This window comes from Streptomyces sp. ME02-8801-2C, from assembly GCF_033793965.1.
Taxonomy (GTDB): Bacteria; Actinomycetota; Actinomycetes; order Streptomycetales; family Streptomycetaceae; genus Streptomyces.
The window spans coordinates 115,344-172,512 of sequence record NZ_JARAXP010000014.1 but is presented as its reverse complement, the minus strand read 5'-3'; the positions used below and the strand labels follow the sequence as shown (position 1 = coordinate 172,512).

Genomic DNA, 57,169 nt, shown 5'->3' with positions numbered 1-57,169 from the left:
GACTGCCGAATGTGTTGAGTGAGCCGAGACTCGCCGTGTAGGGCCAGAACCCCGGCTTGAGATATTCGTCCGGCGCCATACTCTTGTCCACCGCGGCCGAGAGCAGAGATCCAGGGTCCCAGTCGAATTTCCTGACGGCCAGCAGTGTGATCACCGCGAGCGCCGTCAGGGTCAGCGGAACCTTGACAACGTGCATGAAACTGTTGCCTCTCAGGCCAGCTACTGCGGCGAAGCAGGCGACGAGGCAGCCCATCAGGATCGTGCACACCACCTGCGCTCCGTCGGTCGTCATGCCGATCAGGAGGGCCGTACTGGTGCCGGCGACACGCAGGTTGATCACGATGAGAGGGACAGTGATGGCCAGCGTCACCGCGGTAGCGGCGATGCGGGGCCCCGGTCCTGACGCCCGCAAGGCGAAGAGGTCGCCGAGGGTGTAGCGACCGCTGGTGCGTATCTTCTGCGCGAGGAGCAGCATCACACCGAGCATGATCAGGCAGTCGAGGGCGTACGTGAACCCGTCGTAACCGAACAGCGCGACACCGCCGGAGACCCCCAAAAGGGTGACGACTGAGATCTGTTCCCCGGCTATGGCGAATCCGTTGATGACTGGGGAGAGGGACCGGTTGGCGACATAAAGCCTCTCTGGATCCTCCTCCTCCGCTGTGGCGAGGGTGAAGAGCCACAGCAGCGCCGCTCCGATGAAGATGAGGAAGGCGATGATCACGGGGCGTCTCGCGTCGGAACCGATCGGGTCGAGTACGGCCGAGCCCAGGATGTCCATGGTCACCGGGTCACCACCGGGAACCGTTGACGGAGGCAACATCGGAGACACCGGATACATCGGTGTGGCGTACGTCGGCGGTCAGAGCCTGCTCGAGGGGATCGGCAAACCGGCTACTGCGCATCTCGTACAACCAGGCAGTGGCGATGAACAGGGCGCACTGCAGAACGCCCCACACCAGCCCCAGGGTGAGTTTGCCGTACACCTGCACTGCGGGCACGTCGGTGAAGCAGGACAGCGTGATGCCGACAGCGAAGGGGATCCCGTTGACGACCAGGAAATCGCGCTGCGCACGATGTGCGGTCTCGCGGAGCCTGTTGACGTGTTGTGAGCGTCCGGCATTGTGCGTTTGGAGCGGTGCTGGCGGGCTGCCAGGGGGATTCGGGGGGAAATGCGGATGCACGGAATCTCCAGGCATTGAGGGTGGGTAACGGCGCAGCGCGTAGCGTCCGTGGTCGGCAGGAGGATCCGGCCGACAACGGGATGACGGTGGTGGAGCAAGGGCCAACGGGTGTGGCGCCCAGAGGAAGCACGGCACGCAGCACATGGGGGCTGCTCGCATCTGTGCCACTCGATGCACAGGGTGCTGTGCCGGGGGCCTGGCGGATCAACGCGGAGGAAGGGTGGGGCACGGACCGTGAGGTTTCTGCCGGACCTCGCGAAAGCGTGCGCGTACCGACAAGCCGCTGTTGCCGTGATGCGCCATGTTCTGACCAGGAGGATCATGGACTCCGTGATGGCCTGTCAACAGTCTGGGAGATGTGTGGGTCATGTCACTGAGCGCCAACGAGACTTCGGGACTCGCAAGCCGTCGAAGGTGGTGTTCCGCCACGTGGTGTAGGCGATCAGGTATGAGGAAGGCCCAGCTCGCGACCTTGAATCACCCTTGCCGCACAACTTGTTAGCTTCCTGACTCAACCCGGACGGGGCCGCGGCCACGGCGAAAGCCGCGCGAAGCGCGGCTCAACGGGCGGATTCCACCAGCACGTAGGCGTCGGCGAGCCGGTGCATCGCCGCTTGGCAGGAACCCGATAGGGCGGCCGAACTGGACCCGCTGCTTGGCGTAGTCGATGGTGATCTCCAGGGCGCGCTCGCCGTTATGGCCGAGGGGCGCACGTGTGCCCGCGGGTGAGGGTGAGTTGGCGCCACCGCTGCTATCGCCCTCGGCGCTGTCGGCACCCATCTGCTCGACGCCGGCGAGTCGACCACCGGGCTGGCTGGGCTGCGTGTTGAGTCGTGAGCAGTCTGTCTTCTCTAGCCGCTGCACAGCCGTGACTTGACTGCGTTCCCCAGATGTAACTAGGTTGGTTGTGATTGGAGAAGGTGATGAGTGCCAACAGTCGGTTCACTGTTGCCGTGCACATCTTGGCGTGGATGGCCCTCGCGGTACGGGACGACCACCACGTGGTGACGTCTGAGCAGATCGCGGCAAGCGTCAACACCAACCCCGTGGTGATCCGCAGGATCCTGGGGCAGCTGCGCGACGCCGGGCTGGTCACCGTCCAGCGGGGGAACGGTGCCGGATGGAGTCTCGCGCACCCCGCCGAGTCGGTCTCTCTGGCGCAGGTTTACGACGCACTCGAACCGGAGCGCATGTTTGCGATGCACGCCAGCGAGCCCAGCCAGCGGTGTCCGGTGGGGCGCGGGATTCAGTCGGCTCTGAACGCCGTCTACGGAGGAGTCGAACAAGCTGTGCGGGATGAACTGCGCAACACCACTGTGGCCGACGCGCTGGCCGAAAGCCTCGCCTCCTCCTGAGGCCGGCGTCCATCAACAAGCCCACGCTTGTGGGCTTTTCTTCAACCTTCAAATGTAACCAACTAAGTTACATTCCATCTCATCGACATCGCGCAGAAGGAGTCCCGATGCGAGGCATCCGTTACGAACGATTCGGCGACTACTCCGAACTCACCTTGGTCGAGCTTCCCGACCCCCGCCCCGGCGAGGGAACGGCAGTGGTCCGGATGACGGTTGCCGGCGTCACTCCCCTCGATAACACGATCCGCGCCGGCCACATGGCTCCGGAACTGCACAAGCCCCTGCCGATCGTCCCCGGCGGCGTCGGAGTGGGCCGAGTGGAAGATCCGGGGACCACCGGACTGCCCGAGGGCACACGCGTACTGATCGCTGGCCCCGGTTACGGCACCCTCCAGGACGGGACTTGGCGCGAATACCTCGAAGCCGACCCGGCCCACCTTCTTCCGCTGCCTGATGACGTTTCGGACCTCGACGTGGCTGCCCTGGTCACCGGCGCCGGATACCTCACCGCCTACCTCGCCCTCACCGAACTCGTCTCCTTCCAGCCGGGGCAGAGCGTGCTCGCTCCGGGCATCGGAGGATCCGTCGGCTTCGGCGGGGTGGAGGTCGCCCGAGTCCTCGGTGCCGCCACGGCCATCTCCACCGCCAGCACGACGGAGAAGGCCGTCCTCGGACGCAAGGCCGGCTACGACGTCATCGACCTGTCCCAGGAATCCCTGAGGGAGGGGGTGGCGAGGCTGACTGACGGCCGGGGTGTGGACGTCGTACTCGACGGGATCGGCGGCCCGCTGACCGGCGAGGCCCTGGGGTCCCTGGCGAGGAGCGGAACGCTGGTCAGCGTCGGCTACTCGGGCGGGACGCAGGCATCCGTCAACGTCACCGACCTGATCTGGAAGGCCCTCCACGTTCAAGGCTTCAAATTCGCCTTGTTCAGGCCGTCGGTTCTCGGAGCCGCGATCACCACGCTGCTCGACTGGCTCGCCGCAGGCACCATCAGCCCGACGATCGGCACCGTCTTCCCGCTCGAACAGGCCGCGCAGGCCCAGCGCCACCTGATGGAGGACAGGCCGTTCGGCCGCGTCCTGCTCACCTTCGCAGCCCCCGGACAGTGACCTCTGCCGTCGAGCGCCTGATCGACAAGTCGAAGCCCCGGCTAACCGTTGCCCCCTGGGACGACCGGACACCGAACAGGCACCCACCGGCCTCCGGCCGCGCGCCCCGACGGCGTGACTCAAGAACGTCGTGAGACCGGCCCACTGAGTTCGACCCGACGGGCACCCTCATGGGGGATCACCGGCCAGGTGGTCCCCGTCGTTCCGGCTCTGTCGGCGGCCGGCACCTGGCCGTTTGGTGCCGGTAGGGCAGGGCGCCCGGTCGGGTGGTGCGACACGACCTGCCCCGAGCCTCGCTCCTCCGGAGAAACAGGGCCCGGGTCGGGCGGTGTGGCTGTGCGGCAGGACGTGTGGCTCAGACCCGGGTGAGGCGGACATCCACCGTCTCGCTGACCGTGACCGCCTGGGCATAGTCCGGGTCCGTCGCCGTCGCGCGGCCCTCGACTTCGAAGGCCCCCTTCTGGAGGGGACCGAGCCGGTCGGTACGGCCGTGCCGGTCCAGGCGGCCGGAGCGCCCGGGGTGCAGGACACCGACGTGGAGTAGGAGCCCCGGATGAGGTCGCGCTTCTTCACCTGGGTGACGTTGCCCGTGACGGTCACCTGCACCGGCTTGGCGCAGCTCACCGTGCCGTTGGAACGCGGCCTTGCCGTTGTAGGGAGCTCGCGGTGTCCGCCATGGCGATGTCAAGGCCGAGGCCGAGTTCGGCCGGGGGGCCGGGGCCGGGGTGTCGATGTGGCCTCGCGGCGAACTCGGTCGCCGGTGGACGCCATCCATGCATGGGGCGCCGAGCGGGCCTCTGTGGCTGTGATCGCCGAAGCCTTGACACGATCAGAGCTATACCTTTCTTATAGTGCCTGCTAGCGTCTTCGGTCATGACGAGGGAGTCGCTTGCGGGGCTGTGGGCTGCGGCTGCGTCCGCATCTCGCGCAGGGAGTCTGCGAGAGGTCGGCGGGCCAGGTGGCCTGGGAAGGGTGACCGCATGCGCTGGTCGCGTGCGCGACGTGCGGGTGCTGGTCCGCGCCGTCTGGTGGGTGGTGGCCGTTGAAGCAATGTCAGCTGCCGAGGCGGTGCCCTCCGGGACCAACTCCGGTTGGATGTCCGGGTCGGCTCGACGCAGTGACAGGGCGCCAGGTCGCTCTGATCGTTCGCAGGATCGTGTGCAGACACGAATCGCATGCCGGAAATCGTCGGCTCGACTGAGTTGACTTCATGCTCTGGCACCGCACGCCTCAATAAACCGGATTGCTCGATCTACGTACGCATGGCAACGGGGCCGAGGCTGATCAGTCGACCCAGTTCGCTGAAGGGATGACCGAATGTACATCGACGCCGAGAATCTCACGGCCGAAGCAGCGTACAAATTGCTGATCGGCAGCGTCATTCCACGACCCATTGCATGGGTCAGCACTCTGTCGGAAGATGGGGTCGGAAACCTGGCGCCGATCTCGTTCTTCACCGTGGTGGGCCGTAAGCCCCCTATGGTTTCATTGTCTATTCAGCCCCGGTCCGACGGCGTCACGCTCAAAGACAGCTTTGTGAACATGCGCGACACCGGCGAATTCGTGACCCACCTGGCTACTCTGCCGCAGGCACTTCCCCTGCATCTCAGCGCGCGCGAATTCGAACCCGATGAGGACGAGTTCGACATGGTCGGGGTGAAGAAGGTGCCCAGCTCCGCCGTGAAACCACCTCGTATCGAGGGCGCCCCGATTGCGTTTGAGTGCGTAGTTGAAATGATTGTCCCCGCAGCGGACAAAATCAACCACCTCGTGGTGGGGCGGGTTGTGCAGTTCTATATCCGCGATGACCTCTACCTGCCCAACGGGCGGATCGACACCGGTGCTGTCGCGCCGATCGGTCGGCTGGCCGCCGAATACACGGTGGTGAACAACGCGTTTGTCCCGCCCCTGGACAGCGAAACCCTCGCACGGTTCGACGGTCGCCGAATGCAGCGACTCGACAAGCACGATGAGAACTACTCGATGATCGACACTACCGAGTGGTCGCCGTCCGGATCCATCATGCCGGGAGATGAGCGGTGACCGGTCGGACGCGCGTTGTCATCAATCGAGTGCGCCGACTCGAAATCGCGGTCGACCTGCCGTTCGAGGAATTTCGTCAGCGCTACGAGCAGGCGGTTCCTTCCTTCGACCCGAGCCACTTCGGTGATCTCGATCCGGACCGCACCGACTGGGCCACGATCCGCCGGATAACCGCTCAGCAAGCCCCGCACGATTTCCTGCTGTACTGGCGTGGCGAGACCGACCTGATGATGCGAGTGGCTGGGCACGCGACCCGCTGCACTGCCTACCTCATGGGCAACCACACTATTGCCGAGCGCATGTATCGCCACAACCCTGGGGTCATGCTCTACGCGCCCCTGCGCACCACCATCTACGAGGACCACGACGACCGGTTGTGGTTCTCCGTTGATCAGCCCAGCACCCGCTTCTCGAGTTTCGACGATCCGGAAATCACCGAGGTCGGCGTATATCTGGACGGTAAACTCGCCGACCTGTTCACCACCCTTGGCCTCGTCGTTCCCGCCGGGCTGACGCGGTGGACGGGGATCGGGGACCGGAGGCAGCTCTCATGACATCCCCTACGGCCAGTGAATCTGACTACGACGTGATAGTTGTCGGTTCGGGATTCGGGGGAAGTGTCGCGGCCCTCAGGCTCACGGAGAAGGGCTACCGGGTCGCCGTGATCGAGGCGGGCCGCCGGTTCGCCGACGACGAGTTCGCCAAGACGTCATGGGACCTCCGACGCTACCTGTGGGCGCCCGCGCTCGGCTGCTTCGGCATCCAGCGCATCCACCCGCTCAAGGACGTCATCGTGAACGCGGGCGCCGGCGTCGGCGGCGGTTCACTCGTCTACGCCAACGCCCTGTATCAGCCGCCCAAGCCGTTCTATGTGGACCGGCAGTGGGCGCACATCACCGACTGGGAGTCGGAACTGGCGCCCTACTACGACCAGGCCGGCCGCATGCTGGGGGTGGTCACCAACCCGACCACGACCGCCTGCGACAAGGTGATGCTCAAAGTCGCGACCGACATGGGCGTGGCGGACTCCTACCAACCGGCCCCGGTCGCAGTGCATTTCGGCGAGCCTGGCAAAGCCGCCGACGACCCCTTCTTCGGCGGCGTCGGGCCCCGGCGCACCGGGTGCACCGAGTGCGGCTCCTGCATGACGGGGTGCCGGGTCGGCGCTAAGAACACTCTGGTCAAGAACTACCTCTACATCGCGGAGCGCGCCGGTGCGACGGTCATGCCGCTGACCACTGTGGACGCGGTACGGCCCCGATCCGACGGGTCCTTCGAGGTGGACGTCCACCGGACGGGCCGGCGGTCACGCCGCTTCCGGCGCAGTCTGACGGCGAACCAGGTCGTCCTGGCCGCCGGCACCTGGGGGACGCAACGCTTGTTGCACCGGATGCGGGACGACGACGTATTGCCGGATCTTTCCCCGCGATTGGGGGAGCTGACCCGCACGAACTCGGAGGCGATCATCGCCGTCAGCCGGTCGGCGGTCGACCCCGGATCAGACTTCACCCGGGGCGTGTCGGTCACGTCGTCGATCCATCCGGACGACGACACGCACATCCAGGCCGTGCGGTACGGCAAGGGAAGCAACTCGATGAGTTTGCTGCAGACCGTTGCCACCGACGGTTCGCTGCCCATGCCGCGTTGGCTGCAAATGCTGCGTACCATCGTGCGGGAGCCGGTCAGGTCGATGACGTTGCTGGTCAACGGCTACCGGTGGAGTGAGCGATCGATGCTGCTGCTGGTGATGCAGAGTCTGGACAACTCGATCACCACTTACACCAAGCGTGGTCTGTTCGGGCGCCGCAGATTCACCTCGAAACAGGGGCATGGCGCGCCGAACCCGACGTTCATCCCGGCCGGTCACGAGGCGAATCTGCGTGCGGCCGAGCACATCCGTGGCATTGCGGGCGGGACGTGGGGCGAGATCTTCAACAGGCCGATGACCGCGCACTTCTTCGGCGGTGCGCCGATCGGGACCTCGCCGGAGGACGGCGTGATCGACCCGTACCACCGGGTGTTCAACTACCCGGGACTGTCCGTCGTGGACGGGACCGCGCTGACGGCGAACCTCGGTGTGAACCCCTCGCTGACCATCACCGCCAAGGCGGAACGTGCTTTCTCGTTCTGGCCCAACAAGGGCGAGACGGATCCGCGCCCCTCCCAGTCGCAGCCCTACCGACGGCTTACCCCCGTGGCCCCGGAGAACCCGGCCGTCCCGGCGACGGCCCCGGCGGCCCTGCGGCTGCCGATCGTGGGCTGATCCCCCTCGCACTGCGGGCAACTGACGGGACCGGTACGCCGGTCCCGTCAGTTGTGTGGTGTCCGGGGGCCGTGAGCGCGGGCGTTGGTACATGAATGTGCCCGCCCAACATCGTCGGCGGCCTGAGCCGCCGTCGAGTTGGACGGGCGTCCCGTCAGTGACCGGACATGCCGCCGTCAACGGCGAGCGTGGTGCCGGTGATGTAGGACGAGGCGGGGCCGGCGAGGAAGACGATCGCGGCGTCGAGCTCACGTTGCAGCCCCGGCCGGCCCATCGGACTGTTCTGCCTGATGAATGTCATGACCTGCTCCTCGGGAATCTGGGAGGTCATCTCGCTGGCGAAGTATCCCGGTGCGATGGCATTGACCCGGATGCCGCGGCGTCCGGTCCATTGCTGGGCGAGGTCGCGGGTGAGGCCGATGAGGCCGGCCTTGCTGGCGGCGTAGGCAGCCTGCGGGGCAAACGACTTGATCAGCCCGAGCACGCTGGCCACGTTGATGATGCTGGAGCCGGGCTCCATGACCCGGCCGCAGGCCTGCGCCGCCCAGTAGGCGCCGTTGAGGTTGATGTCGATGACGCTGCGGAAGTCCTCCGGGCGCTCCTTCAACGCGGGAACGGCCGTGCCGATGCCGGCGTTGTTGATCAGGATGTCGACGCGGCCGAACTCGTCGAATGCCGCGCGGGCCATCGCCTCGCACTGCTCTGGATCGCCGATGTCGGTGGCGACGGTGAGGGCGCGGCGGCCGGTGTCCTGTACGTGCTTTGCGACTTCGGTCAGTCGGTCGGCGCGGCGGGCGGCGAGGACGACGTCGGCGCCGGCCTCCGCGAGCGCTCGAGCGAATCCGGCGCCGAGGCCGGAGCTCGCTCCGGTGACGACGGCGACCTTGCCGTCGAGCCGGAAGAGGTCGAGGACGTTGCTCATAGTGGCTCCAGGTGTGTCAGTGCTCGAAGTCCGGCGGCGGTGAGTGGCGCGACGGCCTGCCCGACTGTGTCGAATCCTGTGCCGAGGGTCAGCCCTTGCTGGAAGCGGGCGTGTATTCCCTCGGCGATGACGGCGATCTTGAAGTAGCCCAGCGCGAGGTAGAACCCGAGGTCGCCGAGATCCCGGTTGCTGGCCTCGGCGTAGCGCTGGGCGAGGTCGGCCGGAGTGGGCAGGCGGTCGCTGGTGGAGGCGGCCGATCCGTTGAGCACGGGCGCGAAAACCGGGTCGGTGTAGACGAGATGCAGACCGAGGTCGGCGAGGGGGTCGCCGAGGGTGGCCATCTCCCAGTCGACCACCGCACGCACGATCGCAGGGTCGCCGTGGTCGAGGATGGCGTTGTCGATGCGGTAGTCGCCGTGCACGATCGACGCGCCGCTCTCCGCCGGACAGGCGGCGGCGAGGCCGGCGTACAGGCGTTCCATGTCGACGAGTTCGCGGGTTCGGACGCGTTGCCACTGGTCGTACCAGCGCTGGACCTGGCGCGTCAGGTAGCCCTGCGGCCGTCCGAATCCGGTGAGCCCGACGGCGCCGGGATCGACGGCGTGCAGGCGCGCGAGGACGTTGACCAGGCCGTACGCGCAGCGCGCGATCTCGCTGTCCGGCAGGGCGTGCAGCTGCTCGACGGTCCGGATCACCCTGCCGTCGACGTGTTCGACCACGGAGAAAGGCACCCCCAGGGCGTCGTCTGCCCTCCCGATGGCCACGGCACGGGCCACGGGTACGCCACTGGCCGCCAGCGCGGCGACCACCCGGTACTCGCGTTGCATGTCGTGCGCGGAGGGGGTGAGCCCGCCGAGCGGAGGACGGCGGACAACCCATCGCGTCTGCCCGTCGGTGACCAGGTAGGTCAGGTTCGACCGTCCTCCCTGCAGCAGCTCGGCGGTGAGCCGTCCGTGAAACTGGGGTACGTGCTCACTGAAGAACCGTTCCAGAGCGGGCAGGTCGAGGCCGTCCACGGTGGTCTGATACGCGCCGGTCATCGTGCGGCCGTCTCGGTGTGGCGGCGGAGCACGCGGCGGGCGATGGCCCAGCGATGGGTCTCGGACGGGCCGTCGTAGATCCTGAAGGGCCTCACCTCGCGCAGGAAGCGGGCGAGCAGGATGTCGCCGGACACTCCGAGCGAGCCGCAGATCTGCAGCGACCGGTCCACGACCCGCCACACCGCTTCGGCGCTGAAGGCCTTGGCGATCGAGGTGGACTGCGAGGCCGACCGGCCCTGGTCGAGATCCCAGCAGGCCTGAAGGATCAGTCCACGGGCGGCGGCGATGTCGATCTCGTTGTCGGCGATCATCTGCTGCACCATGCCGAGATCGCCGAGCCGGGAGCCGAACAGCCGACGGTCGGCGGCCCGGGCGACGGCTATGTCCTGCGCGCGGCGGGCAATGCCCAGCCACCGCATGCAGTGGGTTGTCCTGGCGGGCCCGAGCCGCACCTGTGCGTAGCGGAAGCCCTGGTCGACCTCGCCGAGCACCGCCTCGTCCGGTACGACGCAGTTGTCGAAGCGCAGCTCGACGTGACCGCCGTAGAGACTCTCGTCGAGCGTCTCGATGTGCCGCACGATCTTCATGCCGGGGTTGTCGGCGTCGACCAGGAACATGGTCGCGCCGCCCTGCTCACCGGGTTCGCCCGAGGTCCTGGCCATGCAGATCGCGAACCCGGCGCCGTCGGCGCCGGTGATGAACCACTTGTGTCCGTCGATGCGCCAACCGCCGGGCACGCGCTGCGCGCGGGTCGTCAGGGCGCTGGGGTCGGAGCCCGCGCCTGGCGCCGGCTCCGTCATCGCGAAGCAGGACCGGACGGCGCCGGTCGCGAGCGGGCGCAGGTAGCGCTCCTTCTGCTCGGCGGTGGCGATGGCTTCCAGCATGTGCATGTTGCCCTCGTCGGGGGCAGCGATGTTCAGCGCCAGCGGACCCAGCAGGGAGTACCCGGCCTCCTCGAACACGGCGGCCCTGCTCCGCATGTCCAGCCCGTGCCCCCCGAACTCCGTGCCGACGTGCGGCGCGAACACTCCCGCGTCCTTCGCGGCCCGCTGCAGCCCGATCCGGACCTTCTCGGTGCGCGCGACGCCGTGGTGCTTTTCCTCGACAGGGATCACCACCTCGCGCACGAAGTCGGCGGTGCGCCGCGCGAGGTCCGCAGCGACGGGGTCGGGGCTGAGGTCGACTGCCATGGCGCCTCCCAATCTGGCTAATGAGAATTAGCCGTGACTCTAAGCGGTCGCTTGGTGATGCGCACCATGGTGCATGTCACAGCCATGGCAGGTCGGCTATCGTGTGTTAGTCCTGAAGGGGAGGCGAGAGTGAGTCGAGCCAACGACATCCGTGCCGCAGCGCTGGAACTGTTCACGCGCCTCGGCTACGAGGCGACCACGATGTCTGACATCGGACGCGCGGTGGGTATCCGCGGCCCCAGTCTGTACAAGCACATCGCGTCCAAGCAGGACGTGCTTGCCCGGATCATGATCGGCACGATGGAGGACCTCCTGGCCGCGCACCGCGCAGCCATTACCAGCGGCGGTGACCCGGTGGTACGCCTTCGCAGGGCCACCGAGGCGCACGTTCGCTACCACGCCCGGCACCGGCTCGAAGCCTTCGTCGGCAACCGTGAGATCCGCTCTCTCGTCGAGCCGCACCGCAGTCACGTGCTTGCCTTGCGCGCGGAGTACGAAGCCGGCTTTCGCGCGATCGTCGACGCGGGCGTCGCGGAGGGGTGCTTTCAGGTGGCCTCCGCGCGACTGGTCTCCTACGCCATCCTCGACCTCGGTATGGGCGTCGCGGCGTGGTACCGCGAGGACGGCGAACTCGCCGAGGACGCGATCGTCTGGCGGTACGGAGACTTCGCCCTCCGGCTGGCGGGGGCGGGCTCTGATGGTTAGTGCTCCAGTCGTAAGGCCGCTCTTCTGGTGAACTGCCTGGCGGTGTGATCAACCGAGGTCCGTAACGGGGGCCCTGTGCTGGACGAAGCCGCTTTTGACCTGGCAGTGGGCTCCGGTTCGTCGGCGAGCGGCGACCTGGGGCGGAGCCCCCGCAACGGACTGCCCATGCAGGTGGGCCGTGGCGCTCCGCGGCAAGGTCTCGTCTGTAGGCGACTGTCACGGTCGGAGACAACTGGGCGAGTGCTTTGCGCTATACATTCCATATAGTCGCTGCTACTGTCCCTCGACATGGCGAAGGGGCCACTCGGTGGACGGCATTCCCTGGGTGCCGGTGCCGTGCGCGGCCACCGGTTCGGAGAGTGCTCGTGCCCCGTGGACCGTGTCGCCGAAACGGAGCGCAACTGCTGAGGGGTTGGCCCCCGCTGTCGAGCGCCAGGCCTGGCCGCAGTGGCTGCCCACGCGACCCGCGCACGGCCGTCGACTCCTGCGGTCCTTCCCGAAAGGAATCTGCCGATATGTCTGAAAATCCACTCGCCGCTACTCGCGCCGAGGTGACGGAATGGTTCTTCGAGGACTATCTGCCGCGCTGGATCGCCGTGGCCTCGGGCACGTCCGACGAGGGACCCGAGTTCATTCACGACTACTGGGGCACTCCGTTGCACGTCACGGGGCTGGAACAGTCGTTCTGGTGCCTCGACGATGCGAGCGTGCTCGCTTTCCTGGACATGAATTACGCGCCTCTGCGGGAGGCGGGATACAGCCACACCGTGGTGCCCGATCGGCGGGTGTTCGTCTACAACACCGTCGGTGCCGCGGTCGAGGTGATCTGGTCGCGGCGCCGTGCCGACGAGAGTGAGATCCAGCGTTGGGTGGTGCAGTTCAGCGTGGCCAAGTCCGACAAGGGCTGGCGTGTGGTAGGCATCCACTCGGCGGCGACCGACAAGAACAGCCTCGCTGAGGCGTGGCCCGTCGAAGCGGCTCTGGAAGAGGCGAGTCGTGGCTGAGAAGGTCTATCCGCCACTGATCATGCCCGACGGCGTGGGCCGGCAGAAGGTCACCGTGTGGAGCGACGGCATCGCGCTCGACGCGGACCTGTACCGACCGACGGCGGTCGGCACCGACGCCGCCCTGCCCGCCGTCGTGCTGTCTCACGGCTGGGGCGGGAGCAAACTCACCGCGGAACGCTACGCGGCCCTGTTCGCCTCCGCCGGAATGATCACCCTGACCTTCACACAAGGCAGCTGGTTCGACTCGGGATCCCCGCTGCAGTTGGTCGGCGACGCCCCTGACCTCGACGAAGGCAACCAGGCACACGCCCAAGTGCGGTTCATCCGCGACCTCGTGGATCCGTTCGCCTGGACGGCGAATCTGCGCGCGGCGCTGGACTACATCGAGGGCGAGCCCAACGTCGACCCCGCCCGCATCGGACTGTGGGGCACCAGCTTCGGCGGAGGCATCGCCGTACACCTGGCCGCCAACGACCCCCGCGTCAAGGCACTGGCCGTGCAGGTGGCCGCCATCGCCCCCCTGGGCGGACCCGCCGCGCAACTCGCCCGCAAGCGTGCCATCGACACCGCCCGCGGTGACGCGGACCCGATTCCCCAGAACGTCGATCCGTGGCCGAACATGACGGGTACTCCGTACCTGGCGAAGCTGGCGCACTTCAACCCGCTCGCCCAAGTCGAACGGCTGCGGATCCCCACCTTGATCATCGACGCCGGCAACGAGGAGATGTTCCCCATCGCCGACAACGGGGCCCGCGCGGCGGAAATCATCAAGAACACTGCCGGTGGTGTCGTCGATTACCAGGTCATCCCCGGCATTGACCACTACGGCATCTACTTCGACGGCTACGAGCCCGGCAGCCGGGCCGCCCTGGACTGGTGGGAGCGTCACCTGTGACGACACCATCCACTCGTGTTCTCACCGTATCGACCACGCTGGGCCCGCTCCGCGTGCAGGATGCCGGTCCCGCCGACGGCCCCGTGGCACTGCTGTGGCCGAGCTTGTTCAGCGATGGCGAGACCTGTTGGGGCACGCATCTGGCCGACCTGCACGAGCTCGGGTGGCGGACGCTGCTGGTCGACCCTCCCGGCACGGGCGGCAGCGCGCCGGTCACGCGGCGGTTCACCATGGAGGAGTGCGGTGAGGCCGCGCTTCAGGTGCTCGACGACGCAGCCGTCGACCGGGCTGCCCTAGTAGGACTGTCGTGGGGCGGTTTTGTGGCCCTGCGGGTCGCTCTCATGGCGCCGCAGCGCGTTACCGCCCTGGTCCTGTCCAACACCAGTGCCCGCGGTGTGGGCCTGCCCGAACGCCTCAGAGTCCGCATGACCGCCCTACTCATCCGGACCGGAGTTCCGGGTGGCATGGGCCGGCTGGTCGCGGCCGGGATGCTCAGCGACCACACCCGCCGCCACAACAGCGTCTTCGTTTCCAAGTTCGTGGAAAGGGTGAACCGCCTCGACACCGCAGGGCTGGCCCGCGCCGCGCGGTCGGTGTTGGGCGACCGCAGTGATGTGGTCGATGTCCTGCACCGGATCACGGTCCCCACCCTGGTGATCGCCGGCGCCGAGGACAAGGCGTTGCCGCAGGCTCCACATTCCGATGATCTTGTTGGCCGCATCGTCGGCGCCCGACTCAAGGTGCTGCCGCGCGTCGCCCACCTGTCTCCCTGCGAGGAGCCCACCAAGGTGGCGGCTCTGATCAGGGAATTCCTCGCACCGCTCGGATAGCACCTTCGAGCAGTCGCGCGTCGGCCGTGAGTCCGGCAACACGACACAGCGCCTCACGGGGTATCGAAAGGAACACACCAAGCATGGCTGAACTGACATATGACGTGTACGTCAGCGACGGGGTCCCGCGAGCGCGGCCTGAGCGGCTGCCTGACGGCGGTCCGATCGTGTCGTCCCCTCTGGCGTCGACGCTGATCCTCGGGGAGCGGGAGGCCGTGCTGGTCGACCCGCCGTTCACCCGCGAGCAGACACAGCAGGTCGGAGACTGGGTCGAGCGCTCCGGCAAGCGCCTGACCCACATTTACGCCACGCACGGCCATGGCGACCACTGGTTCGGCACCGGCGAACTGCTGAAGCGCTTCCCCGGAGCCATTCCGTATGCCACCGAGGGCACCATCGGGATCATGCGGCGCAACATCCAAGGGCGCGAGCAGTTCTGGGACGCAGACTTCCCCGGCCTCATTCCCGACTCCCCACTCGTTTACCGGCCGGTCCCCGCGGACGGGTTCACGTTGGAGGGGCACCGGATCGAGGCGGTCGAGGTCGGCCACACCGACACCGACGACACGACCGTGCTGCACGTCCCCTCGATCGGCCTGATCGTCGGAGGCGACGTCGTCTACAACGGCGTACACCAGATGCTGCTGGAGACCCCTGGCGGCGGCTTCGAGTCATGGCTGGCGGCGCTCGACGTCCTCGACTCGCTCAACCCCCGCTCCGTGGTCGCCGGACACAAGAATCGTGACCTGCCCGACGATCCGGCCATCATCGACGAGACCCGCCAGTACCTGCGCGACGCGCAGCGCCTGCTCGCCGAGAAGCCCACCCCGCAGCAGTTCTTCGACGAGATCACCACCCGCTATCCCGACCGGCTCAACATCGGCCCTGTCTGGTACGGCGCGCACGGCCTCCTCGGAGTTCCCTTGCCCGCGGTGACCGCAGGCGACGCCAATCAGGCGAGCGAATAGGGGCGGCAGGTGACACAGCCCAGAACCAATGCGCCAGCCGGCCGTGACGGAGCGCCCTTGCCAGGCTTCGACGTGTTCCGCAGCGCGTTCGTGGAGGCCGTCGGGCTGCGCTTCACCGAGGTCGCGGAGAAACGGGTGCGGGGCGAGATGCTGCTGGGCGCCGAACACCACACACCCTGGGGAGTGGTGCACGGCGGGGTCTACACGGCCGCCGTGGAATCCGCCGCCACCGTCGGTGCGTCGGCGGCGGTGGCCGATCGCGACCAGGTCGCCGTAGGCGTGGCCAACAGCACGGACTTCATCCGGCCGATCACCGCCGGGACGGTCCAGGTGCTGGCCGAAGCGATCCAGCAGGGCCGCAGCCAGCAATTGTGGCAGGTGGCCGTCACCAGCGCCGACACCGGCAAGCTCATCGCCCACGGACAGTTGCGGCTGGCCAATGTCCCGGCCGCAGAACTCCCGAACACCTTGAGGCAGCACTCATGACAAGCACTTCTTCTGGCTCCGCTGCCTTCGGCCGGAGTCCGGCGGGCCTTGACGTATCAGCGGCGTTCGCGACCACGCTGGAAACCCCGGAGCACATCCGGATCGCCGAAGAACTCGGCTACCGGCGTGCGTGGTTGTACGACACACCGCAGCAGAGCCCCGACGTGTGGATGTGCCTGGCCCTGGCCGCCGAGCGCACCCACCGCATCGGGCTCGGGCCCGGCGTTCTCGTACCGGCGCTGCGCCACCCGATGGTCAACGCCAGCGGCGCGGCGGCGCTCGAACGCCTGGCCCCCGGGCGGGTCGCCGTGGCCTTCGGCACCGGCTACACCAGCCGTCGGGCGATGGGGCAACAGCCCGTCTCCTGGGCGTACCTGTCCCGCTACGTCAAGACGTTCCGCGCGCTTCTCCGTGGCGAAACGGCCGAGTGGGAGGGTGGCCCGCTCCGTATGCTGCACACCGCCGAATCGCTCCCGGGCACACTGGACACCATCCCTGTCTACATCGGAGCGATCGGCCCCAAGGGCATGGAGATCGCCGCATCGCTCGGGGATGGTCTGTTCGTCGTCGGCGGCGTCCCCGAGCAGGCCAGAGAGTTTGAGAAAGTCTCCTACCTGACCCTTGGGTCGGTGCTGGAAGACGGGGAACCCCTCAACAGTGAGAGACTGCGCGCGGCCGCAGGTCCCGGACTGGCGCAGGTGTTCCACGTCTCCTACGAACTCGGCGGCGAGGAAGCCGTCAAGGCGCTGCCCGGAGGGCTGGAGTGGCTGGCCGTGCTCCAGGAGACACCGGAGGGCCGGCGCCACCTCGCGGTGCACAACGGGCACCTGCTGCACCTGAACGACGCCGATACCGCCGCCTGGAACGCCGGCGCCCACACGTTGGTCGAGCACGTCACCCTCACCGGCACAGCCGGCGACGTCCTGGCCAAGGTCCATGACCTGGCGGCGAACGGCGTCACCGAGATCATGTACCAACCCGCCGGCGACATCCGCCGTGAGCTCGAAGCCTTCGCAGACGCAGTGGGCATACGACGATGAGGGCCACGTGCGAGTCAGGCTAGGCACCGGTGTACAAGTCCTATAGTGGAGAGTTATCAAGCCGTACAGTAGAAGCATGACAACCGCCAGGACATACGGCCAGATGTGCCCGCTCGCCCGTTCCATGGACGTTCTCGGCGAGCGTTGGACCCTGTTGATCGTGCGCGAGCTGTTGCTGGGACCCAAGCGTTTCAAGGATCTCGTCGACATACTCCCGGCCCTCGGACCGAATCGGCTTACCACGCGACTGCGCGGCCTGGAAGACGCCGGGGTCGTTCACCGGACCACCCTGCCGCCTCCCGCAGGAGTGGCCGTGTACGAGCTCACAGAGAGGGGTGAGGGGCTCCGGGAGGCGCTCACCGCGCTCGGCCGGTGGGGCCTTGGTCTCCCGCCGTCTCCGGACATCGATCCGAAGACCACCCGGGCGGATCTCATCGCCCTCAGCGTGTCCAGCGTTGTCGCGCCGGACAAGCTCGTCGGTCTCAAGGAGATCTACGAGATGCACGTGGGCAGAGAGACGTTTCATATCGAGATCGCCGATGGCCGGATGCGGACAAGGAGCGGCCCCGCACCCGTCCGCCCCGACCTGGAAATCACCTGCCGGTGTCGGATCTTCCTCAAGCTTGTTTTCGGCGGCATGCGAGCGCTCGACGCGGTCCAGTCGGGAGATCTGCAGGTGGCCGTCGGTTCGGAAGAAGTGGTCGAGCGTGCCTTCGACCTGATGTCCAGTACAGAGATCGATTATCCGGTGTTCCTAGGGGTCTAGCGCGCGAGCGCCCCTGCCGCCGGAGCATGAAGGAGCGATGCATGAGCTTCAACCCGGCGGCACCCACCCTGTCATTCGAACCCCTGAGTCCCGTCTCGTTCCTGGACCGGTCGGCCGCGGTGTTTCCCGAGCGCACGGCGGTGATCGATGGGGGCCGACGCTTCACCTACGCCGAGTTGCGCGACCGATGTCGGCGGCTCGCCGGCGTCCTGGCCCCGCTGGCGAACGGCCGCCCGGTCGCCGTACTGGCACCCAATACGCACGTCATGCTCGAGGCACACTACGGCGTCCCGTGGGCCGGTGCGCCCCTGCTCACGATCAATACCCGCCTCTCCGCCCGTGAGGTGCGCTACATCCTCGAGCACTCGGAAAGTGCGGTGCTCCTGCTGGACCCGCAGTTCGACGATCTCGTGGCCACGGCGATCGCGGGTATGCCCGACCCGCCCGTGGTCCTGCGCGCGGGCCCGGGAGACGATGGCGCCTACGAACGACTCCTCGCGGCGGCTGTGCCCACAGCCGTTCTCCTGTCCGACGAGCGAGCGCTTCTGTCCCTCAACTACACCTCTGGAACAACCGGCCGTCCCAAGGGCGTCATGTACCACCACCGCGGGGCCTACCTCCAGGCGCTCGCGATGGTCGCACACACCCAACTGAGTGCATCCTCCGCATACTTGTGGACTCTGCCGATGTTCCACTGCAACGGCTGGTCCTTTCCGTGGGCGGTCACCGCCGTCGGCGGCACACACGTATGTCTGCCCAAAGTGGAGGCCTCCGAGATCTGGCGGCACATCCAGAGTGAACACATCACCCACCTGTGCGGCGCCCCCGCCGTGCTCTCCATGGTGGTGGACGCCCCAGAGGCCGGCCGCGCCTCGGACGGCGTCATCCGCTTCCTCACCGGTGGAGCGCCACCGAGCCCGACCCTGCTCGCCGCTGCGGAAGCACTGCGTGTCGACGTCACCCACCTGTACGGACTGACCGAGACGTTCGGGCCGGCGGTGCTGTGCGACTGGCACCCCGAATGGAACGGCCTCGACGCCGCCGAGCAGTCAAGACTCCGCGCCCGGCAGGGCGTGGCCAACGTCATCGGCCTCACCGCCCGGGTGGTCGACGGTGGGAGGGACGTCCCCGCGGACGGCACCACGATCGGTGAGATCCGACTGCGCGGCAACAACCTCATGCTGGGTTACTTCAAGGACGACGCCGCGACCGCCGCGGCCGCACCGGACGGCTGGTTCCGCACCGGCGACCTCGGCGTCCGCCATCCCGACGGGTACATCGAGTTGAGGGACCGCAGCAAGGACGTCATCATCTCCGGCGGAGAGAACATCACCTCGATCGAGGTCGAACAGGCCATCGCCAGCCATCCGGCGGTCCTCGAAGCCGCCGTGGTCGGCGCCCCGGACGAGCGCTGGGGCGAAGTGCCGGTCGCCTACGTCGTCCTGCGGCGGGATGCCATCGCCACCGAGCAGGACATCGTCGACCACGTCAAATCGCGGATCGCACGGTTCAAGGCGCCCAAGCGGGTCGTCTTCGGTGAACTGCCCCGCACCTCCACCGGAAAGATCCAGAAGTACCTGCTCCGTGAAGGCGAGCGGGTCGCCTCCGATGACCGAGGCTTCTGAAGCAGACAGCACGGGACGGCTGCTTCCGTCCCGACCGGCCGCAGCCCACATAAGACGTCGGCCACTTCGGCTCCTTGACCGGATGGCACTTCACCCAGGACAGGTATATCGCCATGAATTTCGCCTCGCTGCCCGACCGCCGCGCCGAACTCGACCCGGACGGACATGCGGTCTCCGACGGGCGTCAGTCGCTGACCAACACTCAGTTCCTGGACCGTGTCCGAGGGGCAGCACGCCACCTCCAGGACCTTGGGATCGGGTCCGGTGACGTCGTGGCCCTCAATCTGACGAACCGCGTCGAGTTCGTGATCCTGATGTTCGCGTCCTGGCGGCTCGGCGCCACGGTCACGCCGGTCAATCCGAAGCTGAACGACGCCGAGGTCGGGCGACAGTTGAAGGACTCCGGCGCACGCCTAATCGTGGTCGAGGACGGTACGACTGCTGTGGGCGGCATCACCACGCTCGCCGTTGCCGACCTGCACGAAGAGAGCGCGAAGAGGGACCGCGCGGTAGATCAGGACCCCTCCGCACTGGCCTTGCTCATCTACACCAGCGGCACCACCGGTGTTCCGAAGGGCGTGATGCTCGACCACGCCAACATCGACGCCATGACCGACATGGCCCGCGAAGCGCTCGAGCTGGGGCAGGCCGACCGGAGCCTGCTGATCCTGCCGCTCTTCCACGTCAACGGCGTCGTGGTCGGCGTGCTCACGCCGCTGCTTGCGGGCGCCGGCGTGGTCATCGCGGACCGTTTCGACCCCCACAGTTTCTTCGATGTCGTCGAGCGCGAGCGCCCCACCTTCTTCAGCGCCGTTCCCACCATCTACAACATGCTCGCGGCCCTGCCGGACGCCGTGCGGCCCGACACCTCGTCCCTGCGGTTCGGTATCTGTGGCTCGGCACCCGCCCCGGCTGAACTGCTGATTCGGTTCGAGGCCCGGTACGGGTTCCCGCTCATAGAGGGATACGGGCTGTCCGAGACCACCTGTGCCTGCACCGTCAACCCCCTCGCCGGCCCCCGACGGGCGGGGACGGTGGGGCTTCCCTTCCCGGGGCAGGAGATTCGCGTCGTCGACGAGAGCGGCGCCGCGTGCGGACCGGGAAAGAACGGTGAGATCCTCGTCAGGGGCGCCAACATCATGCGCGGCTATCTGGGGCGTCCGGACGAAACAGCCCGGACCGTCGTCGACGGTTGGCTGCACACCGGTGATGTCGGCCACCTCGACGCCGACGGGTATCTGACCCTGGTCGGGCGGTCGAAGGACATCATCATCCGCGGCGGGGAGAACATCTACCCCAAGGAGATCGAGGACGTCCTGGCCGGCGATCCGTCCGTCCTCGAGGTGGCCGTGATCGGTGTACCCGACGAGAAGTGGGGAGAGGTCGTCGTCGCCTACGTGCAGCCGCGACCCGGTCGGACGGTCGATCCGGCAGGGCTGGAGGCGCTCTGTGCGCGCAGTCTCAGCGGCTACAAGCGGCCGATCTCCTATTTCGTCGAGGAGGCCATCCCCAAGAACGCGGTCGGCAAGATCGACAAGATCGCGGTGCGGGCGGCCCACGCCGCGGCGGCAGCCGGCGCCTGACGCGCTCGGCGCGGGTCACACTCACCGGTGCTCTGTGCCGCCGACGGCGCGCAGGAGGAAGGGCAACAGGCGGTCGGCCGTCTCCGCTGCGGACGCCGCGTCCACCTCGTCCGGCATCAGCGGGGTGAGGAAGAACCTGCTCATCATGGGGCCGATCACCAGGTCGCCGAGGAGGTCGACGTTGTCGACCGGTGATATGTCACCCCGGGCGACCGCGCGGTGCACGATCTCCACCGCGAGTTGGCGCCCGGGCGTCACGAAGCTGCTGGTGAGCGCCTCGGCCAGCGGCAGGTTGTGCGCGGCCTCGGCGATCAGGGACCGCAGCACCCCTCCCTCCTTGCCGGTCATGGAGGCGGCCTTGTCGCGGAGCAGGGCGCGAAGGTCCCCTTCGAGGGTGCCGGTGTCAGTGGCCGCCGTGAGTTCCTGGGCGTAGGTCGCGGCGGCGGCGACGACCAGGAGCTCCTTGGAGGGCCAGCGGCGGTAGAGGGTGGCGGTGGACACTCCGGCGCGGGCGGCCACGGCTGCGGTGGTGAGCCCGCCGTAGCCGCTTTCGCTCAGGACGGCCAGCGTCGCGTCCAGCAGCGCACGGTCCCGGGTGGCGTCGCGAGGGCGCCCCCGGCGCGCAGGCGCCCCGGTCATTGGCCTGCTCCCGCGGTCCTGCGGGAGGCGTCGGCGCCGACGCGCCGGAAGACGTGGTCGGGCAGCTGCTCGACGGGTTCGGAATGCGTGGGAGAGGTCACACGCCAAAGCTTACACTTAAAAAACGAAGCGGCTTCGTTTCGTATATGCTCGTCCACATGAGCCAAGACACCTACGTGAACGTCGTCCCCACGGCAGCTCACGCGACGGAAACCGTGACCCGGCTGCGTGCCACCTTCCAGACCGGTCACACCAAGCCCCTGGCCTGGCGGAAGCAGCAGCTGCGAGCGCTGCGCACTCTGCTGACCGAGCATCAGGAGGTCTTCGAGCAGGCGCTGCACACCGACCTCGGCAAGAGCGCGACCGAGTCGTACGTCATGGAGATCGGCTTCCTCGTCGCGGAGATCGACCACACCCTGCGCCACCTCGACCGGTGGCTGCGCCCGAGCAGGGTCTCCGTGCCGCTGTCACTCATGCCGGCCCGCGCCTCGACGGTACGCGAGCCGCTGGGCACGGTACTGATCATCGCTCCCTGGAACTATCCGCTCAACCTGGCCCTGGCCCCTCTGATCGGTGCGCTGGCTGCCGGGAACTGCGTCGTCCTCAAGCCCAGCGAGGTCGCCCCGGCGACCTCGGCCGTGCTCGCCCACTGGCTGCCCCGGGTCCTGGACCCGCAGGCCGTGGCCGTCGTCGAGGGAGGCGTGCCGGAGACGACCGCCCTGCTGGATCAGCGCTTCGACCACATCTTCTACACCGGCAACGGCACGGTCGGGCGCATCGTCATGGCTGCCGCGGCCCGCCACCTCACCCCGGTCACCCTGGAACTGGGCGGCAAGAGCCCGGCCCTGGTCGAACCCGGCGCGGACCTCGCGACGGCCGCCCGCCGCATCGCCTGGGGCAAGTTCATGAACGCGGGCCAGACCTGTGTCGCACCCGACTACGTACTCGCCATAGGCGAAGCGGGCACCGAGATGGAGGCGCACCTGACCGATGCGATCCGCGAGATGTACGGCCCCGACCCGGCCCGCAGCAACGACTACGGCCGCATCATCAACGAACGCCACTTCGACCGGGTGGCCGGCCTCCTGAAGGACGGCCGAACCGTCGTCGGCGGCGACCACGACCGCGACGCCCGCTACATCGCCCCGACCGTCCTGGCCGACGTCGACCCCGACTCGGCAGTGATGCGCGAGGAGATCTTCGGTCCCATCCTGCCCATCGTCCGGGTCCCCGACCTGGACGCCGCGATCGCCTTCATCACCGGGCGCGACAAGCCGCTGGCCCTGTACGCCTTCACCGCGTCCAAGAGCTCCAAGCGGCGCCTGATCGCGGAGACCTCCTCCGGCGGTCTGGCCTTCGGTGTTCCGACCGCCCAGCTCGCCGTGCCGGGACTGCCCTTCGGGGGGGTCGGCGAGAGCGGTATGGGCCGCTACCACGGCTCGCACTCCCTGGACACCTTCAGTCACACCAAGTCGGTGCTGGACAAGCCGCTGCAGCCCGACACGCTGCGCGTGACCTATCCGCCCTACACCCGCCGCAAGGACCGCGTACTGCGACGGATCATGTGAGCCGGGCGGGCATCGAGTCGCGATGCCGTCCAAGACTGCACGAGGCCCTGAGCCTCACATCCACCACGTAAACGAAACCACCGACCGGCCGACACCGCGGACACGGCGGGTCCAGCTCTCGCGGGAGCGGGCCCGAGGACCGGCGAAAGGATTACCAATGCGACCTGACCGTGCGGAAGCCTTCCGTCTGGAGCGCGCCGAGTGGCTGCGCTTCGCCGGCGAACTGGACGAGAAGGAATGGAGGGCGGCGAGCACGGCGGCCGGGTGGAGCGTGCAGGATGTGGTGGCGCACGTCGCCGCAACGTGCCGCTCGTTCTTCACGCCCTCCGTTGTGACCATGATGCGTATGAGGGACCTCGAGCGAACCAACGACCTGTTCGTCGACCAGCGCCGCGGCCAGCCCGTTTCACGGACGCTCGCCGAGTACGAACGCTGGAGCCGGATGATCGGCGTGGCCGCCCGGCTGCCCCTCGACTGGATGCGTATGCCGATGGCCGAGCTCGGCTGGTACCCGGGCGGGGTGATGATCGCCGGCGCGATGACGTTCGACCATCACACCCACCTGCGCCACGACATCGCTCCCGCGCTGGGACGGCCGGTTCCGGGCACCGACGTGAACCGGATGGCCGTGGTGCTGGAGTGGATGTTCGCTGTCCTGAGGAACCAGCTGAAGTCGGCGCGGCCGGAGTGGTTCGACCGTCCCGTCACGATCGAGCTGGAGGGGCCGGGCGGGGGCGTCTGGACCGTGGGCCCGGGCGCCGTGGTGAAGGCCGGACCGTCGGACAAGCCGACCGCCACGATCACCGGACGGGCCGTCGATTTCCCGGAATGGTCCACCCACCGCGCCGACTGGCGCCATCGGGACCTGCGGATTTCCGGCGACTCCGACTACGCCGCCCGGTTCCTGGACTTCGTGAGGGTGGTGTGAGCGGCTGCCCCTGACCCGGCAGTTGATCAGGCTCGGGAGCCGACCCATGGTCGGGGAGCCTCCCGAGAGACCGAGTGAGGATCTGGATCCGCGATGACGCTACTCCAGCCCTTCTCTCCGTAGTTCTTTGCAGAAACTGGAGTTTGTCATGGATGGGTTTCATCCTTTCCGCGTGTTGCGGGCCCGAGGCCTGTGGATCGTCAACGGCGCCATCGCGGGCACCTTGGCCCTGCTGTTCGCGGTTCTCTATATCGGCGCCAACGTCGATCCGGTGGCCCACCTGCACAAGCTGCCCGTAGGCCTCGTCAACGCCGACAAGGGGACGACCGTCGACGGGAGACAGGTCAACCTGGGGGCGCAGGCAACCCGGTCGATCACGACCTCCACCGCCGGCGGAGACAAGATCGAGTGGAAGGTGATGGACGAGAAGGAGATGAAGGAGGAACTCGGCCAGGGCAAGCTCTTCGGCGCGCTCGTCGTGCCCGATGGCTTCACCTCCGCCACCACCGCCCTGACCGGCACCGCGGCCACCGGGACCCCGGTGCGTCCGACGCTGACGGTGCTGACCAACCAGTCCGCCGGCAGCCTGGGCTCCGGTCTGGCGCGGACCGCGACGACCCAGGCAGCCGAGAGTGTCTCCCTCCGCATAGGCAAGGAACTGACCGCACAGAGCGGGACCGCAGAGGCGAAGCTGCCCGCCGCGGCGCGCGTCCTGCTCGCCGACCCGGCCGCCGTCACAGTGAAGGACGGGCATCCGCTCGACTCGCACAGCGGCCTGGGCCTGACGGCGTTCTACTACGCGCTCACCCTCGTGGTCTGCGGCATGCTCTCCGCCAACGTGATCAGCGGCCAGGTGGACCATGCCCTCGGGTACACCCACAACGACATGGGTCCGCTGCGCCTGCACCGCCCGCTGATCCGGGCCACCCGGGTACAGACCCTCGCCATCGCCAGTACCCTCATGGCGGCGCTGTCCCTGCTGATGGGCACCCTGGTCATGGTCGGCGCGGTCGGCATCATGGGCATGGACGCCTCGCATCTGCCGCTGCTGTGGCTGTATTCGGTGGCCGCCATCGCCGTCGCCGGGATCGGCGCGCTCACCCTCCTCGCCGTCTTCGGAACACCCGGCATGCTGCTTGTCACGCTGATCTACATCGCTATGGCCGTGCCGACGGCCGGTGCCACCACGCCGATCGAGGCGCTGCCCAGCTTCTACCGCTTCCTCGCGGAGTTCGAGCCGCTGCGACAGATCACCGGTGGCGTCCGCTCGATCCTCTACTACGGCGCACAAGGCGACGCGGGCCTGACCCGGGGCTGGGTCATGATGGCCGTCGGTCTCGCAGCGGCCGCATTGTTCGGGTTCGGCGTGACCGGTTGGTACGACCGTAAGGGGCTGCACCGTATCCCCGTCGGCGAAGACAAATCGACACGGGTAGCGGTCCCGGCGGCGTAACCGAACATCGGACGGGCAAGCGCCGGCTCCCGTTCTCGGGCGTGGTCGCGCGGCGGTCGGGCGTCGACTCAGGCGGTATGGATGACCTGTTCGGCCCATATGGTCTTGCCTGCGCGCGTATGGCGAGTGCCCCACCGCTCGGTGAGCTGGGCGACCAGGAGCAGGCCGCGGCCGCCTTCGTCGCTCAGCCGGGCCCGGCGCAGGTGAGGGCTGGTGCTGCTGCAGTCGGAGACCTCGCAGGTGAGTGTCTGGTCCTTGATCAGTCGCAGTCGGATCGGGCCGGTGCCGTAGCGGATGGCGTTCGTGACCAACTCGCTGACGACGAGTTCTGTGATGAACGAGGCCTCCTCGAGCCCCCATTCGGTGAGGCGGTCGCAGGTCCGTTTGCGTGCCTCGGACACGATCGCAGGATCACTGGGCAGCTCCCAGGAAGCCAGGCTCTCCGGGCGGAGGGTCCGGGTTCGGATCAGCAGCAGGGCGACGTCGTCGCCGTCGGCCGCGCGGTGTTGGCTGTCCAGGACCGTGTCACAGAGGGCTTCGAGCGAGGGCTGTGGCCGGGCGAGTGCCTGGCACAGTCTGCGGTTGCCTTCGTCCAGGTCGTGACGGCGACTTTCGATGAGGCCGTCGGTGAACAGAGCCAGGAGGCTTCCCTCGGGCACCGTGAACTCCGCCGATTCGAAGGGCAGGCTCCCTAGTCCGAGGGGAGGGCCGGCGGGCAGGTCGACGACGCGGGCCGTTCCGTCCGATCCCACGAGGATCGGGGCCGGGTGGCCGGCGCGGGCCAGCGAGCAGGTGCCGGAGACGGGGTCGTAGACGGCGTACAGGCAGGTGGCTCCGATGTCTCCCGGGATCTCCGACTCCGAGGGGTCGGAGGCGTCATCGATGTCTCCCGGGGGCCCGGAGTGGGTCACGATGTCGTCGAGGTGGGTGAGGAGCTCGTCAGGTGCCAGGTCGATGTCGGCGAGGGTGCGCACCGCTGTGCGCAGGCGGCCCATGGTGGCTGAGGCGCTGATGCCATGGCCCACGACGTCGCCGACGACGAGGCCGACTCGTGCGCCGGGGAGTGGGATCACGTCGAACCAGTCGCCGCCCACCCCGGCACTGCCGCCCGCAGGAACATAGCGGGACGCTGTCTCGACGGCAGGGTGGAGAGTCGGCCCCCGGGGCAGCAGGGACCGCTGGAGGGCCAGCGCGATGCCGCGCTCATGGGTGAACCGACGGGCGTTGTCCAGGCAGACGGCGACCCTGGCCACCAGGTCCTCGATGACGGTCAGGTCATCGGGGCCGAAGGGATCCAGGGAGCCCGAGTCTCTGAGGAAGAGGGCGGCCCCTAGGATCACGCCCTGAGCCCGGATGGGCACTGCGAGGACGGAGTGTGTCCCGAAGGCGCGGGCATACGCCGCAGGGGCGGGGTCCTCGGCAAGCCACCGAACGATGTCGGGGTCCTTGGCGCCGCCAAGGACCGGACGGCCGTTGGCCTGGCAGCGGCCGATGGGGGACGACTGCGGATGAGTGTGGATCGCGCCGACGCCGAGCACCGTATTGGGCGGGAGCGGACAGGTGCCCCCCTGCGCCGCCCGTCGCAGCGAGACGGGTCCCGTGTGGGGGCCGGGACCGGGCAGCGCACCACGGAAGACGTCGTCCAGCAGATCGACGCTGACGAAGTCGGCGAAGCGGGACACCGTCACCGTCAGGTCGACGAGTTCCTGGCTCGTGCCCGTCACGTCCAGGCTCGCGCCGATGCGCGTCCGGGCCTCGCTCAACAAGGCCATGCGCTCGCGGCTGTGGTGCTGCTCGGAGTAGTCGCTCGCCACCAGGCCCACGGCGTGCACCCTGCCGTTCGCGTCCTTGAGAGGGAAGACGTCCACGGCCCAGGCGTGTGCTCTGGGTTCACGCGGGAACGCGTCGAAGAGCTCGGTGTACTCCGGCTCCCCGGTCTCACCGACCCGGAGGATCCGCCGCTCCGCCTCCTCGAACCCCGCACCTCGGAGGAACTCGGTGGGACGCCGACCGCGGACTTCGCTCTGAACGAAGCCGACCGCCCGCCGGGTGGCCTCGTTCGCCCACAGCAGTCGCGCCTCACGGTCGTAGATCGAGAGGGATGGGGACTGCTGCTCCAGCATCCACCACATGAGGTCCTGCAGCTTCCCCGTCCCCGGTGACGGCACGGTTGTCACGAGGAAGTGCTGTTGCTGTGTCGTGCTGAGCAGTGGGCTCAGATGGGCCCTCGCATCCAGCAGGCTGCCGTCGCGATGCCGGAACGTCGCGCCGTCGTCGGAGAAGAGGTCGTCCAAGGGTCGGCCGATGATCTCCGCAGGGGTGTACCCCAGAAGCTCCTGGGCCTCGCGACTCCAGTAGGCCACACACGCGTTCCCGTCCGTCACGGCTATCGTGACGGACTCGTCGACGTGGGCCCCATCCCGCTGACGTGCGCGTCGGTCGACTGGTCCGCTGGTGCGATGCATGGCACACCTCGCCCTCCTGCCTTGTGCCGAGGCACTGTCCACGATCGTCCCAGAAACGGCCGAGAGCAAGACGAGACGGGCGCCTGGCGTACACCCGCCGGGGTGCGGTTCAGCCCTGCAGTCCTACGCCGCGCCGCAGCGTGTCGACGATGCGTGTGGCAAGTACGTCCGCGTTCTTTCGAACCTGGTCCGGGTCCAGGTCCGCGCCGCTCCCGTGCAGGGCCTCGTCGACGAGGGCGTAGTAGACCCGCCGTGCCCAGACAAAGTCCGCGTCCGGGGCGAGGAGTCCCTCGCGCTGCGCTCGGGCAAGGAACTCGAGGGCGCCGTCGTTGATCTCGGACCAGATCATTGCGGTGAGCGGGGTGCCGGCCAGGGGGTGGCCGAGGGCGAATCGCCAGACGCTCTTGATCCGCAGTGTGTTCGCGGTGACGCGGTGCAGCGCTACGAGCGGAGGAGCGGTATCCAGGTGGGCGTCCTCGATGGCCTCCATGAGCTGGCGCTTCGCCGAGACGGCGAGTGCTTCGATGAGAGCCTGACGGCTTGTGAACCGCCGGTGCACGGTCGTTCTCGCCACGCCCGCTGCCTCGGCGATCTGCTCCATGGATGCGCCGGGGTCCTCGGCGAGCACCCGCTCGGCCGCCTCCAGAATCGCGCGCACACTGCGCGCGGCATCGGCACGCAGTGGCCGACCCATAGCTGCTCCCTATCGTTGTCTGCTCCTGATACACCGAGGCCGTGCTCGTGTCCTGCAGGCGTTACTTCATTATTGCATCAATAAAGTTGCATGTATGTATAAAATTGCGACATAATTGATGCAGTTCAATGGTTGAATCGGATCTCTGCTGTTCTAGTAACTGCTCTAAGGGCGGCTCGCTGACGGGTCCTCGGCCCGCGGGGCGGTGTCCGTCTGGTCCTGTCGTATGTCCCGGACACCCTGAAGAACGAGTACGCGGGTGAACCGGAGGAATGACAGGTGGAGATAGAGCTGCGGATCAACGGGTCGGCCCGAAGACTGGACGTCGCGCCGCGGGTGAGCCTGCTCGACGCGCTGCGTGAGTACCTGGGCCTGACCGGCACCAAGAAGGGCTGCCACCAGGGTGCTGGTGGACGGCGGATCAATCCGTGCTTGGCGCTGGCGGTGCAGTACGAGGGCCGTGAGATCACGACGATCGAGGGGGTCGATCACCCGTTGCAGGCGGCGTTCGTGCGCACGGACGGGTTCCAGTGCGGGTATTGCACGCCGGGTCAGATCTGCTTGGCGATCGGGATGCTCGCCGAGCACAAGGAGGGCGCGCCCAGCGCGGCGACCGAGCATCTGCCGACAGTGGCGGGGAGTTGGACGAGCGCTGTTCCTCGTAGGGACACCAGGCCACCAACAGGCACGTCATCCGGGGTATGTGCTCACGGAAGCCAGCAGTGGTCTGTGGTCGATGGCAGCATCGAAGACCGCTGGCCTCGGCCACTATCTACGTCATTTGACCTGTTCACCCTCTGGTCGAAGCGCCACGTCGGATAAGTCATTGTTCGCGTTCCCGCCGTGTGCGCACCCGCCTAGCGTGGGGACCGCCCCCACGGGTCCGAGCAGCTTCTCCCCTATGAGCTCCGGGTCCGTGGGGTGCACCAGGGGGCATGGGGTCAAGTCATCGCCCTGGTATGTGTCGCTGCCGCACCTTCTTGTCGCCCCTCCCTCACCTTTTGAGCCACAGGAGCCCTTGATGAGCGTCACCGCCTCTCCACCGACTGACGGCCCGCTGCTCGTGGTCAGCGCTCGCGCCGGCGATCTCGTATGGAGGGCCGGTGGCGCCTTGGCCCTGGCAGCCGAGCGTGGTCGGCGCGCCAAGGTACTGTGCCTGAGCGTCGGAGAGCGCGGCGAGTCCGCGAAGGCCTGGCGGGACGGACTCGACCTCGACGAGATCAAGGCCCTGCGCCGGGCCGAGGCCACGAGTGCCGCGGCCGCGCTGGGCGCGGAGATCGAGTTCCTCGATGCCGGGGACTATCCGCTGCTCGAATCGCAGGAGTTGGTCGACCGTATCGTTCGCGTGTTCCGGGAAGTCAGCCCGGCGGCGGTGCTCACCCACACCCTCGTCGACCCGTACAACGGTGATCATCCGGCCGCAGCCCGCATGGCGCTGCAGGCTCGTGTGCTGGCGCAGGCGGTCGGCCATGACGCTCCCGGAGAACCGCTGGGCGCGCCGCCCGTGTTCTTCTTCGAGCCGCACCAGCCGGAACAGTGCGGCTTCAAACCCGACGTCCTGCTCGACATCACGGCGGTCTTCGCTCGGAAGCGCAGGCAATGGAGTGCCTGGCCGCGCAGCAGCACATGTGGGACTACTACACCGACCTGGCGAAGCGCCGTGGTGTCCAGCTCAAGCGGAACGCGGGCGCCAATCCAGGCCTTCCGCACACGACCATGGGCGAGGCGTATGTCCGGCTGTACCCGCAGACGACCAGCGTCCTGGCCTAGCGATGTCCTCCGCCGCGGCAGGTGCGACGAGCAAGATGACAGCTGCTGCCCCCACAGGCGCCGAAGACCCGACCGAGGCGCCCATGGCTGCCGAGCACGACGGTGTTCTCGTCGTGCTGTCAAGGTCGGTCGTCGCCGACGACATCGTGGCGCTGGAGTTGGGATCGGCCTCCGGGAGACCGTTGCCGCCCTGGGAGCCCGGGGCACACGTCGATGTCCTCCTGCCCAACGGCATGGTGCGGTCGTATGCGCTGTGCGGCTCGTCGGAAGAGACGTGGAGCTGGCGGATCGCGGTGCTGCGAGAATCTTTCGGGCGAGGTGGATCGAAGTGGGTCCACGAGCACGCCCGTGTGGGACTTGAGCTGCGCTTCCGTGGTCCGCACAACGGCTTCCGCCTGCGGTCCGCGCGGCGCTATCTGTTCGTCGGCGGCGGAATCGGCATCGCTCCGCTCCTTCCGATGCTGGCCCACGTCGACGCCAAGGGGGCGGATTGGGCCCTCCTTTACACCGGCAGGAACCGGTCGGCCATGGCATTTCTGCCCGAGCTGCTCTGCTATCGGGAGCGCGTAGTCGTCTGGTCCCAGGACCGCTATGGGCCGCCCGGCCTCGCCGGCTTTCTGGGCGATCCGGCCCCCTCGGCCCTGGTCTATTGCAGTGGTCCCGAGAGCCTGACGGCCGCAGTGCGAGAGAACTGCGTGCCATGGCCGTCCGATGCGCTGAGCGTGGAGCGGTTCACCGTTCTGCCCTCAGGGGCCTGCAGCGATGTGGTGGAGGGCGACCCGTGATCGGCTCGCTTGCCGCGTGATCAGACTTCAGGACACGCGGGTTCCACCGCAGGAGGGCTGATGCGCCGGACGGGTCGCTGATCTTGGTAGCCGCTGCCCGTAGGTGTTCGAGGACCGTGCTCAAGACGGGGTCGCTGTCGGATCCGGTGCGTACGGCCGCGAAGACATGTCGAGTGGGCGGTGGTCCCGCCGGTGTACGCAGGACCAGGCCGGGGCGGTGGAGCGGCTGGACCAGACGTGGCACCAGCGCGACGCCCATGCCCGTCTCGACGAGGGCGGCGAGGGACTGCCAGTCGTTGACGGCGTGACGGATGTCGGGGGTGAAACCGTTCGCGGCGCACAGGGACCGGGTGATCGCCCGGTCTCGCAACGGTATGTGCTCCCGCTGCGCACAGGGGTGGGCCTGGGGGAGGGCCAGATCCAGGATGTCGACCAGCAGGTCGGTGCGGTTGTAACGGCGGTCGGTGTGGGGCGGAGCGGCAGCGAAGTCCACAGCCACGGCTATGTCGACCTGCCCGCCGTCGAGACGGGGAACAGGTTTGGCGGTTCGGCTTCGACGACCGCGAAGAGGACCTGCGGGTGGTGCTCGGTCAGGCGTCGCAGCGCATGCGGCAGAAGCCCCGTGATGGCGCTGGAGAAGGCGCCGATGGTCACCGCGCCGCGGCGGCCCTCCTGCCAGGCGGCGAGGTCGGTGCGGGCCCGCTCCCACTGTGCGGCGATCACGTCGGCGTGCGCTTGTCACCGTCTTCGATCGCGCTCATCGTACGGACCGCTCCTGCATGGTGTCGGCAGAAGGGCGTTCACGATGTGCGGTTCCCAGATCTGCATCGTCGGTGGGCTCAGGGCCCTTTGGAGCCTGTACGTATCGACAGCCGACCACTGTCGAAGCTATGGGGTGGTGTGCCCCCGTCGCTATCGGCCGCGTGCCCTGATCTCAGCGGGACGAGTTGTAACCGCTCTCCCGGAGGGCACGACTGTCGCCGCCGTCGACAGGGTGACAGCGGCGACTTCGGGTCCAGGACGCTCAGATTCCGCCCAGATAACTCGCCAGGATCAGGCCGTGGTCCTCCGCGAGTTCCCGAGCGGGCCGTTCGGCGGTGATCTCGCCGTGCGACAACACGTACCCCCGGTCGGCAACCTCCAGAGCCAGCTGGACGTGCTGCTCGACCATGAGGACCCCGCACCCGGTGTCATCGGCGAACTCCCGGATGACGGGGAGCAACTGCTCCACGATCACCGGTGCCAGACCGAGGCTCAGCTCGTCCAGCAGGAGCAGCCGGGGGCGTCGGGCGAGCGCCCGGCCCACAGCCAGCATCTGTTGTTCACCCCCGGACAGCAGTCCCACCCGCTGGTGCTTCAACCGGGACAGGGCCGGGAACCTCTCGTAGACCTCGTCCGCGTCGAGGTGTTCGCCTCGGTAACCGAGCCGGAGATGCTCCGCGACCGTGAGTCCGGCGAACACACCACGCCCTTCTGGGACATGGGCGATCCCACGCTTGGCGCGCGTGCTCGGTGAAGCCTTTCCCAGGAACTCGCCGCCGACTGCGATGCTTCCTGCGAGCGGGCGAATCAGCCCGGAGACGGCTCTGAGCGTCGTGGTCTTCCCGGCGCCGTTGGCCCCGAGCAGGGCGACGACCTCGCCGCGCCCGACCGTGATGTGCACGTTCCTGACAGCCGCCACACCGTCGTATCCGGCGGTGAGACCGTCGATGTGCAGGATGTGGTCGCTCATGATGCCTCCCGCTGTGCCGTGGTGGCCGCACCTCCGAGATAGGCGGCGACGACCTGGGGGTCCTCCCGCACCTGGTCCGGGGGACCGCTGGCGATGACCTTGCCGAAGTCCAGCACCACGACGGTGTCGCAGACATCGAGGATGAGGGCCATGTCGTGGTCGACCAGGAGCATTCCGGTGCCGGCGTCGACGACGGTGCGCAGTCGCCGGCCGAGTCGGAGGCTCTCCTCGCTGTCCAGCCCGGCCGCGGGTTCGTCCAGGCACAGGACGCGGGGCCCACCCGCCAGAGCACGGGCGACTCCGACCAGCTTGCGTTCGCCCTGGGACAGGTCGACGGCCTGGATGTCGGCGTGCCGGTCGAGCCCGACGACGGACAGGGCCTCCTGGACGGCCTTGTCGAGGCCGCCGGGCCTGCGAAAGGTCTCCCGCCAGGTCGCCGCCCACCCCGTCCGCTGGGCGGTGGCCACCGCCACGTTCTCGGCCACGGTGAGGCCGTCGAACAACTCGATGCTCTGCCAGGTCCGGGCGAGTCCGTGCCGAACCCGGTCGTGCGGCCGCAGCCTGCCGAGGTCCGCTCCGGCCAGTTCCACTCGGCCGCCGTGGCGTACGAAGCCGGTCAGGGCGTCGATACAGGTGGTCTTGCCCGCGCCGTTGGGGCCGATCAGACCGACGAGCTGCCCCTCGCCCACCTCCAGGTCCACGCCCGACAGCGCGTGGACGCCTCCGTAGCTGACGCTGAGGCCATGTACCGTCAGCCCGCTCATCCGGTCACCTCCGCAGCCTGCTGAATCTGTCCGTCGGCTTGGTCCGAAGGGCCGCTCTTGTCCGTTGGTGCCGCTCGCCGCAGCCGTTTCTCCCGCTTGCTGCGGTGGCGGGCGCCCGCCACTCCATCCGGGTTCATCACCAGAGTGAGGATCAGGGAGACGCCGGCGAAGAGCAGCGCCCAGGTGCCGCTGATTCCGAACCACTCCTGCAGGGCGTGGGGGATGAGTGCCTCGGTGGACAGCAGACCGGCGAACACCGCGCCCGAGACCATGGTGATCCCGCCGACATACGCGAAGGCGAGCAGTCCGAGCGAGGCGAGCGCGGTGAAGCGGCCGGCGCTCACCGACGAGAAGTTGTACGCGTAGAGGGTGCCTGCGGTGGCTGCGGTGAAGGAGCTGATGCCGAACGCCGCGACCTTCACATTGCGGACGTTGATCCCGGCTGCGGCCGCCGCGCGTTCGTTGGAGCGCACGGCCAGCATCTGGCGGCCGAGTGAGGTGCGGCGCAGGTTGGCCACGTACAGACCGATCGTGACGGTGACGGCCAGCACGAGGAACCCGAACACCGGGCTCGGCTCGGAGCTGTCCAGGCCGCGGAAGGAGGCATCGGTGCCGAGTGAGATGCCGAAGAGTTCCGGAGAGGGAACCTGGACACCGCCCAGGCCGCCGAACGAGGAGTTGGCGAACAGTGCCTGCTCCATGGCCAGCGCGGCGGCCAGGGTGACCACGGCGAGGCTCACCCCTCGCACCCTGAGGGCCGACACCCCGATGGCGACGCCCAGCGCGGTCGCTGCGACCACCGCGATCAGCGGGCTGAACGGGAAGGGGATGTGGGCGTCGGCCGTCAGATGGGACAGCAGGAATCCCGCCGTTCCGGAAAGCGCCAGCTGTACGACTGAGATCTGTTCGACAAAGCCCGTGATGACGACCAGTGACATCACGATCACGGCGCCGATCAGAGAATTGGTCAGGGCCTGCCGGAAGCCGAACGGGAAGACGACCAGCGCGACGACGCACACGCCCGCCGACAACAGCGCCGTACGCCGCAGCCGTTCGGGAACCGGTACCGACGGCAGCCGCTGCTGCGTCTCGTCACCTCGGCCAGGCAGTTCCGCCCCGCGCAGGAACAACGCCACGGTCATGAAGGCGAAGACCAGCAGCTGCTGGACGCCGGGAAGGGCGTTGCCGTCGTCAGTGGGGAACCAGGTCTGGGTCGACAGGTAGGAGAGCACCGACTGGAGCACACCGATCAGCAGACCCGCAGTGCACGCGATGCCCAGCGATGTGAACCGCGCGAACAGCGCCGCCGCGAGGGCCGGTACGACCTGCAATGGCAGGGTCGTCGAGTCGAGTTGCACGATGGGGGCCGCCAGGACACCGATCCCGCCCGCGACGACACTGGCCATGAGTGTGCCCGTCAGGGAGAGTTCTTTCGTGGACAGGCCGGCCAGCAGGGCCGCTTGCTCGTTCTCCGCCGCGGCCCTGCTGGCCAGGCCGAACCGGGTCCATCGGTAGAGCGCGATCAGGATGAGCGTCAGTACGACGACGGCACCGGCCAGGATGAAGCGGTCGACGGGAATGATCGCCCCGAGGACGGTCACGGCCGTGTCGGGCAGCAGGCTCTGCATCTGCCGGGGCTCGGTGCCGAACCCGAGCAGTACGGCGGCCTGCGCCGTCAGCAGCAGCCCCAGCGAGGCCGCGAGCTTGGCCAGGGGCGGGGCGTTCCGCAGCGGCCGGAACGCCAGGTACTCGCTGAGCAGTCCAGTGACCGCAGCGGCTACCAGTGCCCCGGCCAGCGACGCGGCCGGTCCCAGGGAGAGGCCGAAGTGGTCCGACTGCAGGGCCCAGAAGGCGTAGCCCGCGAGCATCGCGACTGCGCCGGTGGCCAGGTTGATGATGCCGGACCCCCGGAAGGTGACCACGATACCGAGGGCCATACCGGCTATCAGGGCGCCCGGCCCGAGACCGAGCAGGGCGAAGAGCAGCAACTGTTCCATGGACTGTGTCCGTTCGCTCGTCCGTCCAGGTCAGGCCGGCGGCCGGAGCCAGCCGGTGACCGCCGTGAAGGCGCCCTTGCCCTTGTACGTGTAGAAGCGGTCCTGGTCGTTGCAGACGGCGGGCGAGTCGGCGTACTTGCCGCACTCCACCTTGGGCGCACCCATCACCACGGGGCCGGTGAACTTGGCGAGTCGGGCCGCGACGGCGGTCGGCGTCATCTTGTCTGCGCCCACTTCGTTCATGACCTTCGCGTAGGCGAGGACCGAACTCCAGGACACGGCGGCCCACACCTTGGCCTGGTCCTCCTTGCCCAGCCCGGCACTTGACGAGGCCTTCCGGTACGCCTCGGCGTCGGGGGCCGCGGTGTCGGTCGGCAGGGTCTGGGCGATGCCGTATGTCCACTGAGGGAGGTCGCCGCCGAGGCCCTGCGCCACGTCGGGCGACAGACAGACCGGCGTGGAGACCACCGGCTTGGTGCTGCCCAGTTGCTTGAGGGCCTTGGCGATGCCCACACAGCCCTGGCCGGCGGCGATCGGCACGATCACGTCGGCGCTCTGGCCGCCGGCGGCCGTCACCGGGCCGAGCAGGTCGGTGGCCTGTGCGTCGAAGCCGACGGACTTCACCTTGATGCCGACCTTCTCCATCGCCTCGCGAGCCGCCTGCGCCGCGACCTTGTCCGGTGGTGTGTTGGTGTGGACGATCGCGGCCGTCTTCGCGTGCAGCACGTCACGGCTGTAAGACCCCCACGGTCCCCACACGTGCGACAGGTCGCCGAAGACGATCGCGGTGTTCTTCGCCGTCGGAACGGAGGGGCCGGTGGCCACACTCACCAGGACGGGCTTCTTGCCCTTCAGTACCGAGTTGAAGGACTGGTCACCGACGAAGACATTGCCGAAGGCGACGGCGGACACCTCGGAGTCGTTCACCATCTCCTGTCCGCAGCGCTGGCCTTCCTCCTCCGCCGAGGCGATCTTGCAGACCCGGAGGGCCAGCGGGTGACCGCCGATCCCGCCGAGTTCCTTGTTGACGTAGTCCACGGCGGCCTGGGCGCCCCTGGTGGCCTCGGGGGCGCCGTTGGCCGTGCCCTCGACGTTCACCCAGCCGATGGTGACGGGCGCCAGGTCCTTCGTCGCGGCGCCGGCCTTCCCGCCCGTGTAGGCGAGGTAGTCGGTGACGCCCTTCTCCACGGATTCGCCCTTCGCGGCACCGGTCGCGGATGCCCCCGCTCCGGAGGACGGGCCGGAGTTCGTTTCGTGGGCCGCCCCGGCACACGCGGAAGTGAACAGAACCGCCCCGACAACCGGTGCGAGCCAGCGCCTGTCGACTCTTGGCGCTCTGCTGATCTGACATACTTTCGGACTCATAGCGGTCCTCTCTGGACAGCGCGAGGGACCTGCGCTCGGCCCCTTCACCGGCTATGAGGCGGAGTCTAAGTACTTTCTTAATTCGGCAGGAATGCGACAGGAGGCGCGGGTTTGAGGGAGAAATGGCGCGGCACGCCTACGTCATATGTCTCTCGGAAGCGTCCGGTGCACGCGGAAAATCGGCCCCGTCGCTGACGGAACCGATCTTCGCGGATAACGAAATGTAATTAGCTCCGAGTCATCGCGCCGACTGAATCTCGGCAACTGCTCAGAGGTACAGCTTTTTGTTGATGGGGATGCCGTTTTCTCGGCAGTGGGTTTCGTAGTGGTTGATGTACCACCACACGTCCAGTGTCTCGATGAAGCCGCCCTGGTCGTCGAAGAAGTCGATCGGTCCTTGCAGCCAGCCGAAGAGCTTCACGCCGTCGGGGTGGTCACTGACCAGGGTGTGCGACAGTCCTGGTGTCTCGAAGATGAAGCTGCCCGGTCCGGCGACCCAGTCGTATTCCAGGTAGCGGCAGCTGCCTTCCAGGCACACCATGACCACGGTCCCGCGGTGGTTGTGTGTGCCGATCACTCCCGGGCCCTTGATCCACAGGATGTTGCTGAAGGTGTTGCTCCGTACGTCGAACGCCAGATGGCGGATCGCGGCGTTGTCCCCGAAGGGGACCCAGGGGCTCTCCTCCTCCGACATCCCCACATGGGTGCCGTCCACCCCGTAGCGTTCGATCACGTCCCGGTACAGCTGCGGGGTGTGCACGATCTTGTACGCGGTCGACGGCGGCGCCGTCATTCCCGACTTCTCCGCCTTCTCCACCTCAGACATACGATGCCTCCTTGCATCCATCTGTTTTGAACGGGCCCCGTGCGGGCGCGGTGTCAGATGCCGCCGCAGGTACGACAGCCGGGCTGGTAGTTGTCGTGCGCCATGACCGAGTAGAGCGCCGGGCTGACGATCGCGCGCACGGCGAAACTGCTCGTGGGGCTGGACGGTTGTCTTGCGGTTGCCGCTGTTCGGCTCGCCCCACAGGACACGGACCTCGGCACCGAGCGGGGCACCCGGGGCGACGGTGGCCAGGCCCAGGGCCCTTTCGCTCCTTGGCGCTGTAACCGGTGAACAGCGACAGGCCGATGACGTTGTCGTCGGCGTCAAGCACGGAGTCGTAGTTGGACAAATAGTAGTTGGCGTCGGGCAGGTCGAAGAACTGGCAGCCGGGCCCCTCCGGGTCGACCGGAGAGGCGAGTAGCCAGGCCAGGTCCTCAGCGTTCCAGGCCAGGGTCACCTTGCGTCGCTGGGTCTTTGGGGCGATGGCCTCCAGTGCGTCCCGCCCGATGAAGTCGTGGTCGAACTTGACGAACCCTCCGTAGCCCAGCTCCCACGGGTTGGCGTTGCACGAGTATGCACGCGCGCCCGCCGGTTCCAGCCCGAACTCGACGCCGGCCTCCAGGATGGCGTCCCGCACCTTGTCATAGCTCTTGTACGGGCCCCAGAGCTCCAGGCCCGGGGCACCCGCCATGCCGTGGCGCAGGGTGCGGGCCCTCTCACCGACGATGTTCATGTGGTCCATGCGGAAGAAGCGCAGCTGCTCGACGGGACCGCCGTTGACATTCTCGATGACCTCCCACGCGCGGGGGCCCTGGATCTGGAAGCGCCACAGATCGCGGGGCACCTGCTTGCCGTAGGGCCGGGAAAGGGAGCGCGCGTCCACCCGCAGCTCGACGTCGTACTCCTTCTCGGCCTGGAAGACGAGCCTGTTGGCGACGAAAGCACGTCCAGCGTTGGTGAATTCCTGCTCCGCCTCGCGGAAGAGGATTCCGTCACCGATCACTCCTCCCTCTAGGGTGACCGGGAGGAACTGCTTGGCAGAGTTCACCGCGAACTTCGCGACACTGTTGATTCCGGTGTCGGAGATCAGCCGCAGTGCGTCGGGGCCTGTGGAGAAGAGGTTGACCATGCGGTGGGACTGGTCGAACAGCACGGCCGTCTCGTTCCAGGCTCGCACCTCCCGGCGGAAGTTCGTGAACTCCGACGGCACGACGGGGTAGATATGGGCACCCAGCTGCGAGTTGTACAGCAGCTCCACCGTGTTGCCTGCCTGATCCAGAACTTCCTGCAGGTTGTTGGCGCTCATGTGTTGTCCCGTTCATGCTCGACGCCGTTGGCGGTTGCCTCGGCGCCAAGTATCGTGACGAATCGAGAGGCGCGAATCGGGGGAATGGCTGGAGTGGACTACGTCATCCGACTCGGTTCAGCCGGTGGATCCGTCCCTCCAGGTACCGTCATCGGGCCGTCCCGCCGACCGGTCGGCCGCGCCGAGAGTCGCTGGGATGCGCATCCTCCGAACGATCACCGCGATGCGGTGGCGGTGCCGTGAGGCGGCACTTTGCGAGTGCGCGGTTCGACGATCTCCGTGCCCGTATGGCTTGGGAATCCCCGGCCTCGTTGAGGATCAGCAGGAGAGCGCCGACACGGCGGTGGCCGGGCTGTGCGTAGTCGGTATCGGCGTGGGCCATGTCATGCCCTTTCGTAGGAGAGACGGTCGGTAGTTGCGAGGGAGTCGTCAGGCGCTGCGGGCACTCGTACGGTCCTCGGGGGCGGGAGCGTCGATGTCGGCCGTGGACGGCTCGGGGAACGGTGTTTCCCGTGCGGCGGCCGCGCGTAGCCGCCCGCTGATCCACCAGGCCACGGCGTAGGGGATCACCAGCGCGATCCGGTAGCTGAAGGGCAGCAGCATGAAGGGGCCGAAGGTGAGATCGAAAACTGCGTGGCCGGCCATCAGGGGGATGAGGCGCCGGTAGCGCAGGTACAGCCAGACGTGGCCGGCACCGTAGAGGACCATGCCGATCGCGGGCAGTCCCATGTAGGCGTGGAAGAGGACTTCCAGGACGCAGACCAGGGTGCAGATCTCCCGGGCGGGCCGGTGCATGGCTGTCAGTAGGCGACCGTGGCCGCGACGATCACGACGTCTTCAATCGCCACGGTCCGTACGACGCTGAGGCCGAGGTTCGTGAGGCGGCTGACCCCGAGGGCGGACAGCTGGTCGCCCTTCATCACCGGCACGCCGTCGATACCGGTCCAGCGGACCAGCAGCGTCAGTGCAGTCGCGGAAAGGGCACCGAATCCGCAGGCGTAGAAGGCGTTTGTCGTGATCTTCCAGTCGTGGAGTCGCTGGGTGGCTGTGGCGGGAAGCCCGGTTCCCAGCGGGACGCCGTGGTCCCGGCACACCTCCAGGGCCAGCCACGCCACCACACACCCGAACACCGCCAGCCCCAGGTCAGCCCTCAAGACGCTGAGGGGGGTAGCGGCTGTGTACATGGCCGCGATGCCGCAGGTGACGGCGGCAGCGGCGCTGGAGCAGCCGCTGCCACTGGGTGACTTGGGCGAGCGTCGCGCGGGCGATCACCCGCCACGCGAGCCAGAAGAACACGATCACGGCAGCGACGACCTGGGCGACGACGAGCGCCAGGGCCGCGCGCCGCCCCCACGGCGCGCCGTACATGGCGCTCACCTTCGCCACCCCATTGGTCACAGGTACCAGGGAGGTGAGTAGCAGCAACCCGAACAGGTGCTTGCTCACACGGCGTTCCGCCAACCGCGGTAACGGGCCGACGAGTTCGATCCGGGGCGGGCCGACGGGTATCTCCAGGTCCTGCCAGCCCACGGCCAGGAGTACCCACTTGGCCCGTGCAGCGATGCGCGCGCTCATGCCGACTCCCCAGGGAGGAAGGCCGCGAAGGCGTCTGCGTCGTAGGCGGCAAGGTGCGCCCACGGATTGCTGCTGGAGCCGACTCGCGCGGTCTGCTGAGTCAGGTCGAACAGCAGGTGCAGCATGACGCCGGTGATGCGGCTGGCACGGCCGGGGCGGTGCTCGGCGTACCGCGAGACGATGTGGATGGCATCGGGCATTCGCAGAAGATCTTCCTTACGACTTGGTGTGGGCTGTGGGCTCTCTGGCCTCCCGGGCGGTTGCCGGGGGCGGAGGAGGCGCTACTCAGGGAGGTCCAATGGGCTGACCCAGGTGCCCAACGTGTCGGCGCCGCCACTTTCCAGAACGCGCTCTTGCCTGAGTGCCTTGAACGCCGCGTGGACGGTGAACGGGCTGACACCGAACTCCTCGGCGAGCAACGTGCCCGGGGGCAGGCGCTTCCCGCGCGAGTAGGTGCCGTCACCGATGCGCTCCAGGATCCCCCTCTCGACAAAAGGCCGGAGCCTTTCGCCGCTCGGCCTGTGCGCGGCGAGGCCTTTGACGGTGGGCCTCCCGGGCGGGCGAAGGACTCCCCCCTGATCAAGGATGTTGCGCACAGATCCGTACGAGCGGGCAATGACTTCGCTGATACCCCGGACGGTCCCGCCATCCTGGTACGACCGTATAACCAAGGCGCTGAACACCTCGGCCTCCTCGCCGGTCAGCCACGCGCCCGGGGGCCACGCAGGCGCCTCCTGCAACATCCGCCTCCACTCCGGGAGGGTGCCGGATGCCTCAGCGCGTTCGGTATCCGGTGGCGGCACGGGACCGACGGATTCCTCGGCTGCTCTCACAGGCGTGTCCTTCTCATGTGGGCTTCATCGGGGCCCCTTCGTTCCCCGGCCACCGTCAAGGCTCGGGGAACGAAGGGAAGTTGGTGCCCGCCACCGAGCGAGGAGTTGGGGCTCGTGCTCAGCGACGGGGCACGGGACCTGCGGACAGCAGTGGACTTCAGCGGGGCTGCCGCCCGCAGGGGTCATACAGAGGGAAGGGCGGGGCGCACCCGCGAGACGTCGGCGGCGAACTGCCGGGAACGGCGGCGGTGTTCAGGCGCGGAGAAGCCCACGCTCACGGTCGACGTCGGTGACCTGGCCGCGCTCTGCCGCGATCTCGATCTCGGCGGCACGGGTGTAGTGGTCGACCACGTCGGATCCGAACGTGAGCTGGGCGATGTAGCTCTCCCGGAAATCGGTCAGCGCCGGCGCGTCGTGCAGACCGTAAGTCTGCCTGGGTGAAACCGCCGCGGGACCGTGTGATCTGATGCTGATGTCGGTCGGCGAGCATGATTCGGGAGAGTCTCAAGGCCCAGGCTCGTGTTTTGCAGCACTGTGCAGGCCGTACGGCATTCTCTTTCCTCGTACCCGGCAGGCTCGTAAAAGCTTTGATGGTGTCCTCGGCGGGACGCCATTCCGCAAGAAGGTGCGCGAGCGCCCCCACCGCATCCGGGCTTGTTGGGTTCCCACAATCACCGGGGCGACCGTCCCTACGCCCCCCCGTCCTTGTGAGTCAGTCGACCTCAGGACCGGCGTCGGCCGCCATCAGCATGCGATCGAGCCGCCTTTTGCTCGAGCCGTCAATAGTCGGGCATGTTGCCTGCCATGTGCTGACGGGCCGTCAGGAAAGTCAGCATTGGGTCAGCATCAGTCCTGCCAAAGCTGCCCACAGATGCCCACACTTTGGAAACGCGGACTGCCTCGGATGCCCTCCGGGCGGCGGCATCCGACCCACCGCGCTGCCCGAGGCCACCGTTGCGGACGAGCGGATCGATGACCTCGCATTCCTGGGACCAGCGACCCGGATTTTCGCAGGTCAGCGCACCCGCCCCCGCGGTTTCAACGGCGTCGCCGGCAGCTCCGGTGCGTGCAGCGGGGCACCGTCGTAGCCCTTCACCTCGCCGAAGCGGGTTCCCTTCGCCCAGTCGTCGCGGGCCTGCACGATCTCGTCCTGGGACCGGCCGATGAAGTTCCACCACATGATCAGCTCCTCGTCGAACGGCTCGCCGCCCAGGAGCATCACGCTCGCGTCGGACGCCGCGCGCAGGGGGAGTTCGGTCCGGCCGCAGCCGAGGTAGAGCATCGAGCCCGGGAGAAGCGGCACGCCGTCGACGTGTACCTCGCCCGACATCGCCAGCACCCCGTACTCGAAGTCCGGTACGAGCGGCAGGCGTACGTCGGCGTCGGCGGTGAGGGTCAGGTCGGCGCCGACGATCGGGGTGTACGTCGTGCCGGGTGAGGTCGAGCCGTCGAGGTCGCCGAGGATCACGGTCGCCGTCATGCCGGGTGCCGTGACCGTGGGCAGGACGGCGTGGTGTTCGAAGTGGGGGTCGGTGTGGCGGTGGCCGTCCGGCAGGGCGACCCACAGCTGCGCCCCGTGCAGGAAGCGCGCGTGCGACCTGGGGCTCTCCTCGGAGTGGCTGATGGCCCGGCCGGAGGTCATGAGGCCCAGTTCGCGCGGGCGGATCGTCTGGAGGCTGCCGGTCGAGTCGCGGTGCAGTACCTCGCCCTCGTGCAGCCAGCTCACCGTCTGGAGGCCCATGTGGGGGTGCGGGGGCACCTGCATGCCGGGCTCATCAGCGATGTCGTCCGGCCCGTAGTGGTCGACGAAGGCCCACGCGGCGATCATCCGGCGGCCGAGGTTGGGCAGCAGCCGGCGTACTTCGGTGCCCTCGCCGAGCTTCACGCGCCGAGGGCTCAGCAGTTCGCGTACGGGTTCGGCGACGACGAATCCGCGGCCGCCACAGACGCTGGGGACGGGCGTGCGGTCAAGGTTGCTCATGGCGCACAACCTAGTCGGGGGCCATGCCCGTGCGCAGGGGGAGGGGCGCCCCCGGTTCCCTCAGGGGTCGGCTCGACGCCTCCCGTAGTTCGCCTGGTGAAATATAGTTCGTTTCGGATACCGTGTGCTGGGCCGCCACGGGCCGGCCCAGGCCCTCTGGGCGTGTCGTGGCGCGTCGGTCGTGAGGAGTAAATGATGAGCGCAGGTGAGTTTCCCGAGGTCGCCACCGTGGTGGGCGCGGTCGGCGGGCGTCGTGAAGGTGGCCTCTCGGTGTTCCGGGGGATTCCGTTCGCACAGCCCCCGGTCGGGGAGCTGCGGTTCGCGGCGCCACGGCCGGTGGACCGCTGGGACGGGGTGCGGGAGGCCTTCGCGTTCGGGCCGCCCCCTCCGCAGGAGGCGATGGGGCCCGACGCCTCGGCCCCCTCGCCCGCCTCACCCGGCGGGGACGACTGGCTGACCGTCAACGTCTGGACGCCCGACACGGATCCGGCGGCGCGTCGGCCGGTGCTGGTGTGGATCTACGGCGGCGCCTACAAGGCGGGTTCCGCCGACGACGCGAGCTACGACGGCGCCCGCCTCGCCCAGGACGGTGACGTCGTTGTGGTCACCCTCAACTACCGGGTCGGCATCGAGGGGTTCGCCCGGATCGAGGGCGCCCCGGCCAACCGAGGGCTCCTCGACCAGGTGGCCGCCCTGGAGTGGGTGCGGGAGAACATCACCGCGTTCGGCGGCGACCCCGACCGGGTCACCGTCTTCGGGGAGTCGGCGGGCGCCGGATCCATCGCCGCACTGCTGGTCATGCCGAGGGCGCGCGGGCTGTTCCGGCGGGCGATCGCACAGAGCGTGCCCGGCACTTACTTCTCGGACGCGCTCGCCGGGGACATCGCCGAGGCGCTGGCCGGTGAGCTCGGACTGCGTCCGACGGTCGCCGATCTGGCCGGTGTGGACCCGCGCAAGCTGCCCGAGGCGGGGGCCGCGCTCACTCTTCGGATGCGTGAGTACGTTGCGAGGTGGGGCGCCGTCGCCCTCACCCCGACCCCGTTCTCGCCCGTCGTCGACGGTGACGTGCTGCCCACCGCGCCCTGGGAGGCGCTCGCGGGCGGCGCCGCCCGCGACGTCGAACTGATCGTCGGACACACCCGGGACGAGTACCGTCTCTTCCTCATGTTCGGCGGGCTGCTCGGCCGTGTGGACGACGACATGGCGGCGGCGGTGCTGCGCGCGTTCGGCCCTGGACCCGACCCCGAGCAGGCGTACCGCGCAGCGTTCCCGGACGCCTCGGCGGAGTACCTCTTCGAACTCGTGCAGTCCGACTGGCTGTTCCGCATGCCGTCGCTGCATCTGGCCCAGGCCCAGGTGGCCGGCGGCGGCCGGGCCCATGTGTACGAGCTGACCTGGCCCGCCCCCGCGCTCGGCGGCGCCCTGGGCGCCTGCCACGGCCTGGACGTACCGCTGACCTTCGGTAACTTCGGCGACCTCGGGGCCGGCCTCGGCGGCATGCTGTTCGGGCCCACGCCGCCGCCCGGGACCGAGGAGCTGTCCGCCCGCTTCCGCGCCGCCTGGACCTCCTTCGCGGCGACGGGCGACCCGGGCTGGCCCGCGTACGACACCGGCCGGCGACTCACCCGGCTGCTCGACACCGAACCGGCCGTCGCCGCCTACCCGGAGGAGGAGTCCCGCCGCCTGTGGCAGGAGCACACGTTCGACACCCTGCGCCTGACAACCGAGTGACGGGGTAACGATGTGACGGGGTGACGGGGTGACGGGGTGACGGACCCAGTCCCCCCTATCGTGCCGCCAGCAGGCGCAGCACCCGGTCGGAGACCGGTGCCGGCAGGGCGCGCAGGGTCCGGACCAGCGCCGTTGTCTGCCAGGGGAAACAGGCCTGCGCCGGTTCCCGCTCCAGGGCGCGTACGACGTACCGGGCCGCGCGCTCCTGACTGACCTGGAACGGCTTGGGCAGGCCGTCCGTGTCCACCCGGTCCGTTCCCACGAACCCGGGGTGGATCGAGGTGAACCGGATGCCCTTGGGCGCCAGTTCGACCCGCGCAGCGTCGAGAAGGGTGCGTACGGCCGCCTTCGCCGCCGAGTACGGACCCTGGCGCGGGATGCCCATCAGCCCCGCGAGGGAGTTGGTGTGGGCGATCAGGCCGCCGTCCGGCTGCTCGCCCAACTGCCGGATCAGCGGGACCAGATAGTTGACGACGACGTCGTAGTTCAACGCCATGATCCGGGAGACGTCCGCCGTGCTCACCTGGTCCATCGCCATGTCCGGCCCCTGACCGGCGTTGAGCAGCGCGATGTCGACGGAGCCGAACTCCGCGACGGCCTCCGCCACGACCCCGGCCGCCGCCTCCGGGTCCAGGGCGTCGGCGGGGAGGGTGAGGCAGGCGCTGCCGGCGGCCCGTACCTCCTCGGCCACGGCGGCCAGTTCGGGGGCGCGCCGAGCCGTGAGGACGAGCCGGTTGCCCGCCGGGGCGAGCCGGCGGGCAACCGCGGCCCCGATCCCGGAGGAGGCGCCGACGATCAGGATCGTCCGGCCGGTGACGGTGGTGGCGGTGGCTGTCACAGGAAGTGGCGGCCCTCGCCGCGGTAGGTGGGCACGGTGTCGACCACCGCGCCGCCGCTGACCAGATGCAGATCGCCGATCCGCTCGCACAGCTCACCGGCCTTGGCGTGCCGCAGCCACACTCGGTCCCCGATGTTCAGCCCGCTCGCCGCCTTGCCCAGGAGCGGGGTCTGCACCTCCCCGAAGGACTCGGTGGCGGTGACCCGCAGCCCGGCGGGCCAGGCCAGGGTGGGCAGCCGGTCCTTGCCGAGCGGCCCGGACGCCACCCAGCCACCGCCGAGGAGCGTCGCGATCGACGCCGAGGGCCGGCGGACGACGGGCAGCACGAAGTACGCCGCCGGGACGGGCCGGAAGCTGCGGTAGAAGTCGAAGAGCCCCGGACCGTACAGGCCGGAGCCCGCCGCGAGTTCGGTGACGGAGTCCTCGCGGGTCGTGGTCTCCAGGCTGCCCGTGCCGCCGCCGTTGACGAACCGCAGCGGTGTCACGGCCCGTACGGCCGCCACCGCCGCCTCCCGGCGGTGGCTCAGCTCCTCGACGGACGTACGCTGCATCGCCCGGACCACGGCCCGCTTGACGGCGTTGCCGGGCACGTTGTCACCCAGACCGGCGACCTGACCCTCGTACCCCATGATGCCCGTGAGCTCGAAGCCCGGGCGGGACGCGACCTCGCGGGCGAACGCCGCCGCCTGCTGCGGGGTGTGCACCGGGGACCGGCGCGGACCCAGGTGGAGTCGGCCGCCCGCCAGTCGCAGGGCCGCGTCGAGTTCCAGGCACACCTGGATACGGGTCGAGCGCGGGCCGGTCGCGGCGTCGATCAGGTCGAGGTGCTCGACGCAGTCGACCATCAGGGTGATCCGGGACGCGAGCCGCTCGTCGGCGGCCAGGCGGCGCAGCGCCGTGCGGTCGGCGGTGGGGTAGCCGACGACGATGTCCTCGAACTCCTCGGCCAGCCACAGGGCTTCGGGCAGGGTGAAGCCGAGGATGCCGTCGAAGCCCGGGCGGTCCAGGGCGCGCCGGATGAGGGCGCGGGAGCGCAGCGACTTGCTGGCGAGCCGGATCGGCTTGCCGCCCGCACGGCGTTCCAGGTCACGGGCGTTGGCGTCGAAGGCGTCCAGGTCGATGACGCCGAAGGGCGGCTCCAGGCCGGCGGTCGCCGCGCGCAGCCCGTCGAAATGGCTCTGGGTCGTGGGATCCGAACCGGCTCTGGAAGCGGTGGTGTTGACGGTCATCGGTTGCTGTCTCCTTGCTCGGGTACTGCCGCGGGGGCCGGGACGAGGCCCGTGCTGCGGCGCTTGGCCATGGCCACCACCTTGGGGATCACGAAGCGCATCAGCCGGGGAAACACACCGGCGACCCGCTGCACGCGTCCACCGATGGCGGGGTGGACGACTTCGACCGGCTTCTTCTCGATGGCGTCGACGATCACCGAGGCGACCTTCTCGGGGGTGAGCGGCTTCTCGGCGAAGGTGATCACCGCGCTGGGGTCGGCCATCTCCTGCTCCAGCATGGGGGTCCGGGTGCCGGGCGGATGGACGATGCTGAAGGTCACCGGCCCGTCGCGTTCCTCGATGGCCACACTGTGGTGGAAGGCGCGCAGTCCGTGCTTGGTCGCGCCGTAGGTGGTGTAGCCGGGCAGCGGCAGGAACGAGGTCATGCTGCACACGGTGACGATGTGCCCGTGGCCCTGGGCCCGCATCCGGGTCAGGGCGGCCAGGATGCCGTTGATCGGGCCGAGCAGGTTCACCTCCACCATGTGGCGGTGCTCGGCCGGCGACAACTGGCGTGCGTAGCCGGTGTGGATGATCCCCGCGTTGTTGACGAGCACGTCGACCGGGCCGAGCCGGTCCCAGACGGCGTCGAAACTCGCGTCCCACGCGGCCTCGTCGCGGATGTCCAGCTCGAACGCGGCTGCGCCGGACCCGAGTTGACCGGCGATCCGGGTCGCACCGGCCAGGTCGATGTCGGCGAGGGCGACCCGGTGGCCGCGACGTACCGCCTCCCGCGCCGTCGCCGCGCCGATGCCGCTCGCGGCGCCGGTGATCAGGACGACGCTCACCGCGGACGCGCGCCGTCAGCGCCGGTGCGCGGGGGTCGCGCACCGTCCGATCGATGTTGTCCGTGCATGGGAACTCCCGGAGAAATAGGCCGAGTTCAGGCGGAGGCTGACGAGGGTCGCGATGATGACGGCAGGACGTACGCCTCCAGCCGCGACCCGCCCAGCAGGGCCGCCTCCACCGGATCGTCGGTCGGGGTGGTCGCCGCGTACAGCGTGTTGCCGTCGGGTCCGGCGACCAGACAGCTCAGGGTGCGTCGGCTGGTGGCGACCCGGTCCAGGATCGTGCCGCCCGGCCCGACCCGGACGCACTCGCCGCGCAGCGCGTTGGCGACCCACGCCGTGCCGTCCCGGCCCGGTGCGATGCCGTCGGGGGCGATGGGACTGGCGGAGCGTTCGGCGATCGCCCGGTGGTCGAGGAGCGCGGAGACGCGCCGGGTGATCCGGCCCAGCGGTCCGGGGTGGTTGAGGGACTTCCACAGGGCGGAGGGGATGAGCGGAGCCCAGGGCCGGGGCGGGCCCAGCCGTCCGTCGGGCAGTACGGGCAGTGCGGTGAGCCGCATCGCCAGGGTCTCGGCGACGAGCAGCGTGGACTCGTCGTCGAGGAGGAACATGCCGTTCGGGAAGACCAACGGCTCGCTCAGGCCCAGCAGTTCGCCGGTGGGGGAGATGCAGGCGAGGGAGGTCGTGGGCGGTCCCGGCGGGGCGTACAGCATCGAGTTGGGCCGGCGGCGGACGAAGCCGTGGTAGTCGAAGCCGAAGTTGCCGACGTAGGCGCGACCCTGCCGGTCGACGAACATGTCGTTGACGGGGCCCCCGGCGATGTCCTTGAGATCGGCGTGCGCGACCAGGGAGCCGTCCGGCTCCCGCCGGTAGACACAGTGCCCGTCCATGGAGACGACCAGCATCCGCCCGTCCGGCAGCCAGCCCAGACCTCCGGCCCGTCCGGGGACCTCGGCGACCGTCTCCGGCTCGCCACGGGTGTCCCAGCGGTGGACCGTCCCGTACGCGAGGTCGCAGAACCACAGGGCGTCGTCGTGCCAGCGCAACGACTCCAGGACGCCGAATCCGTCCAGAACGACTGTGGCCCGTGGCCGCACCCCTGCCTCCTGAGGCTGCTCGTGCCCGTTCGGTCATCGCTACCGTGACGCAGACGAGAGAAGTAAGTCAAGCGTCCTGGACAACTGACTTACTTCTCTTGGATCGGTTGGCTATTCTGACGGCCGAACCACAGCAGGTGGGACCGGTGCGGAGAGGAGAACGCGTGCCCCGCATGGCGGCGAGCGACCGGAGAGCGGAGCTGCTCGAGGCGGCGATCCGCGTCATGGCACGCGACGGCGTGGCGAAGGCCACCACCCGCGCGGTGGTCACCGAGGCGGGCATGACCCTCGGGGCCTTCCACTACTGCTTCGAGTCCAGGGCGCAGCTCCTCGAACTCGTCACGGAGACGCTCACCGAACGCTATGTCGCCGAGGTCCGAGGCCTGTTCGCCCCGCACAAGGAGATCCGCGACAGCGTCCTCGACAGCCTGCACGCGTTCTGGAAGGGCTTCGAGTCCAACCCCGGCGAGCACCAGATCAGTTACGAGCTCACCCAGTACGCGCTGCGCAATCCCGGCTTCGAGGACGTCGCGAGGAAGCAGTACGAGATCTTCCTGCGCGCCTTCGCCTCCCTGCTCGAACTCGCCGCGGACAACGCCGGAATCGAGTGGACGGAGCCTGTGCCGGTGCTCGCGCGGTACGTCCATTCGACGATCGACGGCCTCAACATGACCTGGCTCGTCGACCGCAACAGCGCCGACGGCCAGGCCGCCCTGGAACTGCTCGCCGATCACCTGCTCCTGCACGCACGGCCGGGCACCGCCACCTGAGTCCGGAAGCCGCTCGACCTGAGGGAAAGGGTGTCCGAATGGCGTTCGCCGACTACCAGAACGAGATCTATCTGAACGGCCTGGGCGGGGTCCTGCCCGCCTTCCCCATGGAGTTCGCCGGCCTGGCGGAGCGGGCCGCGGCCGCGCTGCCGCCGTCCGTCTGGTCGTACGTCGCCGGGGGCGCCGGCGACGAGCACACCCAGCGGGCCAACGTCGACGCGTTCGCGCGCTGGGGCCTGATCCCGCGTATGTTCGTCGGCGCCGCCACGCGTGACCTGACCGTCGAGCTGTTCGGCGCGACCCTGCCCTCGCCGGTGTTCCTCGCCCCCATCGGGGTGATCGGCCTGTGCGCCCAGGACGGACACGGCGACCTCGCGTCGGCCCGCGCCGCCGCCCGTACCGGTGTTCCGATGATCGCCTCCACCCTGTCCGTCGACCCGATGGAGGACGTGGCCGCCGAACTCGGCGACACCCCCGGTTTCTTCCAGCTCTACACCCCGACCGACCGTGCCATCGCCGAGAGCCTCGTGCACCGCGCCGAACAGGCCGGGTACAAGGGCATCGTCGTCACCCTCGACACCTGGATCACCGGCTGGCGCCCGAGGGACCTCGCGACCGCCAACTTCCCCCAGCTGCGAGGCCACTGCCTCGCGAACTACACCAGCGACCCGGCCTTCCGGGCGAGCCTGGGCCGATCGCCGGAACAGGATCCGCAGGCCGCGATCCTCCACTGGACCCAGATCTTCGGCAACCCGCTCACCTGGGACGACCTGACCTGGCTGCGCTCGCTCACCGACCTTCCGCTGATCGTCAAGGGCATCTGCCACCCCGAGGACGCGCGCCGGGTGAGGGACGCGGGAGTGGACGGCATCTACTGCTCCAACCACGGCGGCCGGCAGGCCAACGGGGGCCTGCCCGCCCTCAACGCCCTCCCCGGCGTCGTCGAGGCCGCCGGCGACCTGCCCGTCCTCTTCGACTCCGGTGTCCGCGGTGGCGCCGACATCGTCAAGGCCCTCGCGCTGGGCGCGACAGCGGTCGGCATCGGCCGCCCGTACGCCTACGGCTGCGCCCTCGGCGGCACGGACGGCATCGTCCACGTCCTGCGGGCTCTGCTCGCCGAGGCGGACCTGATCATGGCGGTGGACGGTTATCCGGCCCTGGAGGACCTCGTCCCCGAGGCACTCCAGGCGGTCTGACCGCCCGCCGGCCCGGTTCGCCAGGCGGGCGAGTTGTCGTAGGCCGGGTGCGGGTTCGATGTGGCTGGTCGCGCAGTTCCCCGCGTCCCTGTCGGCGCTGCCCGCACCGGGGTTGAACCGCTTCGCCGATACCGTGCCCGCTCGACCGGCCCGGCGTTCCCTCGCCCGACCCGGGACGAATTCCCGTTCGACCGATCGGTTGAACGGGAATTCGTTCCCCTGCCAAACGCACGCTCCGTACAGCCGACGCGAGGTTCCTCTCGCCCGCGTCAGGATCGAACTCCCAGCAGGATTCCCCCCATTGAGAGGCCCTCAGCGTGTCCAGTTTCCTCAGTCGACGACGTGTACTCGCCACCGGAGCCGGTGCTGCCCTCGGTGTCGGTGCGCTCGGTGCCACCGCGACCCCCGCCACCGCCGCAGCCTCGTCCTCCGGGTCACGTTCGGACGCGGGCCCCGAGGAGACCCGGACGCTCGACGAGCTGTACGAGGCCGCGCTGGCCGAGGGCGGCAAGCTCGTCATCTACTCGGGCGGCGACGTCGACAGCCAGGGCAACGGCATCCGCACGAACTTCTCGGCCCGCTTCCCGGAGATCGACCTCAAGGTGGTCGTGGACTACAGCAAGTACCACGACGTCCGCGTCGACAACCAGTTCGCGACCGACACCCTCGTCCCCGACGTCGTCCAGCTCCAGACCCTCCACGACTTCACCCGCTGGAAGGAGCAGGGCCGCCTGCTGCACTACCGGCCGGCCGGCTTCTCCAAGCTGTACAAGGGCTTCAAGGACCCGCAGGGTGCCTGGATGGCCCTCGGGGTCATCGCCTTCAGCTACTCGTACAACGTCGCCGCGGTCGGCGCCGACGCCCCGAAGTCCCCGCTCGACCTGATCGACCCGAAGTGGAAGGGACAGATCGCCTCGTCCTACCCGCACGACGACGACGCGGTCCTCTACCTCTTCAAGCTGTACGTCGACCACTACGGCTGGGACTGGGCCGCCAGGTTCGCCACCCAGGACGTCCGGTTCGCCCGCGGCAGCCACACCCCGGGGCTGGCCGTCTCCACCGGGCAGAAGGCGCTCGGCGTCGGCGGCTCGGGCTCCCTCCTGGCGCCGTCCACGGCACCCTCGCGGTGGGCCGTCGCCGAGGGGCACCCCTTCATGGCGTGGGGCCAGCGGGCCGCCATCCTGAAGCAGGGCCGCAACACCACTGCCGCCAAGCTCTTCCTCAACTGGCGGCTCTCCACCGCCCAGCAGACCACCGGCGCCTGGTCGGTACGCACCGACATCACCCCCACCGGTGGCCTCAAGCCCATCTGGGAGTACCCGAACGCGAACGTCGACGGCTTCCCCCGCTTCATGGCCGACCGCGCGCAGGTCGAGCGCTGGAAGCAGACCTTCGCCCTGTACTTCGGCGAGGTCAAGGGCGACCCGACCCCGGGTTCGCTGGGGCTCCACCCCGGCGCGTAGCCGACGGGCGGGGCACCTGCCTCACGCCTTCTCTTGACGTAGGTCATACAGGAGGTCGATAGACTCGGGTGCCCTGTTCGATTGGACCAGTCCGCCCAAGGGGATCTGCCGTGCCCGACCGTGTCCCCGTCCGTACGTTACTGAGGGTTCGCGGCGGTCGGCTCACGCTGAAACACATGTCGCATCTGGCGTTCTTCGTCATCGTCGTGTCAGCGCTGCTGCAACTCGCGCGGGTCAACAGCGAGTTGTGCTGGTACATCGCGACCGTCAGCGCGCTGCTCGCGCTCGTCTACACGGGCGGGGTGACACTGTGGGACCGGCTCGGCACGGTCGGGCGGGCGGCCTGGATCCCGTTGCTCCTCGCCCTGTGGGGCCTCCTTCTGCTTCTCGTCCCCGCCGCGCTCACCTCCGCCTTCGTGTGGTGTGCCCTGCCACTGGCGTGTGCCGCACAGAGCGTGCTCGGACGCCGGTCCTCGATCGTGGCGATCGCCCTGATCACCGTGGTCCTCGTCGCGGCACTGGCCGGGACCGACGGCGGGTTCGTGATCGACACCGTGCTGGTGCCGGTCGCGGCCGTCTGGGGCACCGTCGCCCTCTACCGCCTCCAGCAGCGGGACGCCGAGACACGCCGGCGCCTCGTCGAGGAACTGCGCGACACACGTGACCTCGTCGCCCGGCAGCAGCGCCGGGCGGGTGTGCTCGCGGAACGGACGCGTATCGCCCGCGATCTGCACGACACCCTCGCCCAGGAACTCGCCGGCGGGCTGATGCTGCTCCAGGCCGCCGAACGGGACTGGGACGAGCGCCCCGACACGGCACGCACACGGGTGCGCGCGGTGGCCGACGGACTGAGCACCAACCTCACCGAGACCCGCCGCATGATCGGGGACCTCACACCCTCCGCCGTCGCCGAGACCGGCCTCGAGGGCGCCCTGCGCGTCCTGTGCGCCCGCTCCCAGGCCGACGGGACGGCCGCCCGGGTGCGGTTCCGGTCGGTGGGCGACCCCCAGCACGCCCTCGACGAACACGCCGCCACCACCCTGTTCCGCGTCGCGCAGAGCACCCTCGCGAACATCCGCGAACACGCCCAGGCGGTGAACGTGCAGGTCACCCTCAGCCGACAGCGGCCGGACCGGGTGGACCTCGAGGTCAGCGACGACGGCATCGGACTCGACCCCGCCAAGATCCTCGGCCGCACGTCCACCCGGCCGGGCCGCGGTTTCGGACTGCCCGCGGCGCGGGCCAGACTGCGCGAGTACGGCGGTGACCTCGAGGTCAGCGGCGCCCCCGGCCGGGGGACCCGGATCCGGGCCACGGTCTGCGCGCGGCCCCGGCCGCAGCTTGCTCCCGGCCCCCAGGCCCCCGCCGACTCCGTCCCCACCGCGACGGCCCGATGACCGCGGATCCGCCCGGCGCGGCCGAGCCGCTGCGCGTCCTGATCGCGGACGACCACGCCGTCGTACGGGCCGGCCTGCGCGCGCTCCTCGAAGGCGAACCCGACCTCGACGTGATCGCCGAGGCGGGCAGCGGTGAGGAGGCCGTCGCCCTGGTCGCCAAGCTGCTGCCCGATGTCGCACTGATGGACCTGCGCTTCGGCGGCACCGGCGGCGGGGGCGTGATCGACGGCATCGAGGCGATCCGCCGGCTCGCCGCCGAGGCACCCGGGGTGGCCGTGGTGATGCTGACCAGCTCGGCCGGCCGGGCCGATGTGGTCCGCGCGCTGGAAGCGGGCGCCCGGGGCTATGTGCTCAAGGCGGGCCCGCCCGAGGAACTGTTCCGCGCGGTGCGCGGGGCCGCCGCCGGGGCGCTGGGACTGGCTCCGGAGATCGTCGGGGAGCTTGTCGGCCAGGTGGTCAGTCCCGAGCAGGAACTGAGCGGGCGCGAGATCGAGGTCGTACGGCTGATGGCCGAGGGGCTCAGCAACCGGGCCATCGCCGGGGCCCTGTTCCTGAGCGAGGCCACGATCAAGACGCATCTCGTCCGCGTCTACCGCAAGCTCAAGGTCGACAACCGGGCGGCGGCGGTCTCCGAGGCCGTGCGCAGGGGTGTGCTCGAACTGTCCTGACGGGCGCGCGAAGCCGGTGGCTGTCAGCGAACCGCCCGGACGCTCAAATGGCGGCCCCGGCTTGACAGGCGGACGATGGAGGGACGGGAGGGTCCGACAGCCATGGAGGGGGATGGGAGGCAGCAGACATGCTGGAGATCAAGACGGTCGAGAAGCCGGACGAGCGGCGCGACTTCCCCCGGGGACACCTCGAAGCCGTACACATGACCGGCCTCGACTTCGCCGTGGGAACCTTCGAACCGGGCTGGCGCTGGTCCGAGTCCGTGGGGCCCATCGTGGGCACGGAGAGCTGCGAGATCCACCACAACGGCTATGTCGTCCAGGGCCGGATGCGTATCCGCATGAACGACGGCGGCGAGAGCGAAGTGGGCCCCGGCGATGTCTTCGTGTGCCCCGCCGGGCACGACGCGTGGGTGGTCGGCGACGAACAGGTCATCCTGCACGACTTCGCGGGCGGCATGGCACAGGACTACGCGAAGGCACCGTAGGACCGACCGACACCCGGCTCACCACGACCATCACCACCGGGCTCACACCGGGAGCAACCGGGTGATCAGCGCGCCGAGTTGGCGTGCGTTGCGGCATTCACGCATCTCCACCAGCTCGGCGTACTCGGGCGCCGCGGAGTCGCCCGTCCCCCACTGGGACCGTCCCTCGGGGTTCAACCAGTAGACCCGGCGGGCCCGTTCGGCCAGTTGCCGTACGGCGGGCAGGTTCGGGTCGCTCATGTTCGTACGGGCGTCACCGAGCACGAACACGGTCGTGCGCGGGCCGACCGCGTCCGCGTACCGTTGCGTGAACTCGCCCAGCGCGACACCGTAGTCACTGCTGCCGTGCCAGCCCGTCAGCGTCGCCTCCGTGCGAATGCGGGCGCTCAGTCCGTCGGTGTCGGCGGCGCCGTGCACGAGCAGGCCGGTCACCTCGTCGACCCGATTGACGAAGGCGAACACCCGGACCTTGCTGAACTGGTCGTGCAGCGCCTGCACCAGCAGCATCGTGAAGTCGGAGAAGCCGGCCACCGATCCCGACACATCGCACAGCAGCACCAGTTCGGGCCGGGCGGGCCGACGCCGACGCAGTACGGGCCGCATCGGCACCCCGCCCGTCGACAGCGAGGCGCGCACCGTACGCCGCAGATCGATCGAGCCGCGCGCGGCCTTGCGGCGGCGCGCCGCCAGCCGGGTGGCGAGCTTGCGGGCGAGCGGCTGAACCGCCCTGCGCAGCTCGGCCAGTTGGGCCCGCCCGGCGACCAGGAAGTCGACCCGGTCGGCGGTCGGCGCGACCGCCCGCCTGGCGATCTCGTCCCGGCCGCGCCGCTCGGCGACCCGGCGTCGCGCCTCCGCGCCCACCAGCCGCCTGAACTCCTCGATCCGCCGCCGGATCTCGTCGTCGAGCAGCCGGTCGGCGAACCCCGGGTCCTCCGTCCCCTCACGAAGGTTCGTCCGCACCCGGGCCAGCAGTGTCTGCGGCCGGATCCGGTCCAGCGTCTGGTACGACGACCAGCCGTCCGACCCCGGCGAGGAGCCGTATCCGCCGAAACCGTCGACCGCCTCGGCGGCCAGCCGGGCAAGCAGCGCCTGGTCGTTGGCGGTCAGCGCGGCGGCGAGCCGGTCGCGCAGTTCCTCCCGCTCCGCGGGCTCGGTGCCGGGCGCGCCGACACCCCGGGGAAAGTACAGGTCGAAGACCGGGTCGAACACCGGTCGCTGGCCCGTGCCGTGCAGCAGGGTCGCAGCCAGCCCTTCGCGCAGCAACTCCCGGTCGGTGAACCCGAGTTCGGCAACCGCCTGGGCCGCGTCCACGGTCTCCCCGGTACCGATCCGGACACCGTGCGAACGCAGCGCCCCGACCAGCCCCGTCAGCCGTTCCGCGACATCGGCACCCGAACCGGCCCTCGCCGACCGCGCGTTCACCGGGTTCCTCCGAGGATGCCCCAGCCTTCAGGCCGGGGTGGGGGCACCTCCCGCTTGCGGGGGAGAATCGGACTCCTGCGGAGCAGGGCCGGAAGCGGGATTTCGCCTGCAGGGCGAAACACCGTCCACCGGATCGGGTAAGCCGCACGCCGTGCGTTGCGAGAACCAAGCGCGTACGCCGTGCTGATCGAGAACCAGGACAGCACATGCACCTCCAAGCTTTGCCGTATCAAACCGGGCTGGTTTCAACCCGGCTGGTGTTGATCGTGGAAGACCTGTCGGGTCGCTGACCTGCAGGCAGCGTGAGCCAGGAATCCCCCTGCTTCGGCTGGGGGAGGATTCAAATCG

53 protein-coding genes and 2 pseudogenes (2 of these 55 only partly in view) are annotated in these 57,169 nt (G+C 68.9%); 28 read left to right on the top strand and 27 right to left on the bottom strand.

The features are described from left to right. Positions 1-781, bottom strand: the start of a protein-coding gene (locus tag PV396_RS35135) for a sodium:solute symporter family transporter (RefSeq protein ID WP_319211692.1). It extends 833 nt beyond the left edge of the window; only the first 781 of its 1,614 coding nucleotides appear in the window; the start codon lies at positions 779-781; its stop codon lies beyond the left edge, outside the window. A gap of 10 nt (positions 782-791) precedes the next feature. Further along, positions 792-1,184 carry a DUF485 domain-containing protein gene (locus PV396_RS35130; protein ID WP_319211648.1) on the bottom strand — a complete coding sequence of 131 codons (393 nt, stop codon included), beginning with the start codon at positions 1,182-1,184 and terminating at the stop codon, positions 792-794. A 923-nt stretch (positions 1,185-2,107) separates the two neighbouring features. Here PV396_RS35130 and PV396_RS35125 point away from each other — a divergent pair. From PV396_RS35125 to PV396_RS35105, 5 genes are all read left to right on the top strand, one after another. Next, positions 2,108-2,539, top strand: a complete 432-nt coding sequence (locus PV396_RS35125) for an Rrf2 family transcriptional regulator (protein ID WP_319211646.1) — start codon at positions 2,108-2,110, stop codon at positions 2,537-2,539. Between the two features lie 107 nt (positions 2,540-2,646). Next, positions 2,647-3,651, top strand: coding sequence for a zinc-binding alcohol dehydrogenase family protein (locus PV396_RS35120; RefSeq protein ID WP_319211644.1), 1,005 nt, complete (start codon positions 2,647-2,649; stop codon positions 3,649-3,651). 1,317 nt (positions 3,652-4,968) lie between these two features. Next, positions 4,969-5,694 carry a flavin reductase family protein gene (locus PV396_RS35115; RefSeq protein ID WP_319211642.1) on the top strand — a complete coding sequence of 242 codons (726 nt, stop codon included), beginning with the start codon at positions 4,969-4,971 and terminating at the stop codon, positions 5,692-5,694. Then, the gene (locus PV396_RS35110) at positions 5,691-6,248 is read left to right on the top strand and encodes a DUF302 domain-containing protein (RefSeq protein WP_319211640.1); all 558 of its coding nucleotides are present in this window, start codon (positions 5,691-5,693) and stop codon (positions 6,246-6,248) included. Before PV396_RS35115 ends, PV396_RS35110 begins: the two co-directional genes overlap by 4 nt. Next, positions 6,245-7,957: a GMC family oxidoreductase gene (locus PV396_RS35105; protein WP_319211638.1), complete on the top strand. Its 1,713-nt coding sequence runs from the start codon at positions 6,245-6,247 to the stop codon at positions 7,955-7,957. The genes PV396_RS35110 and PV396_RS35105 overlap by 4 nt, the downstream gene beginning before the upstream one ends. A gap of 154 nt (positions 7,958-8,111) precedes the next feature. Here the strand turns inward: PV396_RS35105 and PV396_RS35100 are convergent, their stop codons facing one another. From PV396_RS35100 to PV396_RS35090, 3 genes are read right to left on the bottom strand one after another with little or no spacing between them, the layout of a single operon-like run. Beyond that, positions 8,112-8,879, bottom strand: a complete 768-nt coding sequence (locus PV396_RS35100; RefSeq protein WP_319211636.1) for a glucose 1-dehydrogenase — start codon at positions 8,877-8,879, stop codon at positions 8,112-8,114. Then, the gene (locus tag PV396_RS35095) at positions 8,876-9,919 is read right to left on the bottom strand and encodes a phosphotransferase family protein (RefSeq protein WP_319211634.1); all 1,044 of its coding nucleotides are present in this window, start codon (positions 9,917-9,919) and stop codon (positions 8,876-8,878) included. The genes PV396_RS35100 and PV396_RS35095 overlap by 4 nt, the downstream gene beginning before the upstream one ends. Continuing rightward, positions 9,916-11,109 carry an acyl-CoA dehydrogenase family protein gene (locus PV396_RS35090; RefSeq protein ID WP_319211632.1) on the bottom strand — a complete coding sequence of 398 codons (1,194 nt, stop codon included), beginning with the start codon at positions 11,107-11,109 and terminating at the stop codon, positions 9,916-9,918. The genes PV396_RS35095 and PV396_RS35090 overlap by 4 nt, the downstream gene beginning before the upstream one ends. A gap of 129 nt (positions 11,110-11,238) precedes the next feature. Here PV396_RS35090 and PV396_RS35085 point away from each other — a divergent pair, with 129 nt between their 5' ends. The 10 genes from PV396_RS35085 (at position 11,239) to PV396_RS35040 (ending at position 21,014) form a co-directional block, all read left to right on the top strand. Continuing rightward, positions 11,239-11,814, top strand: a complete 576-nt coding sequence (locus tag PV396_RS35085) for a TetR/AcrR family transcriptional regulator (protein ID WP_319211630.1) — start codon at positions 11,239-11,241, stop codon at positions 11,812-11,814. Between the two features lie 515 nt (positions 11,815-12,329). Next, positions 12,330-12,818, top strand: a complete 489-nt coding sequence (locus PV396_RS35080) for a hypothetical protein (protein ID WP_319211628.1) — start codon at positions 12,330-12,332, stop codon at positions 12,816-12,818. Beyond that, the gene (locus PV396_RS35075) at positions 12,811-13,716 is read left to right on the top strand and encodes an alpha/beta hydrolase (RefSeq protein WP_319211626.1); all 906 of its coding nucleotides are present in this window, start codon (positions 12,811-12,813) and stop codon (positions 13,714-13,716) included. Before PV396_RS35080 ends, PV396_RS35075 begins: the two co-directional genes overlap by 8 nt. Beyond that, positions 13,713-14,546 carry an alpha/beta hydrolase gene (locus PV396_RS35070; protein ID WP_319211625.1) on the top strand — a complete coding sequence of 278 codons (834 nt, stop codon included), beginning with the start codon at positions 13,713-13,715 and terminating at the stop codon, positions 14,544-14,546. The genes PV396_RS35075 and PV396_RS35070 overlap by 4 nt, the downstream gene beginning before the upstream one ends. 83 nt (positions 14,547-14,629) lie before the next feature. Then, complete coding sequence (locus tag PV396_RS35065; RefSeq protein WP_319211624.1) at positions 14,630-15,514, top strand: MBL fold metallo-hydrolase; 885 nt, start codon at positions 14,630-14,632, stop codon at positions 15,512-15,514. Between the two features lie 57 nt (positions 15,515-15,571). Further along, complete coding sequence (locus PV396_RS35060; protein ID WP_319211622.1) at positions 15,572-16,000, top strand: PaaI family thioesterase; 429 nt, start codon at positions 15,572-15,574, stop codon at positions 15,998-16,000. Continuing rightward, positions 15,997-17,040: an LLM class flavin-dependent oxidoreductase gene (locus PV396_RS35055; protein WP_319211620.1), complete on the top strand. Its 1,044-nt coding sequence runs from the start codon at positions 15,997-15,999 to the stop codon at positions 17,038-17,040. Before PV396_RS35060 ends, PV396_RS35055 begins: the two co-directional genes overlap by 4 nt. A 76-nt stretch (positions 17,041-17,116) precedes the next feature. Beyond that, entirely contained in the window at positions 17,117-17,806 is a 690-nt protein-coding gene (locus PV396_RS35050; protein WP_319211619.1) for a helix-turn-helix domain-containing protein, read from the top strand. Between the two features lie 41 nt (positions 17,807-17,847). Next, on the top strand, positions 17,848-19,431 hold the full coding sequence (locus PV396_RS35045) for an acyl--CoA ligase family protein (RefSeq protein ID WP_319211617.1): 1,584 nt from the start codon (positions 17,848-17,850) through the stop codon (positions 19,429-19,431). A gap of 113 nt (positions 19,432-19,544) precedes the next feature. Then, a complete protein-coding gene (locus PV396_RS35040) occupies positions 19,545-21,014 on the top strand; it encodes a class I adenylate-forming enzyme family protein (RefSeq protein WP_319211616.1) in 1,470 nt (489 codons plus the stop codon). 21 nt (positions 21,015-21,035) lie between these two features. Here PV396_RS35040 and PV396_RS35035 read toward each other — a convergent pair whose 3' ends face one another. Then, positions 21,036-21,653 carry a TetR/AcrR family transcriptional regulator gene (locus PV396_RS35035; protein WP_319211614.1) on the bottom strand — a complete coding sequence of 206 codons (618 nt, stop codon included), beginning with the start codon at positions 21,651-21,653 and terminating at the stop codon, positions 21,036-21,038. A 158-nt stretch (positions 21,654-21,811) separates the two neighbouring features. Between PV396_RS35035 and PV396_RS35030 the strand changes: the two genes are divergently transcribed. The 3 genes from PV396_RS35030 (at position 21,812) to PV396_RS35020 (ending at position 25,602) form a co-directional block, all read left to right on the top strand. Then, positions 21,812-23,221, top strand: coding sequence for an aldehyde dehydrogenase family protein (locus PV396_RS35030; RefSeq protein ID WP_319211613.1), 1,410 nt, complete (start codon positions 21,812-21,814; stop codon positions 23,219-23,221). Positions 23,222-23,378: 157 nt separating this feature from the next. Then, positions 23,379-24,149 carry a maleylpyruvate isomerase family mycothiol-dependent enzyme gene (locus tag PV396_RS35025; RefSeq protein WP_319211611.1) on the top strand — a complete coding sequence of 257 codons (771 nt, stop codon included), beginning with the start codon at positions 23,379-23,381 and terminating at the stop codon, positions 24,147-24,149. A 148-nt stretch (positions 24,150-24,297) separates the two neighbouring features. Continuing rightward, positions 24,298-25,602: a DUF3533 domain-containing protein gene (locus tag PV396_RS35020; RefSeq protein WP_416071530.1), complete on the top strand. Its 1,305-nt coding sequence runs from the start codon at positions 24,298-24,300 to the stop codon at positions 25,600-25,602. A gap of 68 nt (positions 25,603-25,670) precedes the next feature. Here the strand turns inward: PV396_RS35020 and PV396_RS35015 are convergent, their stop codons facing one another. Both PV396_RS35015 and PV396_RS35010 read right to left on the bottom strand, forming a co-directional pair. Beyond that, a complete protein-coding gene (locus PV396_RS35015) occupies positions 25,671-28,067 on the bottom strand; it encodes a SpoIIE family protein phosphatase (protein WP_319211607.1) in 2,397 nt (798 codons plus the stop codon). Positions 28,068-28,176: 109 nt separating this feature from the next. Further along, positions 28,177-28,761 (bottom strand): helix-turn-helix domain-containing protein, encoded by a 585-nt coding sequence (locus PV396_RS35010; protein WP_319211605.1) that lies wholly within the window; start codon positions 28,759-28,761, stop codon positions 28,177-28,179. 279 nt (positions 28,762-29,040) lie between these two features. Here PV396_RS35010 and PV396_RS35005 point away from each other — a divergent pair, with 279 nt between their 5' ends. The 3 genes and pseudogenes from PV396_RS35005 to PV396_RS34995 all read left to right on the top strand — a co-directional run bounded on the left by PV396_RS35005 (position 29,041) and on the right by PV396_RS34995 (position 31,316). After that, a complete protein-coding gene (locus PV396_RS35005; RefSeq protein ID WP_319211603.1) occupies positions 29,041-29,583 on the top strand; it encodes a (2Fe-2S)-binding protein in 543 nt (180 codons plus the stop codon). Between the two features lie 199 nt (positions 29,584-29,782). Beyond that, positions 29,783-30,531: pseudogene (locus PV396_RS35000) on the top strand (PIG-L deacetylase family protein). Positions 30,532-30,566: 35 nt separating this feature from the next. Continuing rightward, entirely contained in the window at positions 30,567-31,316 is a 750-nt protein-coding gene (locus PV396_RS34995) for a ferredoxin reductase (RefSeq protein ID WP_319211602.1), read from the top strand. Here the strand turns inward: PV396_RS34995 and PV396_RS34990 are convergent. The 13 genes and pseudogenes from PV396_RS34990 to PV396_RS34930 form a co-directional block, all read right to left on the bottom strand. Further along, positions 31,264-31,970, bottom strand: a pseudogene (locus tag PV396_RS34990) (LysR substrate-binding domain-containing protein). The gene PV396_RS34995 and the pseudogene PV396_RS34990 sit on opposite strands and share 53 nt — an antisense overlap. Before the next feature lie 370 nt (positions 31,971-32,340). Then, on the bottom strand, positions 32,341-33,048 hold the full coding sequence (locus PV396_RS34985) for an ABC transporter ATP-binding protein (protein WP_319211600.1): 708 nt from the start codon (positions 33,046-33,048) through the stop codon (positions 32,341-32,343). Then, positions 33,045-33,812, bottom strand: coding sequence for an ABC transporter ATP-binding protein (locus tag PV396_RS34980; protein ID WP_319211598.1), 768 nt, complete (start codon positions 33,810-33,812; stop codon positions 33,045-33,047). Before PV396_RS34980 ends, PV396_RS34985 begins: the two co-directional genes overlap by 4 nt. After that, positions 33,809-35,809, bottom strand: a complete 2,001-nt coding sequence (locus tag PV396_RS34975; RefSeq protein ID WP_319211596.1) for an ABC transporter permease — start codon at positions 35,807-35,809, stop codon at positions 33,809-33,811. Before PV396_RS34975 ends, PV396_RS34980 begins: the two co-directional genes overlap by 4 nt. 30 nt (positions 35,810-35,839) lie before the next feature. Then, entirely contained in the window at positions 35,840-36,997 is a 1,158-nt protein-coding gene (locus PV396_RS34970; RefSeq protein WP_319211594.1) for an ABC transporter substrate-binding protein, read from the bottom strand. 445 nt (positions 36,998-37,442) lie between these two features. Then, a complete protein-coding gene (locus tag PV396_RS34965) occupies positions 37,443-38,000 on the bottom strand; it encodes a 2,4'-dihydroxyacetophenone dioxygenase family protein (RefSeq protein WP_319211592.1) in 558 nt (185 codons plus the stop codon). After that, entirely contained in the window at positions 37,993-39,306 is a 1,314-nt protein-coding gene (locus tag PV396_RS34960; protein ID WP_319211590.1) for an aminomethyl transferase family protein, read from the bottom strand. The genes PV396_RS34965 and PV396_RS34960 overlap by 8 nt, the downstream gene beginning before the upstream one ends. Positions 39,307-39,735: 429 nt before the next feature. Further along, on the bottom strand, positions 39,736-40,101 hold the full coding sequence (locus PV396_RS34955) for a hypothetical protein (protein WP_319211588.1): 366 nt from the start codon (positions 40,099-40,101) through the stop codon (positions 39,736-39,738). Between the two features lie 5 nt (positions 40,102-40,106). Next, on the bottom strand, positions 40,107-40,460 hold the full coding sequence (locus PV396_RS34950) for a hypothetical protein (RefSeq protein WP_319211586.1): 354 nt from the start codon (positions 40,458-40,460) through the stop codon (positions 40,107-40,109). Then, complete coding sequence (locus tag PV396_RS34945; RefSeq protein ID WP_319211584.1) at positions 40,450-40,881, bottom strand: hypothetical protein; 432 nt, start codon at positions 40,879-40,881, stop codon at positions 40,450-40,452. Before PV396_RS34945 ends, PV396_RS34950 begins: the two co-directional genes overlap by 11 nt. Beyond that, positions 40,878-41,081 carry a hypothetical protein gene (locus tag PV396_RS34940; RefSeq protein ID WP_319211582.1) on the bottom strand — a complete coding sequence of 68 codons (204 nt, stop codon included), beginning with the start codon at positions 41,079-41,081 and terminating at the stop codon, positions 40,878-40,880. The genes PV396_RS34945 and PV396_RS34940 overlap by 4 nt, the downstream gene beginning before the upstream one ends. A gap of 81 nt (positions 41,082-41,162) precedes the next feature. Next, positions 41,163-41,714: a helix-turn-helix domain-containing protein gene (locus PV396_RS34935; protein ID WP_319211580.1), complete on the bottom strand. Its 552-nt coding sequence runs from the start codon at positions 41,712-41,714 to the stop codon at positions 41,163-41,165. A 1,015-nt stretch (positions 41,715-42,729) separates the two neighbouring features. Then, positions 42,730-43,695, bottom strand: coding sequence for a pirin family protein (locus tag PV396_RS34930; RefSeq protein WP_319211578.1), 966 nt, complete (start codon positions 43,693-43,695; stop codon positions 42,730-42,732). Positions 43,696-43,890: 195 nt separating this feature from the next. Here PV396_RS34930 and PV396_RS34925 point away from each other — a divergent pair, with 195 nt between their 5' ends. After that, positions 43,891-45,426, top strand: coding sequence for a carboxylesterase/lipase family protein (locus tag PV396_RS34925; RefSeq protein ID WP_319211576.1), 1,536 nt, complete (start codon positions 43,891-43,893; stop codon positions 45,424-45,426). Positions 45,427-45,481: 55 nt separating this feature from the next. Here PV396_RS34925 and PV396_RS34920 read toward each other — a convergent pair whose 3' ends face one another. From PV396_RS34920 to PV396_RS34905, 4 genes are all read right to left on the bottom strand, one after another. Beyond that, the gene (locus PV396_RS34920) at positions 45,482-46,264 is read right to left on the bottom strand and encodes an SDR family NAD(P)-dependent oxidoreductase (RefSeq protein ID WP_319211574.1); all 783 of its coding nucleotides are present in this window, start codon (positions 46,262-46,264) and stop codon (positions 45,482-45,484) included. Beyond that, complete coding sequence (locus PV396_RS34915; protein WP_319211572.1) at positions 46,261-47,493, bottom strand: amino acid deaminase/aldolase; 1,233 nt, start codon at positions 47,491-47,493, stop codon at positions 46,261-46,263. Before PV396_RS34915 ends, PV396_RS34920 begins: the two co-directional genes overlap by 4 nt. Continuing rightward, positions 47,490-48,320 (bottom strand): SDR family oxidoreductase, encoded by an 831-nt coding sequence (locus PV396_RS34910; RefSeq protein WP_319211570.1) that lies wholly within the window; start codon positions 48,318-48,320, stop codon positions 47,490-47,492. The genes PV396_RS34915 and PV396_RS34910 overlap by 4 nt, the downstream gene beginning before the upstream one ends. A 95-nt stretch (positions 48,321-48,415) precedes the next feature. Then, entirely contained in the window at positions 48,416-49,417 is a 1,002-nt protein-coding gene (locus PV396_RS34905) for an SMP-30/gluconolactonase/LRE family protein (RefSeq protein ID WP_319211568.1), read from the bottom strand. 173 nt (positions 49,418-49,590) lie between these two features. Between PV396_RS34905 and PV396_RS34900 the strand changes: the two genes are divergently transcribed. The 6 genes from PV396_RS34900 (at position 49,591) to PV396_RS34875 (ending at position 55,399) form a co-directional block, all read left to right on the top strand. Then, a complete protein-coding gene (locus PV396_RS34900; RefSeq protein WP_319211690.1) occupies positions 49,591-50,187 on the top strand; it encodes a TetR/AcrR family transcriptional regulator in 597 nt (198 codons plus the stop codon). A gap of 38 nt (positions 50,188-50,225) precedes the next feature. Continuing rightward, positions 50,226-51,383, top strand: coding sequence for a lactate 2-monooxygenase (locus PV396_RS34895; RefSeq protein ID WP_319211566.1), 1,158 nt, complete (start codon positions 50,226-50,228; stop codon positions 51,381-51,383). A gap of 317 nt (positions 51,384-51,700) precedes the next feature. Then, on the top strand, positions 51,701-52,846 hold the full coding sequence (locus tag PV396_RS34890) for an ABC transporter substrate-binding protein (protein WP_319211564.1): 1,146 nt from the start codon (positions 51,701-51,703) through the stop codon (positions 52,844-52,846). Between the two features lie 176 nt (positions 52,847-53,022). Beyond that, complete coding sequence (locus tag PV396_RS34885) at positions 53,023-54,243, top strand: sensor histidine kinase (RefSeq protein ID WP_319211562.1); 1,221 nt, start codon at positions 53,023-53,025, stop codon at positions 54,241-54,243. After that, positions 54,240-54,911: a response regulator transcription factor gene (locus PV396_RS34880; RefSeq protein ID WP_319211561.1), complete on the top strand. Its 672-nt coding sequence runs from the start codon at positions 54,240-54,242 to the stop codon at positions 54,909-54,911. Before PV396_RS34885 ends, PV396_RS34880 begins: the two co-directional genes overlap by 4 nt. Positions 54,912-55,039: 128 nt before the next feature. Beyond that, a complete protein-coding gene (locus tag PV396_RS34875; RefSeq protein ID WP_319211559.1) occupies positions 55,040-55,399 on the top strand; it encodes a cupin domain-containing protein in 360 nt (119 codons plus the stop codon). Positions 55,400-55,441: 42 nt separating this feature from the next. On the opposite strand, the gene PV396_RS34870 is transcribed toward PV396_RS34875, so the two are convergent. Continuing rightward, positions 55,442-56,821 (bottom strand): vWA domain-containing protein, encoded by a 1,380-nt coding sequence (locus PV396_RS34870; RefSeq protein ID WP_319211557.1) that lies wholly within the window; start codon positions 56,819-56,821, stop codon positions 55,442-55,444. A 340-nt stretch (positions 56,822-57,161) separates the two neighbouring features. Continuing rightward, positions 57,162-57,169, bottom strand: the final stretch of a protein-coding gene (locus PV396_RS34865) for a MoxR family ATPase (protein ID WP_319211556.1). Its footprint extends 850 nt past the window's final position; the window shows 8 of its 858 coding nt (coding positions 851-858); its start codon lies off the right edge, out of view; it ends in the stop codon at positions 57,162-57,164.

Excerpts from the sequence above, each read along its gene's own strand:
- PV396_RS35125 (WP_319211646.1), top strand. The coding sequence starts at position 2,108 with ATGAGTGCCAACAGTCGGTTCACTGTTGCCGTGCACATCTTGGCGTGG.
- PV396_RS35120 (WP_319211644.1), top strand. The coding sequence starts at position 2,647 with ATGCGAGGCATCCGTTACGAACGATTCGGCGACTACTCCGAACTCACC.
- PV396_RS35115 (WP_319211642.1), top strand. The coding sequence starts at position 4,969 with ATGTACATCGACGCCGAGAATCTCACGGCCGAAGCAGCGTACAAATTG.
- PV396_RS35105 (WP_319211638.1), top strand. The coding sequence starts at position 6,245 with ATGACATCCCCTACGGCCAGTGAATCTGACTACGACGTGATAGTTGTC.
- PV396_RS35100 (WP_319211636.1), bottom strand. The coding sequence starts at position 8,879 with ATGAGCAACGTCCTCGACCTCTTCCGGCTCGACGGCAAGGTCGCCGTC.
- PV396_RS35095 (WP_319211634.1), bottom strand. The coding sequence starts at position 9,919 with ATGACCGGCGCGTATCAGACCACCGTGGACGGCCTCGACCTGCCCGCT.
- PV396_RS35090 (WP_319211632.1), bottom strand. The coding sequence starts at position 11,109 with ATGGCAGTCGACCTCAGCCCCGACCCCGTCGCTGCGGACCTCGCGCGG.
- PV396_RS35080 (WP_319211628.1), top strand. The coding sequence starts at position 12,330 with ATGTCTGAAAATCCACTCGCCGCTACTCGCGCCGAGGTGACGGAATGG.
- PV396_RS35065 (WP_319211624.1), top strand. The coding sequence starts at position 14,630 with ATGGCTGAACTGACATATGACGTGTACGTCAGCGACGGGGTCCCGCGA.
- PV396_RS35055 (WP_319211620.1), top strand. The coding sequence starts at position 15,997 with ATGACAAGCACTTCTTCTGGCTCCGCTGCCTTCGGCCGGAGTCCGGCG.
- PV396_RS35050 (WP_319211619.1), top strand. The coding sequence starts at position 17,117 with ATGACAACCGCCAGGACATACGGCCAGATGTGCCCGCTCGCCCGTTCC.
- PV396_RS35045 (WP_319211617.1), top strand. The coding sequence starts at position 17,848 with ATGAGCTTCAACCCGGCGGCACCCACCCTGTCATTCGAACCCCTGAGT.
- PV396_RS35040 (WP_319211616.1), top strand. The coding sequence starts at position 19,545 with ATGAATTTCGCCTCGCTGCCCGACCGCCGCGCCGAACTCGACCCGGAC.
- PV396_RS35035 (WP_319211614.1), bottom strand. The coding sequence starts at position 21,653 with ATGACCGGGGCGCCTGCGCGCCGGGGGCGCCCTCGCGACGCCACCCGG.
- PV396_RS35030 (WP_319211613.1), top strand. The coding sequence starts at position 21,812 with ATGAGCCAAGACACCTACGTGAACGTCGTCCCCACGGCAGCTCACGCG.
- PV396_RS35025 (WP_319211611.1), top strand. The coding sequence starts at position 23,379 with ATGCGACCTGACCGTGCGGAAGCCTTCCGTCTGGAGCGCGCCGAGTGG.
- PV396_RS35020 (WP_416071530.1), top strand. The coding sequence starts at position 24,298 with ATGGATGGGTTTCATCCTTTCCGCGTGTTGCGGGCCCGAGGCCTGTGG.
- PV396_RS35015 (WP_319211607.1), bottom strand. The coding sequence starts at position 28,067 with ATGCATCGCACCAGCGGACCAGTCGACCGACGCGCACGTCAGCGGGAT.
- PV396_RS35010 (WP_319211605.1), bottom strand. The coding sequence starts at position 28,761 with ATGGGTCGGCCACTGCGTGCCGATGCCGCGCGCAGTGTGCGCGCGATT.
- PV396_RS34995 (WP_319211602.1), top strand. The coding sequence starts at position 30,567 with ATGACAGCTGCTGCCCCCACAGGCGCCGAAGACCCGACCGAGGCGCCC.
- PV396_RS34985 (WP_319211600.1), bottom strand. The coding sequence starts at position 33,048 with ATGAGCGACCACATCCTGCACATCGACGGTCTCACCGCCGGATACGAC.
- PV396_RS34980 (WP_319211598.1), bottom strand. The coding sequence starts at position 33,812 with ATGAGCGGGCTGACGGTACATGGCCTCAGCGTCAGCTACGGAGGCGTC.
- PV396_RS34975 (WP_319211596.1), bottom strand. The coding sequence starts at position 35,809 with ATGGAACAGTTGCTGCTCTTCGCCCTGCTCGGTCTCGGGCCGGGCGCC.
- PV396_RS34965 (WP_319211592.1), bottom strand. The coding sequence starts at position 38,000 with ATGTCTGAGGTGGAGAAGGCGGAGAAGTCGGGAATGACGGCGCCGCCG.
- PV396_RS34960 (WP_319211590.1), bottom strand. The coding sequence starts at position 39,306 with ATGAGCGCCAACAACCTGCAGGAAGTTCTGGATCAGGCAGGCAACACG.
- PV396_RS34955 (WP_319211588.1), bottom strand. The coding sequence starts at position 40,101 with ATGCACCGGCCCGCCCGGGAGATCTGCACCCTGGTCTGCGTCCTGGAA.
- PV396_RS34945 (WP_319211584.1), bottom strand. The coding sequence starts at position 40,881 with ATGAGCGCGCGCATCGCTGCACGGGCCAAGTGGGTACTCCTGGCCGTG.
- PV396_RS34940 (WP_319211582.1), bottom strand. The coding sequence starts at position 41,081 with ATGCCCGATGCCATCCACATCGTCTCGCGGTACGCCGAGCACCGCCCC.
- PV396_RS34930 (WP_319211578.1), bottom strand. The coding sequence starts at position 43,695 with ATGAGCAACCTTGACCGCACGCCCGTCCCCAGCGTCTGTGGCGGCCGC.
- PV396_RS34925 (WP_319211576.1), top strand. The coding sequence starts at position 43,891 with ATGAGCGCAGGTGAGTTTCCCGAGGTCGCCACCGTGGTGGGCGCGGTC.
- PV396_RS34915 (WP_319211572.1), bottom strand. The coding sequence starts at position 47,493 with ATGACCGTCAACACCACCGCTTCCAGAGCCGGTTCGGATCCCACGACC.
- PV396_RS34900 (WP_319211690.1), top strand. The coding sequence starts at position 49,591 with ATGGCGGCGAGCGACCGGAGAGCGGAGCTGCTCGAGGCGGCGATCCGC.
- PV396_RS34895 (WP_319211566.1), top strand. The coding sequence starts at position 50,226 with ATGGCGTTCGCCGACTACCAGAACGAGATCTATCTGAACGGCCTGGGC.
- PV396_RS34885 (WP_319211562.1), top strand. The coding sequence starts at position 53,023 with ATGTCGCATCTGGCGTTCTTCGTCATCGTCGTGTCAGCGCTGCTGCAA.
- PV396_RS34880 (WP_319211561.1), top strand. The coding sequence starts at position 54,240 with ATGACCGCGGATCCGCCCGGCGCGGCCGAGCCGCTGCGCGTCCTGATC.
- PV396_RS34875 (WP_319211559.1), top strand. The coding sequence starts at position 55,040 with ATGCTGGAGATCAAGACGGTCGAGAAGCCGGACGAGCGGCGCGACTTC.